60 protein-coding genes, 1 tRNA gene and 1 pseudogene (3 of these 62 cut by a window edge) are annotated in these 56,189 nt (G+C 47.5%); 35 read left to right on the forward strand and 27 right to left on the reverse strand.

Annotated elements, in window-relative coordinates:
* Window positions 1–825, reverse strand: the 5' portion of a protein-coding gene (locus tag ACOGW3_RS16265) for an NAD(P)-dependent oxidoreductase (RefSeq protein ID WP_419903937.1). It extends 99 nt beyond the left edge of the window; the window shows 825 of its 924 coding nt (coding positions 1–825); it begins with the start codon at window positions 823–825; the stop codon falls past the left edge of the window.
* A gap of 194 nt (window positions 826–1,019) precedes the next feature.
* On the opposite strand from ACOGW3_RS16265, the gene ACOGW3_RS16270 reads away from it, so the two are divergent.
* Entirely contained in the window at window positions 1,020–1,928 is a 909-nt protein-coding gene (locus ACOGW3_RS16270) for a LysR substrate-binding domain-containing protein (protein WP_419903938.1), read from the forward strand.
* A 14-nt stretch (window positions 1,929–1,942) separates the two neighbouring features.
* Here ACOGW3_RS16270 and ACOGW3_RS16275 read toward each other — a convergent pair whose 3' ends face one another.
* Complete coding sequence (locus ACOGW3_RS16275; protein ID WP_419903939.1) at window positions 1,943–2,821, reverse strand: DMT family transporter; 879 nt, start codon at window positions 2,819–2,821, stop codon at window positions 1,943–1,945.
* A gap of 56 nt (window positions 2,822–2,877) precedes the next feature.
* Window positions 2,878–3,375: an Lrp/AsnC family transcriptional regulator gene (locus ACOGW3_RS16280; RefSeq protein WP_419903940.1), complete on the reverse strand. Its 498-nt coding sequence runs from the start codon at window positions 3,373–3,375 to the stop codon at window positions 2,878–2,880.
* Between the two features lie 164 nt (window positions 3,376–3,539).
* Between ACOGW3_RS16280 and ACOGW3_RS16285 the strand changes: the two genes are divergently transcribed.
* The gene (locus ACOGW3_RS16285; RefSeq protein ID WP_419903941.1) at window positions 3,540–3,827 is read left to right on the forward strand and encodes a hypothetical protein; all 288 of its coding nucleotides are present in this window, start codon (window positions 3,540–3,542) and stop codon (window positions 3,825–3,827) included.
* A gap of 32 nt (window positions 3,828–3,859) precedes the next feature.
* Here the strand turns inward: ACOGW3_RS16285 and ACOGW3_RS16290 are convergent, their stop codons facing one another.
* Window positions 3,860–5,938: an FAD-dependent oxidoreductase gene (locus ACOGW3_RS16290; RefSeq protein ID WP_419903942.1), complete on the reverse strand. Its 2,079-nt coding sequence runs from the start codon at window positions 5,936–5,938 to the stop codon at window positions 3,860–3,862.
* Between the two features lie 250 nt (window positions 5,939–6,188).
* Here ACOGW3_RS16290 and ACOGW3_RS16295 point away from each other — a divergent pair, with 250 nt between their 5' ends.
* From ACOGW3_RS16295 to speB, 7 genes are all read left to right on the forward strand, one after another.
* A complete protein-coding gene (locus ACOGW3_RS16295) occupies window positions 6,189–7,208 on the forward strand; it encodes an ArsJ-associated glyceraldehyde-3-phosphate dehydrogenase (RefSeq protein ID WP_419903943.1) in 1,020 nt (339 codons plus the stop codon).
* Between the two features lie 32 nt (window positions 7,209–7,240).
* Window positions 7,241–8,470, forward strand: a complete 1,230-nt coding sequence (gene arsJ, locus ACOGW3_RS16300; RefSeq protein ID WP_419903944.1) for an organoarsenical effux MFS transporter ArsJ — start codon at window positions 7,241–7,243, stop codon at window positions 8,468–8,470.
* A 153-nt stretch (window positions 8,471–8,623) separates the two neighbouring features.
* On the forward strand, window positions 8,624–9,712 hold the full coding sequence (locus ACOGW3_RS16305) for a TRAP transporter substrate-binding protein (RefSeq protein ID WP_419903945.1): 1,089 nt from the start codon (window positions 8,624–8,626) through the stop codon (window positions 9,710–9,712).
* A gap of 50 nt (window positions 9,713–9,762) precedes the next feature.
* Entirely contained in the window at window positions 9,763–10,509 is a 747-nt protein-coding gene (locus ACOGW3_RS16310; protein ID WP_419903946.1) for a DUF1007 family protein, read from the forward strand.
* Window positions 10,506–11,471 (forward strand): nickel/cobalt transporter, encoded by a 966-nt coding sequence (locus ACOGW3_RS16315; RefSeq protein ID WP_419903947.1) that lies wholly within the window; start codon window positions 10,506–10,508, stop codon window positions 11,469–11,471. Before ACOGW3_RS16310 ends, ACOGW3_RS16315 begins: the two co-directional genes overlap by 4 nt.
* A gap of 96 nt (window positions 11,472–11,567) precedes the next feature.
* Window positions 11,568–11,888, forward strand: coding sequence for a hypothetical protein (locus ACOGW3_RS16320; protein WP_419903948.1), 321 nt, complete (start codon window positions 11,568–11,570; stop codon window positions 11,886–11,888).
* A 109-nt stretch (window positions 11,889–11,997) separates the two neighbouring features.
* Window positions 11,998–12,816 (forward strand): agmatinase, encoded by an 819-nt coding sequence (speB, locus tag ACOGW3_RS16325; RefSeq protein WP_419903949.1) that lies wholly within the window; start codon window positions 11,998–12,000, stop codon window positions 12,814–12,816.
* Window positions 12,817–12,918: 102 nt separating this feature from the next.
* Here the strand turns inward: speB and ACOGW3_RS16330 are convergent, their stop codons facing one another.
* The 4 genes from ACOGW3_RS16330 to ACOGW3_RS16345 all read right to left on the reverse strand — a co-directional run bounded on the left by ACOGW3_RS16330 (window position 12,919) and on the right by ACOGW3_RS16345 (window position 18,891).
* Complete coding sequence (locus ACOGW3_RS16330) at window positions 12,919–14,997, reverse strand: methyl-accepting chemotaxis protein (protein WP_419903950.1); 2,079 nt, start codon at window positions 14,995–14,997, stop codon at window positions 12,919–12,921.
* Between the two features lie 171 nt (window positions 14,998–15,168).
* Window positions 15,169–16,821: a U32 family peptidase gene (locus ACOGW3_RS16335; RefSeq protein WP_419903951.1), complete on the reverse strand. Its 1,653-nt coding sequence runs from the start codon at window positions 16,819–16,821 to the stop codon at window positions 15,169–15,171.
* Window positions 16,822–16,991: 170 nt separating this feature from the next.
* A complete protein-coding gene (locus ACOGW3_RS16340; RefSeq protein ID WP_419903952.1) occupies window positions 16,992–17,798 on the reverse strand; it encodes a substrate-binding periplasmic protein in 807 nt (268 codons plus the stop codon).
* A 163-nt stretch (window positions 17,799–17,961) separates the two neighbouring features.
* The gene (locus ACOGW3_RS16345) at window positions 17,962–18,891 is read right to left on the reverse strand and encodes an NADP-dependent oxidoreductase (RefSeq protein WP_419903953.1); all 930 of its coding nucleotides are present in this window, start codon (window positions 18,889–18,891) and stop codon (window positions 17,962–17,964) included.
* A gap of 186 nt (window positions 18,892–19,077) precedes the next feature.
* Between ACOGW3_RS16345 and ACOGW3_RS16350 the strand changes: the two genes are divergently transcribed.
* Complete coding sequence (locus tag ACOGW3_RS16350) at window positions 19,078–19,698, forward strand: TetR/AcrR family transcriptional regulator (protein WP_419903954.1); 621 nt, start codon at window positions 19,078–19,080, stop codon at window positions 19,696–19,698.
* Between the two features lie 14 nt (window positions 19,699–19,712).
* On the opposite strand, the gene ACOGW3_RS16355 is transcribed toward ACOGW3_RS16350, so the two are convergent.
* Entirely contained in the window at window positions 19,713–20,027 is a 315-nt protein-coding gene (locus tag ACOGW3_RS16355) for a DUF1289 domain-containing protein (RefSeq protein ID WP_419903955.1), read from the reverse strand.
* Between the two features lie 146 nt (window positions 20,028–20,173).
* Here ACOGW3_RS16355 and ACOGW3_RS16360 point away from each other — a divergent pair, with 146 nt between their 5' ends.
* Window positions 20,174–21,835, forward strand: coding sequence for an adenylate/guanylate cyclase domain-containing protein (locus ACOGW3_RS16360; protein WP_419903956.1), 1,662 nt, complete (start codon window positions 20,174–20,176; stop codon window positions 21,833–21,835).
* A 37-nt stretch (window positions 21,836–21,872) separates the two neighbouring features.
* Here the strand turns inward: ACOGW3_RS16360 and ACOGW3_RS16365 are convergent, their stop codons facing one another.
* Window positions 21,873–22,343 carry a tetratricopeptide repeat protein gene (locus ACOGW3_RS16365; protein ID WP_419903957.1) on the reverse strand — a complete coding sequence of 157 codons (471 nt, stop codon included), beginning with the start codon at window positions 22,341–22,343 and terminating at the stop codon, window positions 21,873–21,875.
* A gap of 96 nt (window positions 22,344–22,439) precedes the next feature.
* On the reverse strand, window positions 22,440–23,033 hold the full coding sequence (locus tag ACOGW3_RS16370) for a regulatory protein RecX (protein WP_419903958.1): 594 nt from the start codon (window positions 23,031–23,033) through the stop codon (window positions 22,440–22,442).
* Window positions 23,034–23,161: 128 nt separating this feature from the next.
* On the opposite strand from ACOGW3_RS16370, the gene ACOGW3_RS16375 reads away from it, so the two are divergent.
* The 11 genes from ACOGW3_RS16375 (at window position 23,162) to ACOGW3_RS16425 (ending at window position 32,640) form a co-directional block, all read left to right on the forward strand.
* On the forward strand, window positions 23,162–23,440 hold the full coding sequence (locus ACOGW3_RS16375; RefSeq protein WP_419903959.1) for a TfoX/Sxy family DNA transformation protein: 279 nt from the start codon (window positions 23,162–23,164) through the stop codon (window positions 23,438–23,440).
* A gap of 109 nt (window positions 23,441–23,549) precedes the next feature.
* Window positions 23,550–24,374 carry an ABC transporter permease gene (locus ACOGW3_RS16380; protein ID WP_419903960.1) on the forward strand — a complete coding sequence of 275 codons (825 nt, stop codon included), beginning with the start codon at window positions 23,550–23,552 and terminating at the stop codon, window positions 24,372–24,374.
* 4 nt (window positions 24,375–24,378) lie between these two features.
* Entirely contained in the window at window positions 24,379–25,203 is an 825-nt protein-coding gene (locus ACOGW3_RS16385; protein ID WP_419903961.1) for an ABC transporter permease, read from the forward strand.
* A gap of 62 nt (window positions 25,204–25,265) precedes the next feature.
* Window positions 25,266–26,237, forward strand: coding sequence for a TraB/GumN family protein (locus tag ACOGW3_RS16390; RefSeq protein WP_419903962.1), 972 nt, complete (start codon window positions 25,266–25,268; stop codon window positions 26,235–26,237).
* A gap of 94 nt (window positions 26,238–26,331) precedes the next feature.
* Window positions 26,332–27,312, forward strand: a complete 981-nt coding sequence (locus ACOGW3_RS16395; protein ID WP_419903963.1) for a TraB/GumN family protein — start codon at window positions 26,332–26,334, stop codon at window positions 27,310–27,312.
* A gap of 36 nt (window positions 27,313–27,348) precedes the next feature.
* On the forward strand, window positions 27,349–28,350 hold the full coding sequence (locus ACOGW3_RS16400; protein ID WP_419903964.1) for a TraB/GumN family protein: 1,002 nt from the start codon (window positions 27,349–27,351) through the stop codon (window positions 28,348–28,350).
* A 97-nt stretch (window positions 28,351–28,447) separates the two neighbouring features.
* Entirely contained in the window at window positions 28,448–29,626 is a 1,179-nt protein-coding gene (locus tag ACOGW3_RS16405; RefSeq protein ID WP_419903965.1) for an aspartate aminotransferase family protein, read from the forward strand.
* Window positions 29,627–29,714: 88 nt separating this feature from the next.
* Window positions 29,715–30,617, forward strand: coding sequence for an ornithine carbamoyltransferase (gene argF / locus ACOGW3_RS16410; RefSeq protein ID WP_419903966.1), 903 nt, complete (start codon window positions 29,715–29,717; stop codon window positions 30,615–30,617).
* A 21-nt stretch (window positions 30,618–30,638) separates the two neighbouring features.
* Window positions 30,639–31,646 (forward strand): Hsp33 family molecular chaperone HslO, encoded by a 1,008-nt coding sequence (locus ACOGW3_RS16415; RefSeq protein WP_419903967.1) that lies wholly within the window; start codon window positions 30,639–30,641, stop codon window positions 31,644–31,646.
* 83 nt (window positions 31,647–31,729) lie between these two features.
* Window positions 31,730–32,323, forward strand: coding sequence for a hypothetical protein (locus ACOGW3_RS16420; RefSeq protein ID WP_419903968.1), 594 nt, complete (start codon window positions 31,730–31,732; stop codon window positions 32,321–32,323).
* Between the two features lie 74 nt (window positions 32,324–32,397).
* Window positions 32,398–32,640, forward strand: coding sequence for a DUF6868 family protein (locus tag ACOGW3_RS16425; protein WP_419903969.1), 243 nt, complete (start codon window positions 32,398–32,400; stop codon window positions 32,638–32,640).
* Window positions 32,641–32,717: 77 nt separating this feature from the next.
* Here ACOGW3_RS16425 and ACOGW3_RS16430 read toward each other — a convergent pair whose 3' ends face one another.
* From ACOGW3_RS16430 to ACOGW3_RS16440, 3 genes are all read right to left on the reverse strand, one after another.
* The gene (locus tag ACOGW3_RS16430; protein ID WP_419903970.1) at window positions 32,718–34,349 is read right to left on the reverse strand and encodes a TRAP transporter large permease; all 1,632 of its coding nucleotides are present in this window, start codon (window positions 34,347–34,349) and stop codon (window positions 32,718–32,720) included.
* Window position 34,350: 1 nt separating this feature from the next.
* Complete coding sequence (locus tag ACOGW3_RS16435) at window positions 34,351–34,893, reverse strand: TRAP transporter small permease subunit (protein WP_419903971.1); 543 nt, start codon at window positions 34,891–34,893, stop codon at window positions 34,351–34,353.
* Between the two features lie 101 nt (window positions 34,894–34,994).
* Window positions 34,995–36,089, reverse strand: a complete 1,095-nt coding sequence (locus ACOGW3_RS16440; protein WP_419903972.1) for a TRAP transporter substrate-binding protein — start codon at window positions 36,087–36,089, stop codon at window positions 34,995–34,997.
* A gap of 439 nt (window positions 36,090–36,528) precedes the next feature.
* On the opposite strand from ACOGW3_RS16440, the gene ACOGW3_RS16445 reads away from it, so the two are divergent.
* The 6 genes from ACOGW3_RS16445 (at window position 36,529) to ACOGW3_RS16470 (ending at window position 41,143) form a co-directional block, all read left to right on the forward strand.
* A complete protein-coding gene (locus ACOGW3_RS16445; protein ID WP_419903973.1) occupies window positions 36,529–37,917 on the forward strand; it encodes a cache domain-containing protein in 1,389 nt (462 codons plus the stop codon).
* Between the two features lie 3 nt (window positions 37,918–37,920).
* On the forward strand, window positions 37,921–38,100 hold the full coding sequence (locus ACOGW3_RS16450; protein WP_419903974.1) for a response regulator transcription factor: 180 nt from the start codon (window positions 37,921–37,923) through the stop codon (window positions 38,098–38,100).
* 164 nt (window positions 38,101–38,264) lie between these two features.
* Entirely contained in the window at window positions 38,265–38,996 is a 732-nt protein-coding gene (locus ACOGW3_RS16455; protein WP_419903975.1) for a hypothetical protein, read from the forward strand.
* Window positions 38,997–39,062: 66 nt separating this feature from the next.
* On the forward strand, window positions 39,063–39,773 hold the full coding sequence (locus ACOGW3_RS16460) for a Mu transposase domain-containing protein (protein WP_419903976.1): 711 nt from the start codon (window positions 39,063–39,065) through the stop codon (window positions 39,771–39,773).
* Window positions 39,770–40,582 carry an IS21-like element helper ATPase IstB gene (istB, locus tag ACOGW3_RS16465; RefSeq protein WP_419901088.1) on the forward strand — a complete coding sequence of 271 codons (813 nt, stop codon included), beginning with the start codon at window positions 39,770–39,772 and terminating at the stop codon, window positions 40,580–40,582. Before ACOGW3_RS16460 ends, istB begins: the two co-directional genes overlap by 4 nt.
* 60 nt (window positions 40,583–40,642) lie before the next feature.
* The gene (locus ACOGW3_RS16470; RefSeq protein WP_419903977.1) at window positions 40,643–41,143 is read left to right on the forward strand and encodes a LuxR C-terminal-related transcriptional regulator; all 501 of its coding nucleotides are present in this window, start codon (window positions 40,643–40,645) and stop codon (window positions 41,141–41,143) included.
* Here the strand turns inward: ACOGW3_RS16470 and ACOGW3_RS16475 are convergent.
* Window positions 41,140–42,534 (reverse strand): TrkH family potassium uptake protein, encoded by a 1,395-nt coding sequence (locus tag ACOGW3_RS16475; protein ID WP_419903978.1) that lies wholly within the window; start codon window positions 42,532–42,534, stop codon window positions 41,140–41,142. The genes ACOGW3_RS16470 and ACOGW3_RS16475 overlap by 4 nt on opposite strands.
* A 123-nt stretch (window positions 42,535–42,657) precedes the next feature.
* Here ACOGW3_RS16475 and ACOGW3_RS16480 point away from each other — a divergent pair, with 123 nt between their 5' ends.
* A complete protein-coding gene (locus ACOGW3_RS16480; RefSeq protein ID WP_419903979.1) occupies window positions 42,658–42,804 on the forward strand; it encodes a hypothetical protein in 147 nt (48 codons plus the stop codon).
* A 4-nt stretch (window positions 42,805–42,808) separates the two neighbouring features.
* On the opposite strand, the gene folE is transcribed toward ACOGW3_RS16480, so the two are convergent.
* The 5 genes from folE to ACOGW3_RS16505 all read right to left on the reverse strand — a co-directional run bounded on the left by folE (window position 42,809) and on the right by ACOGW3_RS16505 (window position 47,779).
* Window positions 42,809–43,417 carry a GTP cyclohydrolase I FolE gene (gene folE / locus ACOGW3_RS16485; protein ID WP_419903980.1) on the reverse strand — a complete coding sequence of 203 codons (609 nt, stop codon included), beginning with the start codon at window positions 43,415–43,417 and terminating at the stop codon, window positions 42,809–42,811.
* A gap of 57 nt (window positions 43,418–43,474) precedes the next feature.
* A complete protein-coding gene (apaG, locus tag ACOGW3_RS16490) occupies window positions 43,475–43,867 on the reverse strand; it encodes a Co2+/Mg2+ efflux protein ApaG (RefSeq protein WP_419903981.1) in 393 nt (130 codons plus the stop codon).
* Window positions 43,868–44,062: 195 nt separating this feature from the next.
* The gene (locus ACOGW3_RS16495; RefSeq protein WP_419903982.1) at window positions 44,063–44,764 is read right to left on the reverse strand and encodes an ATP-binding cassette domain-containing protein; all 702 of its coding nucleotides are present in this window, start codon (window positions 44,762–44,764) and stop codon (window positions 44,063–44,065) included.
* A 6-nt stretch (window positions 44,765–44,770) separates the two neighbouring features.
* On the reverse strand, window positions 44,771–46,399 hold the full coding sequence (locus tag ACOGW3_RS16500) for an ABC transporter permease (protein ID WP_419903983.1): 1,629 nt from the start codon (window positions 46,397–46,399) through the stop codon (window positions 44,771–44,773).
* 159 nt (window positions 46,400–46,558) lie between these two features.
* Window positions 46,559–47,779 (reverse strand): ABC transporter substrate-binding protein, encoded by a 1,221-nt coding sequence (locus tag ACOGW3_RS16505; RefSeq protein WP_419903984.1) that lies wholly within the window; start codon window positions 47,777–47,779, stop codon window positions 46,559–46,561.
* Between the two features lie 214 nt (window positions 47,780–47,993).
* On the opposite strand from ACOGW3_RS16505, the gene ACOGW3_RS16510 reads away from it, so the two are divergent.
* From ACOGW3_RS16510 to ACOGW3_RS16525, 4 genes are all read left to right on the forward strand, one after another.
* Window positions 47,994–48,067, forward strand: a tRNA-Gly gene (locus ACOGW3_RS16510).
* Between the two features lie 86 nt (window positions 48,068–48,153).
* Window positions 48,154–48,588: a hypothetical protein gene (locus ACOGW3_RS16515; RefSeq protein WP_419903985.1), complete on the forward strand. Its 435-nt coding sequence runs from the start codon at window positions 48,154–48,156 to the stop codon at window positions 48,586–48,588.
* Window positions 48,589–48,749: 161 nt separating this feature from the next.
* Window positions 48,750–49,169, forward strand: coding sequence for an NUDIX hydrolase (locus tag ACOGW3_RS16520; RefSeq protein WP_419903986.1), 420 nt, complete (start codon window positions 48,750–48,752; stop codon window positions 49,167–49,169).
* Window positions 49,170–49,226: 57 nt separating this feature from the next.
* The gene (locus ACOGW3_RS16525; RefSeq protein ID WP_419903987.1) at window positions 49,227–50,240 is read left to right on the forward strand and encodes a glycerophosphodiester phosphodiesterase; all 1,014 of its coding nucleotides are present in this window, start codon (window positions 49,227–49,229) and stop codon (window positions 50,238–50,240) included.
* 2 nt (window positions 50,241–50,242) lie between these two features.
* Here the strand turns inward: ACOGW3_RS16525 and ACOGW3_RS16530 are convergent, their stop codons facing one another.
* On the reverse strand, window positions 50,243–50,548 hold the full coding sequence (locus tag ACOGW3_RS16530) for an NIPSNAP family protein (RefSeq protein ID WP_419903988.1): 306 nt from the start codon (window positions 50,546–50,548) through the stop codon (window positions 50,243–50,245).
* A 134-nt stretch (window positions 50,549–50,682) separates the two neighbouring features.
* On the opposite strand from ACOGW3_RS16530, the gene ACOGW3_RS16535 reads away from it, so the two are divergent.
* The gene (locus ACOGW3_RS16535; protein ID WP_419903989.1) at window positions 50,683–51,087 is read left to right on the forward strand and encodes an Imm32 family immunity protein; all 405 of its coding nucleotides are present in this window, start codon (window positions 50,683–50,685) and stop codon (window positions 51,085–51,087) included.
* Between the two features lie 156 nt (window positions 51,088–51,243).
* On the forward strand, window positions 51,244–51,837 hold the full coding sequence (locus tag ACOGW3_RS16540) for a biotin transporter BioY (protein ID WP_419903990.1): 594 nt from the start codon (window positions 51,244–51,246) through the stop codon (window positions 51,835–51,837).
* Window positions 51,838–51,970: 133 nt separating this feature from the next.
* Here ACOGW3_RS16540 and ACOGW3_RS16545 read toward each other — a convergent pair whose 3' ends face one another.
* Window positions 51,971–52,495, reverse strand: coding sequence for a universal stress protein (locus tag ACOGW3_RS16545; RefSeq protein WP_419903991.1), 525 nt, complete (start codon window positions 52,493–52,495; stop codon window positions 51,971–51,973).
* Between the two features lie 180 nt (window positions 52,496–52,675).
* On the reverse strand, window positions 52,676–53,431 hold the full coding sequence (locus ACOGW3_RS16550; RefSeq protein WP_419904073.1) for an SAM-dependent methyltransferase: 756 nt from the start codon (window positions 53,429–53,431) through the stop codon (window positions 52,676–52,678).
* Entirely contained in the window at window positions 53,407–54,639 is a 1,233-nt protein-coding gene (locus ACOGW3_RS16555; RefSeq protein WP_419901077.1) for an ISL3 family transposase, read from the reverse strand. The genes ACOGW3_RS16550 and ACOGW3_RS16555 overlap by 25 nt, the downstream gene beginning before the upstream one ends.
* 119 nt (window positions 54,640–54,758) lie before the next feature.
* A pseudogene (locus ACOGW3_RS16560) lies at window positions 54,759–55,832 on the reverse strand (molybdopterin-dependent oxidoreductase); the annotation flags it as partial.
* An 8-nt stretch (window positions 55,833–55,840) separates the two neighbouring features.
* Window positions 55,841–56,189 carry the 3' portion of a nitrite reductase small subunit NirD gene (gene nirD / locus ACOGW3_RS16565; protein WP_419903992.1) on the reverse strand. 2 nt of this gene lie beyond the right edge of the window, so 349 of the gene's 351 nt are visible here — the last part of the coding sequence; only part of the start codon is in view: it crosses the right edge, with 1 base visible at window position 56,189; it ends in the stop codon at window positions 55,841–55,843.
* On the reverse strand, window positions 56,188–56,189 hold a 2-nt sliver of the coding sequence (gene nirB / locus ACOGW3_RS16570) for a nitrite reductase large subunit NirB (protein WP_419903993.1). It continues 2,461 nt past the right edge of the window; just 2 of its 2,463 coding nucleotides fall inside the window; the start codon falls outside the window, past its right edge; its stop codon straddles the right edge of the window (only 2 of its three bases are visible, at window positions 56,188–56,189). The genes nirD and nirB overlap by 4 nt, the downstream gene beginning before the upstream one ends.

The following is a 56,189-nucleotide window of genomic DNA, read 5'->3' on the forward strand; positions in this document are numbered from 1 at the left end:
CGCGTCTCCGCCCAGTAAATCTTTCGCACGACGGTAGATTTCTTGCGTCGCGCCGCCGAGCTCGAGTGGAACACCGGTTTTATCAGCGATGTCATGCGCGAGACCAAGGTCCTTAAGTACGAGATCGATGGGGAAATTGACGTTATAGCCCCCACTGAGAACCAGCTTTGATTCTGTTTGGTGGACAAAACTATTACCAGAGCTATGGCGAATGCCTTTCCAGATGGCGTTCATGTCGACGCCGTATTTTCTAGCCAACATCATACCCTCACTGGCGGCAACCAGATTGATAAAGGCGAGCATATTGGTGACAACCTTGACCACGGTAGCGTGGCCTGTTGGGCCCATGTAGAGGATCTCGCCCCCCATGATTTGTAGAACCGGTTTTACGTTGTCAAAAATGGTCTCGTCGCCGCCGACAAGGATGGTGATTTTGCCAGAGTGCGCGCGATGCACGCCACCTGTGACGGGGCACTCCAGGGCGTTGATGCCTTTAGTTTTTGCCAGATCAGTCAGTCGCTGCAGATCTTCGAAATCAGTTGTGCTCATCTCAATCCAGGTTGCCCCTGAAGACAGGTTGTCAAAAACACCGTTCTCACCTTCAACGACGGCTCTCGATGCAGCGGGTGAGGGGAGAGCGGTTATGACAACTTCAGCATCCTGACAGATGCCAGAGATATCATCAGACCATTTTGCTCCCGCTGCAATAAGGCGGGTTGCGGTTTCTTTAGAAAGATCTGTAACGGTGACATCACAGCCCGCTTTTACAAGGTTCATAGCCAGAGGTTCACCAAGGCTGCCAAGGCCAGCAAATCCAATTTTCATTTTTTTAATCCCTAAGTGACCTGGCTATCGCAGGTGCTAAATTGATCTGAGTACGTCATAGAACCTTGAGCCTATCCGGAAAATTAAACAATTGATGTTTTTTCGACCTTTGGTTCAAAAAATGTTCCAATTGATCTTAGCCTGTGTGACAAATTGTAATTAGGATTCGTAGGTTTGGAATTTATGGGTGCGGTATGGCGAACCAAATCGATTTGAAGAAATTACCGCCGCTCAAGGCGTTAAAGGGTTTTGAAGCGGCTGCGAGGTTGCTTAGTTTTCGGCAGGCTGCGCTGGAGCTAAATCTGACTCATACCGCCATTAGTCATCAGGTTAAATTATTAGAAGAAGACCTCGGGGTTCTGTTGTTTGAACGCGATGGCCGTGCCGTTAAACTCACAGGCGAAGGGGAGAGCTTTTACCCTGTTGTCAGATCGTCACTTGAGCAGTTGATAAATTGTTCAGAAATGTTACGTCGAACAGATCAAAACCAAAGTCTTCGCATTCAAGCTTTCGTCACGCTTTCTATTCGGTGGTTAGCGAGACGGTTGTCTCGCTTTAAAGCGCAACATCCTGGCTTTGATCTCCAGATTACCTCTAGCATTATCGACGGTGCTTTTAATGAAGCCAACGAAGATCTTGGGATTATTTATGCACCGGAGCCTGTGCCAAACCATCTCCATTGGGTGCCCTTGTTTGACGCGATTCTAGTGCCCGTTTGTAGCCCCGATTTACATAAAGGACCGTCGTCGAAAATTACACCACAGGAACTTCTCGACTTACCACTGCTCAAGGTTTACACCGCCGACGATCACTGGGAGGAGTGGTTTCAGTCTGCGGGTGTATTCGCTGAAGTATCCCGAAACTCCATCGCAGTCGATACCATAGCCATCGCCCTGGAAATGGCTTTGGATGGCGAAGGCGTTGCAATGCTTAATGGGCCCTTTGCCGAGAATGATCTCAAGGCAGGTCGCTTGGTACAGCCTGTTGATCATACAATTCAAGCCCCTGGAGGATGGGGGGTGGTGTGTCATCAGGACAGCCAGAATTCACCTCAGGTGGAGTTGTTTACCAAGTGGCTCCTCGACGACATCGCACAGTTTTAAGCGATGCTTCCCGCCTATTTGTAGGCTTTAGAGATGGTTATAAGCCCCATACCTGCGAGAACGATCAGCCCGGCGATGACCATGTGAAGCGTTAGCGGTTCATCAAATATAGTTACTGTGGCAAAGACAGCCAGTACGGGTACAATCAGCGTCAAAGGCGCAAGAAACGATATTGGTTGGCGGCGCAGCATCCAGGCCCAGGAACCGTGGGCAATGATGCTGGAGGCTATAGCTGCGTAAACAATAGCAATCCAGCTATTGATACTGGCAGTTTGAAGTGTTTCTTGTATCGGAGCTTCGAATAATAAGGCCATGATTAATGAAAAAGGTACGCCGAGTGCGGATGACCAGCAAATGATGGCAAGGGGGGAGATTTGGTCTTTCCCTCGAACCAGCGCCATATAAGTCCCCATGAAAAATGCTGAGGCAACGCCCGCAAGTAGCGCGTCTATAGTGTCAAAAAAGGTGGGCTCATAGAACAGAATGACGATGCCGATAAAGCCAATGATCAGGCCGCTAATGCGTTTGATACCAGGAGCGTCTTTAAAAAATATCCAGGCGAGTAACACCGAAAAGGCAGGGCCAAGTTGGATGATAACTGAAATGGCCCCAACGCTTGCTGTGTTTTGAATTGACCAGAACAGAAAGCCAAGATGGCCGGGGATAAGAGCCGCACTGATCAAAAGAAGTGAGCGAAACTGTCCTTTTGGAAATTTCACAAAGGGAGCGAGTAGCACAACAATGATAGCAAAGCGAATGGCGAGAGCAGTCCAGACAGGAAATTCGTTTACACTGATTTTAATGGCAATGTAGTTCAGTGCCCACAGGGTGAAAATCATCGCCAAAACAGCATAATCTTGCAACGGAACTGGCTGATCAGTGTCTCTTGTCATTGTTTGCTTTCTGTTTGGTGCCAAAATTAAAGAAACCAAGGGAGAGGGGCTGATTATCAGTCCGGTTTTTTATCGGAATGATATAGATGGTCTAGGGGCAGACTGGTGGTATCAACGAAACGTGTTAGAGCGGTAGAGGAGCTAATTTCCTGAACGCCCTCTATCGGAGAGAGATCCTGCCAGAAAAACCGTTCATAGTCTTCAATATCCTTAACGATTATCTTTAGCAAGAAATCTACGTTGCCCATGAGTGTGTGGCATTCGATGACTTGTGGAAATTTTTGTACGGCTTTGACAAAATCGGGTAGCGTACTCTTGGCATGGTGGTGCATTTTAACCTGGGCAAAGACAGTAACGCCGAGCCCAATTTTTTTCTGGTCGAGAATAGCCACACGCTCTTTGATTACCCCGCTATCAATCAATCGCTGAATACGACGCCAACATACGGATTTCGAAGATCCGAGTTTTTCAGCGAGTTCCGTTACCGGGATGGTGACATCTTTTTGTAGTATTTCGAGGATACCAATGTCTAGCTTGTCAAGATTATCGGTCATAATTCCCATTATTTATAATTAAAGGGGGATTTTATACCAATTAATAGCATGTTGATTTTGTCTTGGGGAAGAAATTCCTCAAGAAAGAGGAGATACTTAGTTTTATCAGGTCACAAGGGTGACTGATCGATATTAAGTACTTTGGAATATTCGGGATTATAGCCGTGAAGAGTAACAATTTGACTGCCTTTGAGTTAACAGCGGAAAGCGAGCCCGGTACCTTGCCGCGGATACTTGAATATTTTGCGCTAAACAGCACAACGCCTTCTACCGTTTGGGCGCGTCGAAACGACGATGGTAGCCAAAAAATTTACATCGAGGTAGAGGGGTTGTCAGATCAAAGGGCCTATATCATAGCCTCAAAATTGGCTGGAATATTCACCGTCAACTCAGCAACATATGTTCAAAATCCTGTCGCTGAATTAGACGGTAAATCACTTAAGTGCGCTTAACGAAAAAAAGCCCACTTGTCTCCTGTATAGGCCTAGCTGATCAATCCAGGCCTCTCTCCGTCAAACAGCGCAGCGTCCCAATTCTCTCCTTCAAAACAGCGCGCGGCAAGGTGACCATAGTATACAGCGGATGCCAGTGAGCCGGGAGAGTAAGCATCACCGATGATTTCCAGAGTTTTGATCCCAGCATCGATAAGCTTATCCGGTGAAGATTTTAAGCTCTGGTAGAGATCGTCATTGGCGTTTCGGGCGGTAACTAAAACAAGGGCGTCCGCAGTGATAGATTTGGTTTTCCCCGTATAGGTGCAAGAGAGTTCGATCTCGTTACCTTTTACAGCAGCCACTGCCTGACTTGTGATGATCTCGATACCTAGATTTATAAGTTTTGCCTGAATACGCTCTTGTTCAAGCGTGTATTCTGTCCAGGCAGAGGCTTTGACCGCAGGAGTTACGAGGCTAACACTATTGCCAGCGGCGATGAGCTTTTCGGCGAGAACTCCGCCCATATAATAGTGATCATCGTCAAATATCACCACATGGCCCTTTGGGGCCTCGCCAGACATGAGGTCGTCAGGCGTGAAGGTTGGAAGAGTATCCAGCCCTGGAATTGGTTGGTGATGATGGCGACCCGTGCCGTCTTTTCGCCAATGAGATCCGGTGGCAAGCAAAACATGCGAAAAACCAAACTCAAGGATGGCCGCTTCATCCAACTCACTATCAAGATAGATCTCAACATTACTTTTTTGCTGCAGGAGATTGGTTCGGTAATCCCGAACCCTGGCATAACTGGCGAGACCGGGAAGCTTACTTTCTTTTGTGGATCGGCCTCCGAGCTCAATCCCCGCTTCCGCAAGCGTGACTTGATAGCCGCGGTTTGACAGTTGAAGAGCACATTCAAGGCCGGAAGGTCCGCTACCGACGACCAAAACAGCATCGTCAGATGCTTTGGGTTCTATCTTTTCCGGGTGCCATTTTCGCCGCCATTCTTCGCCCATGGTCGGGTTTTGAGTACAGCGAATGGGGACGCTAAGGTTATCGCCACTGACACACATGTTGCAGCCGATACATTCGCGGACTTCGTCAATTCGACCCTCGGAAATTTTGTTGGGGAGGAAGGGGTCCGCAATAGATGGTCGTGCTGCGCCGATGAGATCGAGGACGCCACGTTTGATTTGAGAAACCATGGCATCAGCCGAGGTAAAACGCCCGACACCGACAACAGGTTTGGTGGTCATGGATTTTACGAATGCTGTGTATTTCTCCTGATAACCTTCGATAGGTTCAAAGCGCGCCGTAGATGAATCTTGCGACCAGCCACTGATGTTCACATCCCAAAGGTCAGGGAGTTCGGCCAACATGCCAACAACGTCCTGTGCTTCTCCATCAGAAGTCATACCCTCTTTGCCGAGAAGTTCATCAACGGCAAATCGAAAGGCAATACCGCATTGATCCCCCACAGCGTCTTTTACTTCCTCAAGGATTTCGCGGGTCAGGCGCACCCTGTTTTCGATGGACCCGCCATACTGGTCACTGCGATGGTTAAAGCGGCTTAGCATAAAGTGCATCAGCGTGGTCATGCAGTGCCCGGCGTAGACATAGACGATATCGTAGCCTGCATCCCGGGCATTGATGGCTGCTGCGCGATACCATTTTCTCAAATTACGGATGTCTGTGAGATCCATCGCGCGGGCATGAACGGGATCATAGGCATCTACGGGCATTGCGGATGGTGCCATTGGGGGAAGGCGGGAAGTTCTGTTTGGAGCATGAAAGCCGTTGTGGACCAACTCGACGCCCGCCAAGGCACCGTGTTTATGAACGGCGTCAGTCATTAGTCTGTGTGCAGGGATATCATTTCGATCCCAAAGACGTCCTTCGATGTAGGGCGAGATTTCAGAAGAGGGATGGATCTCTACTTCTTCCGTGCAGATGGCTCCCCAGCCACCCTCAGCTTTCATTCCGCGCATGGCTGCCAAACTTTTTGGCCGCGCATAGCCTAAACCGTTGCAATGTGGCACCTGATAGAAGCGGTTTTTAGTCGTAACGGGGCCGATTTTCACGGGTTCAAAAAGAATATCGTATCTGGGGTCGCGGTTATGCTGAACGGACATGGAATTTCCTGGTGATCTCTAACAGACGAACTTTTGCTCTCGTTGTAAGATATGGAGCAACTTTTTTGATGATGTCAGATGAATTTAACTGAGACCAACGACATTTTTTTATCGGCCAATAGTATTGCTTATGAGACATTGTCATAAATATTTCATACTAAAATAAAATGTTTCGAGTATTTTCGAAATAATTATTTGTGATGGCAACTGATTTATATGAATTGGTTTGCCTGATGTTCGTATAGAGAGGGTGAACGTTTTGACAATTCGGGTTGGCATTAATGGCTTTGGCCGCATGGGGAAATTGGTCTTGCGCGCTGGTTGGGGTGTGCCTGGGATTGAATTCGTACATGTAAACGAAATTAAAGGGGGTGTTGAATGTGCGGCTCACCTTTTGGAATTTGACACGGTTCATGGTCGTTGGGACAAAGCTGTTACCTGTTTAGAAAATGGTTTCGAAGTGGAAGGTGAGGTCGTTAGCTTTTCCGAAGAGCCTGAACCGGCTAATGTTGGATGGCTTGACCATGGTGTGGATGTGGTTCTCGAATGTTCTGGTAAATTTAAAACCAGCGAGACCCTCACACCTTACCTTTATGCCGGTGTAAAAAAAGTGATGGTGGCCGCGCCGGTTAAATCCGATGGGGTTCTCAACATCGTTTATGGTGTGAACGATGATTTATACGAGCCAGATAAGCATCACATTATCACCGCCGCATCTTGCACCACGAACTGTCTCGCGCCTGTGGTAAAGGTTATTCACGATGCCCTGGGCATCAAGCGTGGGTCTATCACAACAATCCACGATGTGACCAATACCCAAGTGTTGGTTGATGCCCCTCATAAGGATCTGCGTCGGGCTCGATCAGGTATGAACTCTTTGATTCCAACAACCACGGGGTCAGCGACGGCGATTACAATGATTTATCCCGAACTGAAGGGGAAGTTAAACGGCCATGCTGTGAGAGTGCCCCTGCTCAATGCTTCGATTACGGATTGCGTTTTTGAACTTGCACGCGATACCACTGCTGAGGAGGTAAATGCTCTTTTTACAGTGGCTGCAGAAGGTGAGTTGAAGGATATTCTTGGCATTGAAATGCGCCCGCTAGTCTCTACTGATTATGTGAACGATCCCCGCTCAACAATTATCGATGGGCTAAGCACCATGGTCGTGGATAAACGACATCTGAAAATTTACGCCTGGTATGATAATGAATGGGGTTATGTGAACAGGATGGTGGATTTGTTACACAAAATTGCCAAAGACCTCTAAGTAAAAGCGTTAAAGTTTCATGGTATATGATTATGTCTGACCTTCGCAGTTATAGTGCGGTGACAGCTGCCTACTGGGGCTTCACTCTGACGGACGGAGCCTTGCGGATGCTTGTCCTGCTCCACTTTCATCGTCTCGGTTTTACCCCTCTCGATTTGGCGTATTTATTCTTACTCTATGAAGCGATGGGGATACTCACTAATTTTGTTGGTGGCTGGATAGCTGCACGATTTGGTTTGCGGCTCACACTCTTTTTAGGACTTGGGATTCAGGTTTTTGCTCTTTTGTTACTGTCTGGGTTGCAAGATTCCTGGAGCATGAGTTTTTCCATTATTTATGTTATGGGCGCGCAGGCACTTTCCGGTATCGCCAAAGACCTAACCAAGATGAGTTCAAAGTCGGCTGTAAAGATAGTCGTGAAAGAAGAGGAGGGGGAGCAGGGCCTTCTTTTTCGCTGGGTTGCCTTGTTGACTGGATCAAAAAATGCGCTCAAAGGGTTGGGCTTTTTGCTCGGGGGCGTGCTCCTTCAGGCGCTGGGATTTCAGGTTGCCCTTTGGTCTATGGCCATGGCTCTGGGATTGGTGTTTATTGTGACACGCCTTGTTGTTGATAAAGGTATGGGGCGGGTTAAGGCGAAAATCAGAGGCAAAGAACTCTTATCCAAGAGTAAGGAAATCAACGTTCTCTCTTTCTCACGAGTATTCTTGTTTGCGTCTCGTGACGTTTGGTTTGTGGTTGGCCTTCCGGTTTTTCTCTATTCAGCCATGGGATGGAGCTTTGATGAAGTGGGTGCCTTTATGGCAGTTTGGGTGATTGGCTATGGTATTGTTCAGGCCTTTGTTCCCCGCTTTACCAAACGTATCAAGGATGCTCATAGTGGGGCTGTTGCAGCCAGAGTGTGGGGCGGGATTTTGGCTGTCGTTCCAGCTATCCTTGCCTATGGTCTTTGGTTGGACTTCGCTCTGGCCCATGTTTTCCTTCTGGTCGGGCTTTTGATTTTTGGGTTTGTTTTTGCGGTAAATTCTTCGTTGCACTCCTATCTTATTGTTGCTTGTTCTGACCATGATAAAGTCGCGCTAAACGTTGGGTTTTATTATATGGCAAATGCGATTGGTCGGCTGGCCGGAACCTTATTGTCTGGTCTCGTGTTCCAATATTATGGTCTTGTTGCCTGCCTTATCGTTTCGACTGCAATGGTCTTGATCGCAACAGTTTCGATTTTCTTTTTGGCACCGGTAAGCAAATCCTCTCATGCTGCTTGAAGCGGCCTGTCAGAATAAATTTGGTACGTGTTTTATTACAGCTTTCCCTCTTCCGATGTTGCCTCTTATGCGGGAGAAGCTAAAGTGACTTACCAATAAAACACAGGGCCAATCATGTCGCATAATCCAAACAATAATCAAAACTCAAAGAAAATGAACCGACGTCAAGCGCTCAGTGCGCTTACTCTTGGGGCCGGAGCAAGCTTAGCTGCGCCTTCTCTTGCGAGGGCACAAGATAAAATCGTCTGGAAGATGGCCATGAGCTGGCCTCGGAATGCCCCTGGGGTCGGTGTGAACGCCCAAAGGCTCGCGGAAATGATCACCACCATGTCTGGGGGCCGTTTAACGATTGAGCTTTATGCCGGCGGAGAATTGGTTCCTCCATTTGAGGTTTTTGATGCCGTTTCAAGTGGTGTTGCTCAGATGGGGCATGCAACTCCCTATTACTGGCAGGGCAAAGACAAAGCATTCCACTTTTTTACCGGTGTTCCTTTTGGACTGACCGTAGCTGAATATACCGGATGGCTCTACTTCGGTGGCGGGCAGGAATTGTGGCAACGCGCCTACGAGCCTTTTGGGGTGTTGCCTTTTTACGCTGGGTCATCTGGACCGCAAGCCGGGGGATGGTTTCGAAAAGAAATTAATAGCTTGTCTGATCTCCAGGGTATCAAAATGCGTATCGCGGGTCTTGGTGGGGAAGCGATGCGCAAACTTGGGGTTAACGTGGTACTTCTTCCTCCAGGAGAAATATTCTCAGCGATGCAGTCCGGAACAGTGGATGCCGCTGAATGGGTAGGACCCTGGAATGATATTGCCTTTGGTCTCTACAAGGTTGCCAATTATTACTATATGCCTGCTTTCCATGAAATCGGCCCAGCATTGGAAGCGACTGTAAATAAAGAGGCTTTTGAAGCCCTGCCAGGCGACCTACAGGAAATTGTAAAGCGTGCGGTTATGGCTTCTGCAAATGAAAGTTATGCCGACTTTACCTATGGTAATGTGAAATCCTTTGCCCCGCTGCTGGCGAAAGAGGGTGTGCAGCTCAAGACATTCCCTGAAGATGTCATGCAGGCACTTTACACAGCTTCAGAAGAGAGCTTGGTTGAGATCAGTGAGACCAGCCCGTTGGCAAAAGAGATTTACGACAGCTTCACGGATTACCGTAAAGAGTCGAACCACTATGCTAAAGCATCAGAGCTTGCCGCGTTGAAAATGCGGGCTTCCTCAATGGGGAGGGAATAGTTTCTGAGATTAAGATTGAACATTGGTATGTTATAATATAACTCTAACTCATGCTCGATTTAAAAGTCGAGTTAGAGTTATATTTATATGAGGTTGTTGTGAGAGAAATTCCGGGACCGGGTCTTCTTGTGAAACTACTGTCTACAAGCTTGCTATTAATAACCTTAAGCTTGTCCTGGGTTTCCAAGGCTACTGCACATCCACATGTGTGGGTTGATGCCGCCGTTCTTATCCATAAAAATGATTACGGCCAGATCGTTGCTATCGAGCCCGTATGGATATTTGATGATCTTTATACCGCGACCCTCTTGCCTGATTTAGACAAGGATGAAAACGGGGACGTGGAAAAAAATGAGCTCCTGACTTTTGCAAAGGAAGCGGTCCAAAATCTTGCAGAGTGGGATTTTTTCCTGGATGCACGTAATCAAACCGGGGAAGGTTTGAATTTTAAGGATAATATCACAACAGAGAGTCTTCTGATAAATGATCGTTTGTTACTCCGGTTTAAACTGATGTTGGAACAACCAATAGCGGTGGCACATACGATCGAATTACGGATGTATGACCCTTCATACTTTGTTGCAATCGAACTTGTTAAAGAAGGCGTTGTCTCTTTCTTACCTAAAGATGATGCTTTGAAGTCTTCAAATACTTGTCAGTATGAAATGCTTGATCCTCTCGATAATGAAAATAATCAGACTCCTTTGGCGGAGTTGAGCTTTAGCGACGAAGAGGTTGCCGAAAATCCTGAGCTGGGATCAATATTTGCACAGAGCCTAAGGGTGAGTTGCCAATGAAGAGGCCTCTGACAAAACGGTTTTGGGTACTTTTGATAAGCTTTGGAGCTATTTTTTTTGCCACTTTTATTCTCGGCAAAAGCTTCGGTTTTTTCCAATCTGAGGAACTTTCCTTATGGGGTGGATTTCTGGTTGAAGTCCGGGATCTGCAACGTACTTTCTCAGCTCTTCTGGGGGACGGTGTCAGGGCTCTGGGAGATGATATAAGTTATGATTCTATTCTATACCTTATCTGGATTTGTTTTCTTTATGGGGTCTTTCATGCCATTGGTCCTGGCCATGGCAAGGCAGTGATCGCAGCTTACACTTTGACAACAGATACCAGAGTCCTCCCTTCGATAGCCCTCGCTATGGCGTCCTCTTTTATGCAGGGTTTAACTGCAATCATCATCGTTGGTGTGTCTTATTTTGTGATTGAAAGTGGTGTCCGTAGTGCGTCACTTGCAGCCGAAGATGTGATGGAACCTCTTAGTTATGGCGCGGTACTTGTGGTTGGGCTGGTCTTATTTTGGCGTGGTCTTCGCTACCCGGTGCATGCTGAATGTGATCATAGTGAACACGATCACGAAAAAAAATGCTGCTCTCATCCCCATATGCCTTCAGCAGATCAGATCTCAAAAATAAAGCGGTGGCGAGACCTCATTGGTATTGTTCTCGCTGTAGGCCTTAGGCCTTGTACCGGGGCACTCCTGGTTTTGATTTTAGCTTTTGTGCTTGGGCATTGGGCTGGCGGGTTGGCCGCAGTGGTCGCCATGTCCTTTGGCACAGGAATAACCGTTTCCTTCTTGGCTGTTGTGGCGCGGGGGGCGCGTTACCCCCTAATTAAGGCTTTGGATGAAATGGGTATACACGCAGGTGTCGTGGGGAGATTTGTCTCTGTGGCAGGGGGGATTATCATCATCCTCATTGGAGGCATGCTTTTAATTGAAACACTAACAACTCCCTCACATCCCTTCGCTTAGGTGAAATATTAAAATAGTTTCATTCCGGCCAGATTTTGAGAATTTGGGATTATCTTATAAGCTGCTTCCCAGAATGAACCTTTAAAGGGGGAAGAGGTGTCAATTCTGTTGAAGGAAGCTTTGACCGTTGCGGGTATAATCAGCCTGGGAATGCTGGTCTGTATCGGAACACTTATAATCACCGGGCGATTTAATACGTTGCTCTTGAGGGATCGAAAGTTTTGGAACCTTATATGTGGTGATCGGAAAGATGGACCAGCAATTGTACTTGCTGTCGTTTCTGCGGTTTTGATCATAAATGGCTTTATTGCCGAAAGCCCATGGTTGCTCGGTGCAGGTTTGGTTTTTATCGGTTTTTGTTATTTCAAATATCGCGAAACACTCAAAAAAGATCCATTTGAACACAACGAGGATTAAGGGCAACAGGCAACAGAACAGATCTCAAATTCACAACTCTTGACGACTGAAGATATCATCGCGATGCTGCATCATTATATTTTATACGAATGTTGGTGGGTTAGAAGTGATGACAAAAATTCAGGATATTACAAAAGGTGATTTGGCAGTTCTGGGCCTTCCCCTGGATCATAACTCTTCTTATATGACGGGCCCCGCGTTGGCCCCTCATAGGATGCGAGAAGCCTTACACTGTGGCTCTGCCAATCTAACCAGTGAAAATGGGTATGACATCGGGGCGGAGCCGCGATGGAAGGACCTTGGCGACCTAGCTTTCTCAAGTACTGAAGCTTCCATTGGCGAAATCGAAGCCGCCGCATCTGATATTATCGGCCGTGGTGCCAAGCTGTTGAGTATCGGCGGCGACCACTCTGTATCCGGGCCTCTTATTCGTGCACATACAAAAAAATATCCTGGCCTCAATATCCTGCATTTTGATGCGCACTCAGATCTCTATGATGAGATGGAGGGCAATAGAGATAGTCATGCCTGTCCCTTTGCACGCGCGATGGAAACAGGACAAGTAAAGCGGCTGGTGCAGGTTGGCATTCGGACTCTTAATCAACACCAGAAAGAACAAGCCGAACGCTTTGGCGTCGAGATCATCTCGATGAAGGATTGGACCCCGAATACCACTTTTGATTTTGATGGCCCGCTCTATCTATCGATCGATTTGGACGTGCTCGACCCTGCGTTTGCACCCGGGGTGTCACATCATGAGCCCGGCGGTATGTCTGTACGTGATCTGCTCAATGCGCTGCACAAACTTGATGCTGACCTCATCGGTGCCGATATCGTCGAACTTAACCCTCACCGCGACCTTGTCGGAATGACAGCCATGGTTGCCGCAAAGCTAACCAAGGAAGTCAGTGCTAAACTGCTTAGCTAAGAGATAAAAATTGAACTTTCAGATCAGGAAAATAAAAAGAGGGCCTGCATTTATTACAGGCCCTCTTTGTTTGAGAGTTGTATTTAAAAGATTTTTTCGGGTTTAAGCCGTACGTACTTCGCCAACTAATCGATTGGCCTCTTCGTTGAGTGCTTGAACCTTTTTATCCAGATTTGCGATGGTGTCGACGACAGAACGTGCAGCAGTATCTGTCTGCTCTGATACCTGATCAACACTTGTAATGCTCTCGCGAATGGATCCCACACCAGTGGCAACCAGTTGAATTTTTGAGGAAATATCCTGCGTAGCAGCGCCTTGCTCTTCTACGGCACCAGCAATGACGGTGCTGATTTCATCGATCTGACCAATGACACTGCTGATCTGTCCAATTGATTCAACGGCATTATTGGTTTCAGTCTGAATAGCCAGAACCTGCTGTTCGATTTCACCTGTGGCATTGGAGGTTTGTGTTGCCAGTGATTTAACTTCGCTGGCAACCACGGCAAAACCTTTCCCGGCATCCCCTGCACGGGCGGCCTCAATTGTTGCGTTAAGAGCAAGTAAGTTGGTTTGTTCTGCAATGTCAGAGATCAGTTTAACAACTTCGCCAATACGCTGAGCTGCCGTAGCCAATGACTGTACGTTTTCGGTGGAACGACGGGCCTCGCCAACGGCTTCATTGGTAATGCTCGTTGCTTGGCCAACTTGACGTCCAATCTCTCCCACAGATGCCGCCAACTGTTCTGAGGCACTCGCAACAGCCTGAGAGCTTTCATTGGCATTTTCCGTGGATTGGGAAGCTTCGGAGGATCTTGTTTTTGTTTGCTGGGCCATGCCGTTCATATTATCAGCAAAACTTTTCATATCGATAACAGAGGATTCAATGTCAGAGATCAAGCCACTCACGCCTTGTTCAAATCGGCTGGCAATTTGGTCAAGGGTTGCCTTTTTCTCTGATGCAGCATCTTCTTGCATCTGCCGTTGCTCGTCTTCTAGCTGCTGTTTTTCCAGAGCATGAACACGGAAAATTTCAACGGTGTTGGCGATCTCTCCAATTTCATCGCGACGATTTTTGCCTGGAATTTTGAGATCTGTCTGGCCGTCGGCTAGTTTACGCATGCTTGTTGTCACCTGGCTCAGCAAAGACATCGCTTTGGTGCCAATCAAACCATTGATAAGAATGACTGCGACAACAACGAGAAGTGATATGATAATCATTAAATTTCGCGATTCATTGGCAGTGGCCATGATCTCACTCTCGGGTGCGGATACCACCATACCCCAGACCGTATCAGCCATACCAAACCGAATAGGATGAACCGAGACAAAGCGATTGCCGCCAAAGGCCGGATCATCGATGTTGCCATAGTAACCGTTCCCAGATTTCAAGGCAGATAGAACCGGTTCAGCTGCTTTACTTTTTTCAAACGTTGCCAGTTTTTGATCGTCTGGATGGGATACCCACATGCCGGTATCTGTAATCAGGGATACGGTTCCGGTTTCAAAAAGCTTGAGCTCTGAAAGTCTGACTTGAATGTCCTTGAGAGCGAGATCTGTGGTGGCAACACCAACTGCGTTGTCTTGGGCATCGAAAATCGGAACCGTCGCCGTCGTCATCACCACATCTTCACCGTTTACCGGGTAGACGTAAGGCTCAGTAATGACCTCTTGTTTGGTGGTCTTTGGTAAGTCGTACCAAAGCTCAGAACCACTATCGCCACCTAGAGCCAAAGGTTCCCAAGCGACACCACCTTTGCCGTCTTGATAGAAGTAAGGTAGAAGGCGGCCGATTTTGTCGTTGTAACCTTTGCCAGCAACATCTGCGTCATTGCCTCCAATGTTGCTGTCGAGACCAATGGCCCCACCAACAAAACTTGGATAACGGCGGATGGTATTTTCGACGATCTGGGCAAAACTATTGCGATCAGTAGAGCCTGTTCGTAAAGGGCCTTCTATGGAGTGCGCCATGCCACGAGCGGCAACAAGGGCTTCTTCAATATCGATACGCACGTCCAAAGCGTATTGTTTCGCCAGACTGGTGAGATAACGTTCTGCATCTTGTTGCGCGTTTTGAGTTTGGCTGAAGGTTGAGAAGGAGATCAGAACGGCAAAGCCGAGAATGACCATGATGGCTGTCAGGCCGACAAGCCTGAAGCTTAAGCTGTGGAAGGCTAAACGCATGTTTTTCTTACCCGATGTTTGTTTTGTTATGGTTTGCCATCTTGGATTGGTGTTTTGTGGCATTACCATTGTTTAGGATTTTTTTGTCGGGGCAGTGTCGATCAAAAAGGCTAACAAAGGGTTTAATTTAAGCGTAAAAGTTGCGGATACGGGTTGTCGCTATTTCAATTTTTAAGCGGGCTCTTCGCGCATGTCCCTATCGAACATTTCCCCCTGCTTTTTTTGAGCGAGTAATTTACGGGCTTTTTCGTATATGGGGTCGTGCCAAAAAATCATGCAACCATTACAGCCACGGCCACAACAACCACTGGTACCAATTCGGGGTGTTTTGGGGATACGGTCGCCGTTCTCCTCAAAAATGGATTGTTGAAGTTTGTCGCGCTGTCTTTCGTAGAGATCATTACTCCCGGTGCCAAGCTCGATCCTCTGCGCGGTGGCGTCAAGTTTGAGACGATCCCATTCGGCTTTGGTCAGAGACTTTTCTTTACGGATTATGGTTTGAGGGCAAAGTTGGTTTCGTAATTTATCGGCGTCTTCTCTGTCGAACAGGGACCAGGGGATAAGAATGACAGGCTTCTGTCCGGCATTGACCACGTCGCTCTTGCGCCCCGTTCTGGCGTCTTCAAATTCATACAACCGAATGAGGATCGCTTGGAGAGATCCTGGTGGTAGAAGTTCGAGGACATCACCGGCTTCCAAACGGTTTTTCACCGCAACATGAACGCCCCGATCTGTGATCTCTTCGACGTATCCTGCGTATTCATAATCTGCAAAGGTCTTGGTGTGTTCATAGTTGTGGGCGTGATTGGCGAGCCTACCTTCGTGGAATGCGAAAGTGTACCCCCGGCTAGGAACTGTTGAGAGCTCTTCCATATAGACTTCTGGCGACCAGTTCTCAGGATCTCTATACCAGTCATCTATGGCCTGACGGTAAGCCCGGGCAGTGACGGCAACGTAGTAAGCACTTTTATTGCGGCCTTCGACCTTGAGAGAATCAACACCTATGCGAAGATAGTCATCCAATTTGGGCATCAAGCACAGGTCTTTGGAGTTTAATATATAAGATCCGCGGTCATCTTCTTCGATGGGCATTAACTCGCCCTGGCGGCATTCTTCTTCCAAAAAGAACTCAAATAGCTCCATGTTTTCGTCGCTGAGGTTGAGCTCTTTCACGGTGCCATCACGAAATTTCATGTGGACTTTGTAGTGCCATCGGCAGCTGTTGGCGCAGTTGCCCTGGTTGGCCCCGCGTTCGGCCATGAAATTGGACAGCAGGCAACGACCGGAATAGGTCATGCACATGGCACCGTGGACAAAGGCTTCCAATTTTATGTCAGGGCATTTTTCCCGAATCTCAATTAGTTCCTCGTAGGTAACTTCACGGGCAAGGACGCAAAGACTGGCGCCCAGTTTTTGCCAGAAATCGACCGAGAGCCAAGAACAGACATTGGCTTGGGTTGATATGTGTAATTCCAAATCGGGCGCGTGTTGTTGCACATAATTGAAAATGCCGGGATCAGCGATAATGACCCCATCTGGCTGGATCGCACGTATTGTTTCAATGAACAGTGGTAGCTTCTCAATATCTTTGTTGTGGGAAAAAAGATTGAGGGTCAGATAAGCCCTTTTGCCGTGATCGTGTGCGAACTTGACGCCCTCGACCACTTCTTCGAGGGTAAAGGAGGATTTGGTCCGCAAGGACATATCAGGTGTGCCAAGGTAAACCGCATCGGCGCCGTAAAGGATTGCGACCTTGAGTTTCTCCAGGGAACCCGCAGGCATAAGGAGTTCGGAACGGTGTGGGCGCGGGGCTATCTTGACCATAATTCAGACCTGGTTAGTAGGATAAGAGCCCGTTATGGAGAAGATTTACTATAAGGAAATTGATCTAGAGCAATTGCCCAGCATTATTTGATAAAAATCAAGAATACCTGGAACGATTTCGGGGCCGTATTTAGGGAGGAAATGGTTATCTATAGGCAAAGAAATATTGCCTAGTACTCAAAGAAACCTTCGACAATTCTGTTTATTGCACCGGTTTCCCTCATCTTTCGGATAACATTATTTATTTTTTTTATAAAATCTTCCCTGTACGGATAAGCCCCTTCATTGACGGCAGTGAAACCAATATAAGCCCATTTGGCATCTACCACGGCTCCAAAGCGAAGCTGATCAAGCCCGAGATCATAAAGTCCGGCACGGCGTAAACGTAATAGTCCCCACCTAATAGACATCTCAGCATTTACATAGCAATCCGTTCTCCGGCCCAGGAGCATCCGAAGACCCTTGCGGGTATTGGTTGATTCAATAAGGGAGATTTTTTTCTCTTTTACGGCTTGGAAAAATGCGGGCCCAGGAGTGAGAAATCCATCATTTGTACCAATTTTGAGCCCTTTGTAATCGGTGGGCCAATTGTCGCGCGCTTTTTCCAGGACTTTCTTGTGACAAATAGCAACCACTTGTTCCAGAAGTAAAGGTTCCGAGTAGGTGGCGATATAGGGCCGCTTTTCCGGCCAGTAGTAGGGCGGGAATATCGCAAAATCTTTGCCTGTTTCTATCTGCCGAAGTCCCCGTTTCCATGGCAACATTTTAAGGTTGACCTTATAGCCTTCTAATTGGCTGAAAACGTCCCTGAGAATTCGAACATAGATCCCTTTGGGTTGATTGTCCTCAACATAAGAAAAGGGGGCGTAGCCATCATCGCCAATAATAACGACGTCTTGGTCCGCGAGGGATTGCAGTGGTGTGAGGTTCGCTACACTGAAAATGCACACGATAGAAAACAAACGTTTCAGTCTCATGTTATTCTCCCGACATGCTCAGCAAGCACAGGAATTATAGCGAGTAGGATATCAAGTAATTATTAATTCCGCCGGCTGAAAGCAAACTTTTAGATCAGGAGTTGGGAGCACGGAGTGGGGGGCTTGTTGGGGCCTTTAGCACTCCGTGCATAGATCCGGCTTTTTATCCAGGCCATGTCATAATGATACGTCCTTTTTTATTCCTCTGTTCAAGGTGCGCTAAGGCTTCTGAATATTGATCAAAAGTGTAATTTGCTTCGATAACCGGAACGAGATCGTTGGCATTTATCCAGTTGGTTGATTGGGCGAGCTTTATTCCGTGCCCGTGCATTACCATCAAATAGCCAACCTGCTTATTTTCTGAATTTCCACCATTGTGGTCATCTGGCAGGGCAGGGATAAATATACCATCATCTGATAATCTGTCCTGGCAGTCCTCAAGGATTAGTCGGGTCGATAGGTCGAGAATAAGGTCGTATTTTTCCTTTAGGTCTGTGATGTCAAAACTGTTGTATTCATAGCTTTCATTGGCACCCAGTTTTTTTATGAAATCTGAATGCCCCTTGCTAACTACAGCTGCTATATGGTGATTAAGTAATTTTCCTATTTGGGTCGCGTAGATTCCAACGCCGCCAGAGGCACCAATGATCAGGACGTTCATATTTGATTTATTTGGTGCTAAATCTTCATACACCGCGAGAGAGGTCATGATGCCAAGGGGCACCGCTGCAGCTTGTTCAAAGGTGAGAGAGGGTGGTTTAGGGGCGATATAAGTTTCTGGAACGACAATATATTCAGCATGAGTTTTCCAGCCAGTAATAAGGTGGACGTAGCCAAATACTGGATCGCCAATTTTAAATTGGCTTCCGATACTCTCAACGGTCCCAGAGAACTCCAATCCTGTCTGAACGGGTTTATCAAAACCATATTCTTTGAAATAGGCATCATAATTACCAGCGGCACTCTCCAGATCATAAGGATTAACCGAGGCACTGTGTATTTTGATAAGAACCTCACCCTTTGAAGGGGACGGTTTTTCCAAATTGTATTCCATGGTGATTTTTGATTTTTGTTGGACGACTAAGCCTTTCATGACTTCCCTCTTGGTTTGTTTTATAAGAATGAAATTATTTAGGTCGAATGACCTAGGTTACAAGAGGTCAACTTGTCAAAATTGTCGTAAGTTTAACCTGCATAGTATTGAGAGCTCTGTTATTAGTGTTTAAAGAGAGCCCAATGAACGATGAGAACCTACGGATAAACGAGAGCCTAGGGATAAATGAAAGATAGTGTGAAACAAACCAGAGAGCAGCTGAATAAGGCAAAAAAAGAGGCGATATCAAAAGCCGCAATGTCTTTGCTTATCGAAGGTGGGGGCGAGAACTTGTCGATGCGAAAGGTCGCAGAGCTGGCAGGTATAAGCCTTGGGAATCTCCAGTATCACTATAAGACAAAAGAAGATCTATTAACTGCTCTGCTCAATGGATTTCTTGATCAGTATCTCAATGAAAATTGGCTGCAGACGAGTTCCAAACAAGTTCCAAATGATGAGCAGCTAGAGCGGATGTTTTGGGACATCCTCACCCACGACAGTTTTGATGATTGTTCGATTGTGTTTAAAGAGCTATGGGCGCTTGCTCAACGCAATGAAGAAATCGAAAACGCATTAATGAGCTATTACAAAAAAACGCATTCGTTTCTTTGCGATACAATTGGCCAGCTACATGAACCAATGGATGATCATAAGATCAGCAGGGTTGTTGATGTCTTGATTCCATTTTTTGAAGGCTATTGCATAACCAAAAAGGCATTGAGTTCTGACCCTGCTCAATTAGCGCGAGATCTTTCAAGGATAACGAATAGTTATCTTCGCGAAGAAATCAATGATAACTCGAAATAGCTAAACAGGTGCCTTTAAGCGACCATGCCAGTACTTCGTTGATTAATCATTTCCAGTAGGTTGCTCTTTTCGTCCTTGGTCATAATAACCCAGTCGCGGATTTCATCGATGGTTCGATGACAGCCGATGCAGAGCTGGGTAAGGTCATCCATTTGACAAACTGATGTGCAGGGAGAAGGGATTGAGGTGTCGAGCTCTTGTAGAAGCTTCTCTCTCCGAATACGTCTTCGGGCGGCTCTTTCTTCACGCGTCAATGTTGGCTTCACGTTGTAAATACTCGCACAATACTGAGACTGGATATCACATCTAATACCGTCTATCCTACGCACAAATCAATTAACCACTCGTCTCTTTTGCGACAAAAATTTGTAACCAGCACGACAAAATCCGTATTGTTTAAGAGATTTGTGTGAAATATAAAATTGAAAAGGCGGGCCAACGCCTTTTCTTCAGGTAGGGAAAAGGTACGCCCAGTATGGTCAGAAAGATCCGTTTATACGGTGGACTTGTCCTCTTTTTCTATATTCTAACTCATCTCCTCAATCATGCCCTGGGCCTTCATTCCATTGCCATGATGGACGCGGGACGGGAAGTTTTCATTCTCGTGTGGCGCAGCGCGATTGGCACGCCGATTTTATATTTGGCTCTGATTTCTCATATGGTCCTTTCGTTGTGGGGAGTATATCAGCGCCAGCATTTACACATGCGGTTCTGGGAGTTGGCCCAGTTACTATCCGGTTTGGTTATCCCGTTATTCCTGGTCTTGCATATTCTGGGAACGCGCTTCGCCCATGAAGTCTTTGGGGTCGAAGACAATTATTATTACATGCTCTATTCTGTCGTGATCTGGGATATCGACAATGCCTATCGTCAGGTTATTTTGCTTGCTCTTGGCTGGGTGCACGGTTGTGTCGGGCTGCACTATTGGCTCCGGTACAAGCCGGGGTATGAGCGCTTTAAACCAGTGGCTTTGTCCCTTGCTGTGGTTATTCCAACCTTATCTCTAGCTGGATTTTACGTCGCCAGCCTTGAATTGATCCAGTTGGCCTCTGATCCGGTTTGGGTCAAAGCGTTTCTCTCTGGCGGCAAGCTTCCCACGGCTGATGAGGCCCGAGATATCTACAGGCTGGAAACCAATATTCAAATCGGCCTTGCTATTTTAATTGCCCTAGTTCTTATCGGCAGGTGGGTGCGTTATGCCATTCAGCGTTGGCAGGGAACTTTTAAGGTGCTCTACCCTGACGGTAAATCTTTTCGCGCCATTAAAGGCACGAGCTTGCTTGACGTTAGCTTTGTAAACGGTATTCCTCATGCGGCCGTTTGTGGCGGGAAGGGCCGATGTTCCACTTGTCGGGTGCGCGTTGGCAATGGCCTTGATCGCCTGCCAAGTGCCGAATTTGACGAAGAAAAAGTGCTCCAGCGGATCAAGGCATCAGAGAACATGCGTTTGGCCTGTCAAACCTATCCGGTGGCGGATGTCGAGATCACTCCGCTATTGCCAGCACAAAGCGGCCTTAAGGCTGCTCGAAAACAACACAGTTCCATAGCCCAGGGTCAAGAACGCGAGATCGCTATCCTCTTCGCTGATATCCGGGGTTTTACCACCCTGTCAGAAAAGAAACTCCCCTATGATGTGGTCTTTCTGTTAAATCGTTATTTTGAAGCAATGGGCACCGCGGTAGAAGAATCTGGAGGCCGATTGGATAAGTTTATCGGCGATGGTGTCATGGCCCTGTTTGGGATCGACCGGGGGGTGGAAACGGGGTGTCGCAACGCCTTGAAGGCCGCGCGGGCAATGTCAGAGAAATTGGATGAACTTAACCTGCATCTTGCCCACGAACTGCCGGAACCGCTCCGCATAGGTCTTGGGGTTCATACCGGCGCGGTTATCGTGGGAGAACTCGGTTGGGGGCAGGCAACTTCTATCACCGCGATTGGCGATGCTGTTAATACCGCCAGTCGGCTGGAAGGCATGACTAAGGAATTGAAATCTCAATTGGTCGTCTCTGAACCCTTGGCAAAGATAGCCAAGGTCGACCTTAATGCTTTCCCGCGCCAACACATTCAAGTCAGGGGTCGCAGTGATGGCATGGATATCTGGTCACTGGAAAGCGCAAAAGATCTCCCGAAGATTTGATCTCTCGCTTTATCCGTTACAACTTAATTATTTATACTTATTGGGCTTGTTCGTAGGTTTCGATAGCTTTTTTCAGCATGGTGTATTCATCGCAGCCAAAAAAGCAGCTTTTATCCAGCACAGCCAGGCGTTCTTTCGCTTTGTCAGGCTGATTTAGTTGAAGATAAAGCTCGCCGAGATATTCGTTGGCGCGGCGGTGTCGCGGGTTGATTTCGAGTGCCTTGGTGTAATAACCCAGCGCGACTTCCTTGTTGCCCATTTTCCGCTGGCTATAGCCAAGCATATTGTATGTGTCGGCGTCGTTCGGTTCTTTCGCGAGTGCTTTTTGCAAATAGGGTTGCGCCTCATCATACTTTTCACTGCGGATCAGATCCACGGCGACTTTCAAATCAGGGGATTTGGTCACTGCCCAGCCAGCATCATCACTGCCAGCCGCGAAGCTTGGTGCAATTGGGCTTGCGAGAAGAGCTATAAACGATAGGGCGAAGGTTATTGCTCGGATAGTCATCGGCAGAGGTTCTCCGGTTAATTTAAATGTGCGTACTTCTATTCGGCACTTAATTCTCGATCACGATATCTTTGAAATAAGGCAATTTAAGGGAAGTCATCCCATCCCCGCTTCCTTCTCGAGATCTTCAATGTCATCGGCGAGGATTACGCGTTCAGCAATGGCATAGGAAAATCCCTGTCTGCCCAGGGCAGCGAGGTCGCGGTCTCGGCGTTCTTCCCGGGATTCTTCAAGACGATAGGGACCCATTCTCCGGCGTCTGGCATAAGATACCGCAGCTTCTAGGTCCGGGTTTGAGCTTTCGTCCTGGATGAGGCCGACGGCCTTGGCAATGAGGTCTTCAGGGACGCCTTTTATTTTAAGGTCCTGTCGGATAGCACGCAGGGATTTACCCTTGCGATGTAAGCTGCCACTACGGCCTTCGGCATAACGTTCATCATTTAGAAAATTCAGTTCAAGGAACTTTTTGATCAGATCATCGATAATTACAATACCCTCTTGAGGGTCCGTATTGTGTTCTCTCGCCGACAAGTTGACCTTACGCATAAGGTATTGCCGAAGGCCTTGTTCGGTCGTTGCATAACGCTCTAGGTAAAACCGAGCAACATTGCCCAGGTACTTCGCTGTTGCTTTGCGGGGAACTTTTCGTTTCGGCTGATTTTCTTTGTCGTATGAAGGTGTGTCACTCATGTCTATATAAATGCCATGATGATCACGATGGGGCCAAATAGTTTTTGATTTATGTGAGAATTTTTGCCACCAAGAAATACATTAAGCGTAGTTGAGACAAGAGAAACGACAAGAACCAGATGCCAGAGATGCCGGATCCAAGAGTGGAGCTTCTTAAGCTCAAGAATTTGGGACCCAAAACCGTTCCCCAATTGGTGGAGGTTGGCATATTGTGTCATGAAGATCTCGTTGCTATGGGGACTGAAGAAGCCTTCCGGCGGATTTATTTTCGCTTTAGCGATGAAAGCCGGTTGTCGCTCAATTATCTCTATGCGCTCGAAGGAGCTATCGAAAATTGTGACTGGCGCTGGATATCAGCAGAGCGAAAGTCCGAGCTCAAGAGCTTCTTTCTTTCGATAAAATTGTGATCTCTCATCCTTGTCCTTTTCTTTCGAAAATCCAAAACTTGAAAAAATAAGGCAAGAATAAGACGCTTTTATTGATCTAGACCTTGAAGCTTCACACTCGGTTGCGTAAATGTGTCGCATGGCTTTGATCGATCAAAAAATTATGCAGGTTACTCCGCGCGCCATTGGCCGTGTAAATACCCTCGGACTCTGGACCCTTTATAGTCGAGAAGTGAAACGCTTTTTAAATGTGTTCACTCAGACATTAATGGCGCCCGTTATCACGACCTTATTGTTTCTCGCCGTCTTTGCCCTTGCTCTCGGTGGTCTCAACCGAACAGTGGGCGGGGTCGATTACATTACCTTTTTGGCGCCTGGTCTGATGATGATGACCATGACCCAGAATTCTTTTGCCAACACATCCTCGTCGATCCTGATCGCAAAGGTTCAGGGCAACATCGTTGATATCCTGATGCCTCCACTGGCACCTTGGGAAATGGCGTTGGCAATCGCTGCTGGCGGAATAACCCGTGGTCTAATGGTTGGCCTCACCGTGTTTATTGCCATGATGTTTTTCCTGCCAATTACAGTTGCCCATCCGCTTTCAGCAGTATGGTTTGCGATTAACGCCTGCATGATGCTTTCTTTGCTTGGCATGCTCGGTGGCATCTGGGCGCAAAAGTATGATCATATCGCCGCTGTAACCAACTTCATCATTACGCCGCTGTCGTTTTTATCCGGAACTTTCTATTCCATTGATCGTTTGCCGGAAGCATGGATCGCCGTTGCCCATTTCAACCCGTTTTTCTATATGATTGATGGCTTCCGTTATGGCTTTATCGGACATGCAGATGGCAACGTGATGATCGGTCACATACTCCTGCCGATCGTGAACGTGGTGCTTTGGCTCGTTGTCCATCGTTTGATTTCTATTGGCTACAGGTTGAAGGCCTAGTTATATGGCAAAAACAACACCAGAAATCGCCTCGGATTTAACCATAGAGCGCCCGCGGATTATTGCGTTATTACGTCTGTGGACACTTTTCTATCGGCGTGGTGTTGTTCGCTTTATGCGATTTTGGGTGGAAACCTTATTGGGGCCAATGGTCTCGACGATGCTGTTTATGACTGTATTCACGCTGGCGCTCGATGCCGGTGATGAAATGGTTGCAGGTTTGAGTGCCTTACAATTTATTGCACCGGGTTTGGTGGTTTTTGTCCTCTGCCAGATATCCTTTCAAAATGTTTGTTTTATGCTGATCATCGACAAGCAAGAAGGGGTGATTACAGACGTCCTCATGGCGCCACTTTCTCCGCTGGAATTGTTGCTGGGTTATGGATTGGCAGCAGTTGCCAACGGACTTGCCGCGGCTGTTCTTATCATGGCGGCGATGACGATCTTCACCGGCGGGATGTTGTTTAGTTTTTGGATAGCCGTCTTTTTTGCCATTACGGCAGCTTTTCTCTTTGCGATGATTGGTGTCATTGTTGGTCTATGGTCTGACAAGTGGGATCAGTTTTCTCTGGTCGATAACTTTCTTGTTTTACCACTTGGGCTCCTATCGGGAACATTCTTCACTTTGGAAAGTATTCCGGTTAATTGGCAATGGTTATTCGAAGCCAATCCCATGTTCTGGATCATTAGTGGATTTCGCTATGCCATAACAGGGTTTGGTGACAGCGATGCCGCACTTTGGCATGGCGCAGCTTTGCTTGGGATTGCAGCGGCTGTTTTTATCTGTGGCTGGACATTGATGTCCAGAGGATACAAAATAAAGGCCTGATCAAGTACTGACACCATTAAAGGATGGTCCGCCTTAAAGATCATCCATGTAAAGGATAGTCTATGAGATGGTCATTTTCTCCTGTGCTTTGTAATTCCAAAAGCAAAAGTGTTTCCTTAAAATTTTTCTCTATTATCTGCTTGGCTATGGTGCTGAGTCCGTTCTCTTTTATCAATTCATCCATAGCTGAGGAGGATATCCTCAATGGCCATGGTTTGTTTTGGAAACTTGAAAGAGAGGGCCGAGAACCGAGTTATATCCTTGGAACCATGCATGTTGCAGACAAACGTGTGCTCAAGATTAAAGATGAAGTAGAGCCCTACCTGATCAAAGCAAGCGTGCTCTACCTTGAAATTGATTTAACTCAACGGGAGATGCGTGAAGCTTATAATGCACGCCTTCGGGATGATGGCCGTACACTGGATGAAGTTTTGCCAACAGAAATCTACGAAAAGATCAGGGAAATCAGTAAGGCGCATAAGGTAGAAGAACGGCATTTAAAACAGCTGGAATTATGGGCCGTATATCCTATCGTAAAATCTATGCCGAGCGATCCGGGTCAAGAAGATTTGGACAGCTTTGAAATCCCGTTAGATTTTCAGCTCGGCCAGCTCGCGAAAGAGAATTCTGTTGAGGTCAAAGGTCTTGAAACAGTTCGTGAACAATTAGCGGTATTTAGGGAGCGGAAGCGAAAAATTTATTATGACGCCATAGTTCGAGCACTGAAAAATCCTGATGCGGTCGAAAACTCCCTGGAAAAAATGGAGCAGTATATCCAGTGGTATACCGAAAGGGACACCAATGCTTTTTATAATTCTCTTCTCGAGGATTTAAAGGACGAACCTCCTGAAATGTATGACATTTGGGTGAGACGCCTTTTGAATAAAAGAAACCTCAATATGGCCAATGGTATGGCCCGTGGATTGGTGCGGGGTAACTCTTTCACAGCTGTTGGAGCCTTACATCTACCTGGTGAAAAGGGGCTCCTGAAAATCCTTGCGGATAGAGGGTATACAATTACCCGCCTTGATTGACGTTTACCCTTTTTAAGGGAATGTTTTTTAAAATCCTCAGACATCCCTTGAGCGGTTGAGTAAATCCCGTTCTTATAATAGATGAGGATAATTCATGGCAGATCTTGTTCTACGAAAATTACGCTCGGGGATGTTGTTATGTCTTCTCCTGTTCATTTCTGGACCAGTGATCGCGGATGAAGTTCCTTTTGGTAAAGGTCTTTTTTGGAAATTAGAAAAAGGTGACCGTAAACCGAGTTACCTTCTGGGTACGATGCACGTCTCGGATAAACGTGTCCTGAAGATGAAAGACGAGGTGGAACCTTACCTTATTGAATCAAAGGTTTTCTACGGTGAAATTGTCGATACCTATAGAGAGTATCGAGAATACCTTAATGTAAGGTACAGAGATGATGGCAGAACTCTGGATGAAGATCTCTCTGAGGAGCTTTATAAAAAGGCGCTCGAAGTCGCAAAACTTGCTGATGTCAAAGAAGCTCAGTTAAAAGAGTTTGAGCTTTGGTACGTCTATGAATTGATGAACGGTGCGCCTTGGTACCGAGGAAAAGACAAAGAGGAAGAGGACGATTATGAGCCTGTTCTGGATTCTCAACTCGAAGACATGGCCTTTGAAAATTATGTCAAAGTGAAAGCTTTGGAAGAAGTCAGAGAGCGTGCAATTCTAATTAATGATCGACCTGCAAAGATATATCTTGCAGCAATCGAGCGAGCACTTGCCAGTACCGAAGTCATCGAAGATACCAAAGCAAGAAGAGAGGAAGGAATTCAGACCTACCTTGATAGGGATACTGAGAAAATGTATCTGAAACTGGAAGAAGATCTAAAAGACGAACCAACTGAAATTTATGATATTGAGAAGGTTGCGATGTTGGATAAACGCAATCTCAATATGGTGAATGGAATGACACCAGGGTTGATTCGGGGGAAATCTTTTACGGCTGTCGGGGCTTTGCACCTTCCGGGAGAGAAAGGGATTCTCAACATTCTTGTCCAACGGGGCTACACCGTTTCTCGAATGGATTGCCAGCCCGATGAGAAAAGCAGTTTTTGCCCCGGAGAAACTCTGCCAGAATGATCTCACGAATGAAACCGTGAGATCAGGAAGTGCTCTATGAGTAGCAAGTTGTCTAACCGATTTGGGTTAGAGTTTACCCGCAATATCTACATAACTATCTTGCCTCTTTTGGCATTGTTTTTTGTTCTTGTAGTATTTGGACAAAATGCGCGTTCGGCAGAACTTCCTTACGGACAAGGCGTTCTATGGCAAGTAACGAAAGACGGCCTGCAGCCAAGCGTTATTTTCGGAACGATGAACAGTAGTGAGAGACGTGTTGTCGATCTTGGTGAAGGAGCGGTCAAATTTTTGGCGTCATCAGATAGCCTACTGGTGGACGTAATCGACGACGATTCCATCAAACAAAAGCTCTTTGCCGCGATGGTGTATCAGGATAACCGCCGCCTTGATGAGTTGGTCTCACCTGAAACTTTTGAGAAAATTAAAGTCCTTGGTTATGAATACGGTTACCTTGCTCGGCAGATGAAAGTCTTAAAGCCCTGGGCCGCGGGAGTTGTTTTTTCATTTCCTCCCTCAGAGGCGTCAAGGATCTCACTTGGGATCCGTACCCTAAATCAAAACTTGCAAGACATCGCGCAACAAAAGGGTATTGCTGTTATCGCATTGGAAACGGTTGAACAGCAACTTGCTGCCCTCGATGGCGCCAACGAACAGGAACAAATTGCGCTGCTGGACACTTTGCCTTCTGATATCGCGTCAGTAGAGGAAAAGTTCGAGAAGAGATTGGGATTATATCTTCTACAGAATACCGGTGAGATGTATCAGCAGATGTTGAAAGATTACACGTTGATCTCCGGTGATTTTGCCGAACGTTATGTCGCCAGTCTTATTACTCATCGCAATTACGGTATGGTTGCGCGCATGCAACACTCACTGCTTAAGGGCAATAGTTTTGTGGCTATAGATGCGCTTCACCTCCCCGGTGCCGAAGGCGTTTTAAGCCTTTTGGTGTCACAAGGGTACACAATTAAACCCTTGATGTGGTTTTTGACGATTTTTTTGGGGAAAAAGCGCATTTTCCCGGCTTCTTCAGGTTGACAGTAGGTTGAGTTATTGGGTTAATACGCTGCTCCGGGGTGACAGTCATGTCATCCCGGGTTTTGTTTTTTCAGCAGATATATAAGAGAGATACCCAATGAGTGACGCAGTAATGCCCACCTACGCACGTATCGACCTCGCTTTTGAGCGGGGCGAAGGTCCTTATTTATTTACTGCTGAAAACCGACGATATCTCGATTTTGCCGGTGGCATTGCCGTTAACTCTCTTGGTCACAGTCACCCAAAGCTTGTCGCCGCTTTGGAAGAGCAAGGTCGTAAACTTTGGCACATTTCCAACCTTTACCGGATTTCTGGTGGGGAACAGTTGGCAGAACGCCTGGTCGCGAATTCTTTTGCGGACAAGGTGTTCTTCACCAACTCAGGCACCGAAGCCATGGAAGGGGCGATTAAACTCGCTCGTAAATATCACAGCCATCACGGCCAGCCGCAAAAGCATCGCATTATTACCTGTGACAATGCCTTTCATGGCCGGACCATGACGGCGCTTTCGGCCGCGGGGAATGTGAAACACCTCGATGGTTTTGGCCCTCAGACACCAGGTTTTGACCATGTCGCTTTTGGCAATCTGAACGAACTTCGTGCAGCGATCAGCGATGAAACTGCGGCGATACTGGTAGAGCCAATTCAGGGCGAAGGCGGTATCCGTGCGGCGTCCCTCGACTTCTTAAAAGGGCTTCGGGCGGTTTGTGATGAGTTTGGTCTTCTCTTGATTCTTGATGAAGTTCAATGTGGTAATGGCCGTACCGGTAAGCTGTTTGCGCATGAATGGGCCGAGATTGAGCCAGATGTTCTTGCCACGGCAAAAGGCATCGGTGGTGGTTTCCCACTGGGCGCATTTCTGGCCACGGACAAGGCTGCGGCTGGTATGGTGCCAGGAACACATGGTAGTACTTATGGCGGTAATCCCTTGGCCATGGCCATTGGTAATGCTGTTTTAGACGTATTGCTCGAAGATGGCTTCATGGACCAAGTGGTCGAGATTGCAGATTATGCCCGTAATAAGCTTGAAGAGCTTGTCGCCAGATATCCTGCGGTGTTTGAAGAGGTCCGTGGGTCAGGTCTTATGCTTGGTCTTAAGTGCCGGGTGACGAATACCGATGTAATCGCAGCAATGCGTGAAGGCGGTCTGTTGAGTGTTGGTGCCGCTGACAACGTGATCCGACTGTTACCGCCTTTGAACATCGAGCGATCTCATGTCGATGAAGCGATCGCAACGTTGGAAAGCGTGAGTAAAGATATGGCCCAGGCGGCCTAACTTTAAGATTACTTAGCATCGGGCTGCCCCTAAACAGGCATCCCAAACAGGCAGCCCTAAAAGAGGCGCCGTCCTAAGGTATGAAACAATGACAAAACATTTTTTAGATTTGAACAGGTTCAGCACCCAAGAACTTCGGACTATACTGGGCTATGGCTCACAGCTTAAATCAGGCGAAATATCCGGTCGTCCGTTAGAGGGAAAATCCCTCGCGATGATTTTTGAAAAACCGTCGACCAGAACGCGAGTCTCTTTTGAGGTTGGTATATCCCAGCTTGGTGGTAATGCGGTTCTTCTCGATCCCAGTAGTTCCCAAATGGGGCACGGCGAATCAATCGCGGATACCGCGCGTGTACTTTCGCGGTTCGTTGATGCGATTATGATCAGAACCTCTTCTGAAGAGATCCTGCACGAACTCGCAGAATATGCGACGGTCCCTGTCATTAATGGCCTAACAGACGAATCACATCCCTGCCAGCTTATGGCTGACGTTATGACCTACGAAGAGCACCGCGGATCCATAGCTGGTAAAACCGTCACCTGGTGTGGGGATGGCAATAACGTTGCCACGTCATGGATCCACGCTGCGACCCGTTTTGATTTTGAGCTCAAACTGGCAACGCCAGAGGAACTTGCGCCAAATCAGGCTGTGTTGGACTGGGCCAGATCTGAGGGTGGTAATATCTCTGTAACGCGTTCCATTGATGAAGGGGCCCGTGGGAGCGACTGTATCGTTGCTGATACCTGGGTCTCCATGGGTGACAAGGATGCAGCCAATCGACATAATCTTTTGAAGCCATATCAGGTTGATGAACGTGTTATGGGGTTGGCAAAGGAAGATGCACTCTTTATGCATTGCCTGCCTGCGCACCGGGAAGAGGAAGTCGTCTCGGCTGTGATCGACGGACCTCAATCCGTCGTCTTTGACGAAGCGGAAAATAGATTACACGCCCAAAAGGGTATCTTGTATTGGTGTATGAGCAACCTTTAGTCGGGCTCTGGAGAGAAAATAATGAGTAACACCCCCGGGGATAAATTCGAAAGATCTGACGCGTTGGAGCAAACGGACAATATGCCCAAGCTTCATCTTGAGGATGATTTGATTCAGCCTTTCATGTTAGAGGCGAGCGGAATACGTGGGCGTCTTGTTCGCATGGGGCCTTCTATTGATGCGATAATAAAACGGCATGACTACCCGCAGATCGTCAACGAATTACTCGGGGAGCTCTTGGCTCTGACAGGGGTGCTCTCCTCTTTGATGAAATTTGAAGGATGCTTTACGCTCCAGAGTAAAAGTGACGGCCCGATCAATATGTTGGTCAGCGACATGACTTCTGAAGGAGTTCTTCGTGGTTATGCCGGGATTAATGAAGAGCGTCTGACAAGCCTTCTGGAAAATACCAAAGATCACTCGACCCTTAAGCTTACGGACCTTACCGGTAAGGGCTATATCGCTTTTACCGTCGATCAAGGCGCTGACATGGAACGTTATCAGGGCATTGTCGAGCTGGATGGTGATAGCTTGTCAGAATGTATGCAAAAATATTTCAAACAATCTGAGCAGATTAACACCGGTGTGCTGGTTAAAACGACGACAAAAGATGGCCACTGGCATTCGGGTGGTTTAATTCTACAACATATGCCAAGTGACGGTGGTACAAATAATAAAGTGGCTAAGGATGAAGCTGAGCTCAAGGAAGACTGGCAACGTTCCATGATTTTGATGGCCAGTTGTACTGAAGAAGAGCTACTTGACCTTGATCTTCCTGTAACGGATTTACTTTATCGCCTCTTCCATGAAGAGCAGGTGCGTGTCTACGACCAGCGCGAAGTCACCGAAGGCTGTCGTTGCTCGCGAGAAAAACTCGCGGGAGTGATTAAGACGGTATCTCCCGATGAGATTGAGGGCTACAAGGTAAACAATGTCATTGATGCAAAATGTGAGTTCTGCAGCCGTACATATACCTTCGATGATGATGACATAGCTAAATTGTACGCGGAAGATCAGGAAGAGGGCTAGGGGCCTTCTTCACGCCATATTTTTTCTCTACTGACGACAATCTGACGTAAGAGTTTTCTGATATAAAGAGTGGGGTTGGTGTTATGTTGAGTAGAAGAGCATTTGTTTTAAGTGGGCTTGCGGTAGCGGCGACGGCTATGGCCGGCTGTAAAACGGTTCCGACCACTTATGAACATGCCCAGCTTACCTATGCACACCTTTCTGCTTACCAACTCCTGGTCCGAGATATCATCGTTGATCAGGTCTATGTGAGCCCGTCACAAAGCCCGAACATAGAGCACCTCTTTGATGTTTCTCCAGCTCAGGCTTCTATGCAGTGGGCTCGAGATCGGCTTCAGGCAGAAGGCAACCAAAACGTCCTCAATTTTGTCATCAGAGATGCGGCAGTTATTGAAAGCAAACTTGAGAAACAAAAAGGTCTAACCGGGCTTTTTACCTATGATCAGTCCGAGCGTTATAACGGTGTTCTCGAGGTTGAACTTCAGGTTTTAAATGATCAGGGTTTTAAAGAAGCCTCCGTGCTGGCACGGGCAGAGCGAAGTGTTACCGTTGCTGAGAATATCAAGTTAAGAGAACGCGAGAAAGTCTGGTTTAAGCTAACCGAAGATCTCATGATCGAGATTGATCGTCAGTTACAACAGGGTATTGCCAAGCACCTGAATCGCTTTGTCATGTAAGACCGACTGACTGGTCTATAGTATTATCCACATTTTGAGCACATATATAAGTTCACAAGTGATGGAGATTTCTAATGGATATTTATACCCTGACGTCATTTTTCATGTGGTGCACCATTCTCAATGTGGGCCTTCTTTGTTTTTGGGCGCTGATGATCAGAATTGCTCCCGATTTTGTATTCCGGCTGCAAAGTAAATTTGTTCCCATATCCCGGGAGACTTTCGATATTGCGATCTATTCATTTCTGGGGCTGTTCAAAATTTTTGTGATTATTTTTAATCTGGTTCCTTATCTCGCCCTTCTCATTATTGCCTAAGTAAAAAAGCCGTCGGGCGGTTATCCCCGACGGCTTTTCTATGAGAGGCAGGTCACCCTGACTACAGTGTTACCGGGCTATCCAAAGATAACTTTCGGCAGCCATGTTGCGAGTTCAGGGAACAGCGCAAGGATACACAGTGCGATGATCTGAATAAACACAAAGGGAATAACCCCTTTGTAGATCTGCATAGTGGTCACTTCCTTTGGCGCGACCCCGCGTAAGTAGAACAGGGCAAAACCAAAAGGAGGGGTCAGGAACGAGGTCTGCAGGTTCATCGCCATCATCACACCGAGCCACACCGGGCTGATATCACTCATTAAGAGGATCGGCGCTACAATCGGCACCACCACAAAGGTGATCTCGATAAAGTCGAGGAAGAAGCCGAGGACAAACATCACCAGCATCACGGTGATCAATGCGCCCGTATTTCCGCCCGGCATATTGAGCAGGAACTCTTCAACCATTTCATCACCGCCAAGCCCCCGGAAAACCAGAGAGAACACCGAAGCACCGATCAGGATCACAAACACCATGGAGGAGATTTCCATGGTTGACCGCATGATCGGGCGCAGAATATCGGTGCGCCAAACCCGGCCGATAGAAACCAGGATGCCCCAGGTCAGACCGATAGAGGCGATCACAGCTGCGCCAATGGCAATCATATCAACCGTTGGAATTTCGTTTCTGGATACCCTGAGATCAAAGAACGAAATCAGAACCAGCATGAACAATAGGCAGAGCGTGGCGACGATGGTCGGACGACGGCTGCCAAAATCCATAAAATCGAATGGAGACTTGCGATCGGATTTTTCCAACATGCCCAGCTCTTGCGTACGCATGCCCGCAAGTAACAAGGAACCAATGGCGCCAACCGCAGCTGCTTCTGTCGGCGTAGCGATCCCGGTCAGGATTGATCCCAGAACGGAGACGATCAACGCAACGGGTGGCACAAGAGCGTGCAGGATTTTACTGATAAAATCACCGGTACTTGTCTGACCTTCGTCGCGTGGGATCGGCGGGGAGCTTTCCGGTTTGATGATGGCGACCAGGAGCTGATAGCCCATGTACATAAACACCAGCATCAGGCCGGGAATAAGGGCCCCGGCAAAAAGATCACCAACGGAGACCGGGTCCGGAGACCAGTTGCCAATTGCCCGCTGGGCATCGGAATAGGCGTTGGAGATCTGGTCTCCCAGAATAACCAGCACGATAGACGGCGGAATAATCTGTCCGAGGGTTCCAGATGCACAGATCGACCCACAAGCCAGGGATGGGTCGTAACCGCGACGCAGCATGGTTGGGAGCGAAAGCAGGCCCATGGTAACAACAGTTGCACCGACAATACCCGTTGAGGCCGCGAGCAGGGCGCCCACGATGGTCACAGAGATACCAAGGCCGCCCCGGACGGAGCCAAACAACTGGCCCATGGTATCGAGAAGTTCCTCCGCGACTTTTGATTTCTCGAGCATCACACCCATAAAGACAAACAGCGGCACCGCGATCAGGATTTCGTTGGTCATGGCGTTGCCGTAGATACGAGAAGGCAGCGCGCCAAAGAAAGAGAGATCAAACACCCCGAGGTTATAGCCAATCAGGGCAAAGACGATCGCAACACCGGCGAGGGTGAAAGCGACAGGAAAGCCAGCCATCAAAAACAGGCAGGCCGCCCCAAACATGAGGAGGTCAAGAGTTTCAGCTAAATGCATTTTAGATTGCCCCCGGACCGTCGTCGGCGGCCTTGTGTTCGATGCCCTTGATAATGGCAAGTGAATGAATGGCCATGGAAAGCCCTTGAATTCCCATTAGGACACAAAAGACGATGATTGAGCTTTTGAGAATGTAAACCGCGGGAATACCGCTGGTTTCCTTGGAAGATTCCAAGATCTCCCAGGAGCTCGCCACATAGGGTAGAGCGTAAATCATAATGAGAGTTAACACGGGGAACAGTAGGAAAATCACGCCAAAGAAATCAACGATGGCCTGCTTTCTTTCACTGGCCGCACCATAGAAGATATCAACGCGAACGTGACCGCCGTGGAGCAAGGTATAGCCTGCGCCAAGCATAAAGAGGAAACCATGCATATAGATAATTGATTCCTGCATGAAGATGGAACCAATGCCAAAAACATATCGCAACAGAACCACGACGAACTGAACCAGAACCATAAAGAGGGCGAGCCAGGCTACGCTGTGCCCTATTTTATTATTCAGACTATCGATGGCTTTTGCGAGGGAAAGAAACCCTGCCACAGTAGTCTCCCTATCGATTAGTTATTATTGATTATATGTTACGAAAAGAGGCTAGCACAGAGCCAGCCCCTTTCGCATTTAAATCACTACGGAGGTAATGATTAGATTTTAAGCGCTGCACCACGTGCGGCTGTGTAGTCGGACTCTGAAAGCGTGGTCCAACGGGCAACCTTGCGACGGAAATCGGTGTAGCTGTTGTAGATTTCCTTGGAAATGTCGTCAGTCTGACCAACTTCAGCAACAACTTCTTCCGATTTCGCCCCAAGAGCATCCATGATGTCTTGAGAGAAAGAGCGCAGTTCAACGTTGTGCTTGTTGAGCAGAACGTCGAGGGAGTCACCGTTTTTGGCGTTGTACTCGGAAAGCATCATGTTGTTTTCTGCAGCACAAGCGGACTGAACCAGAGCCTGCTCATCCGGAGAGAAGCTTTCCCAAACGTCTTTGTTCATGCCACAAGCAAGGCCTGAACCTGGCTCATGGAAACCTGGCTGGTAGTAGTATTTTGTGACTTTGTAGAAACCAAACGCCAGATCGTTCCAGGGACCAACCCACTCAGTCGCATCGATTGCACCTGATTCGAGTGATGGGAAGATCTCACCGCCCGGCAGGGTAACAGCAGCTGCACCAATACGACGCAGCACTTCACCACCAAGACCTGGCATACGGATTTTCAGACCTTTGAAATCTTCCAGTGTGTTGATTTCTTTGTTGTACCAACCACCCATCTGCACGCCGGTGTTACCCGCCATGAAGGATTTCAGGTTGTACTGAGCAGAGAGTTTGTCCCAAAGCTCCTGGCCGCCGCCGTAGTGAACCCATGCGTCGAGTTCGTTGGCTGTGAAGCCGAAAGGAACAGCTGTGAAGAAGTTGAACGCCTTGTGTTTGCCCTGCCAGTAGTATTCGGCAGCGTGGTACATGTCGGCAGTACCGTTTGATACGGCATCAAATGATTCGAAAGGTGGAACCAGTTCACCCGCAGCGTAAAGCTTAACGTTAAGTTTGCCGCCACTGGCCTCGGTGATGCGATCAGCTACGCGCTGAGCACCAGTACCCAGACCTGGGAAGTTTTTAGGCCAGGTGGTCACCATTTTAAGATCACGTTTGCCTTGTGCAATCGCTGGGGCGCTTAGAGTAGCTGACGCCGCACCCGCGGCAACAGCCGTGGCTGTACCCGTTAGAAACTTTCTACGATTCATAAGAATTGTCTCCCTGTATTGATATCCTGAATTTAGGACTTTTTGAATTTATTGACGAAGAAGTGTTTGTTGTAAAACAACAAGCTAATGGAAAATGGTGATTGCTCTATTGTCGATATTCCCACAAATTTTTCAAACAATATTACAATCTCTCAAAGGTCGCTCCATTTAGGTTATGGACGGTCTATTCCATGCGGCTTATTCCTTAGGGCACACCGTTTCTTTGACGGCTTATCAACCTATGCCCTGAACGTAATGGGCACTGTCTATCAACATTAGCCCAAGAATAATATTCGCAGCAGTTGGTAGTTGGTCATGTTTTATGGGGACGGTCAATACCAACTAATACTGAGAGAAAAGCCTTGGAGAGCATGATATAGTCGCCACAGAAATCATATTGAACGCCTAAATTACAGTAGATGAACGGAATTACAAGCTTATGAATTTAAAGCAAAAAGTATTATTGCTTGCCACCGTTCCTCTGATCATAGCCATATCTGCAATCTCATTTCTCGTTACCTATCAGGCGCAAAGTCTAGCCAAGCAAGAAATTGCTGCCTTTGAGCGCAATATGTTGAACGCGAAGAAACTGGAGCTGCTTAATTACCTCAGCCTTGCGCAAACATCGATTGGCCACATCTATGATCCGGCAAATTCTAAAAGTCAAAGTGCGAAAGAACAGGTCAAAGAGATTCTAAAAACGTTGACTTATGGTACTGATGGCTATTTTTTTGTGTATGACTATGAGGGCACTAACCTTGTTCATCCCAAACAGCCTGAATTGATCGGGAAGAATTGGTGGGAACTGAAAGACACGACCGGTAATCTTGTTATTCAAAATTTGATTTCCAGGGCTCAGGAAGGTGGTGGATTTCACCGTTATTTATGGGGGAAGCCTTCTACCGGTGAGATCGCGGATAAAATCAGTTATGCGGTTTCACTGGATAAATGGAACTGGATGCTGGGCACTGGCCTCTATATCGATGATGTTATCTCTCAGGTAGAAGCCTATGAACACGAAGTTGAAGACCGCATATCGCAGACTTCAATACTTATCCTCATTATAACTTTCACTTCGTTGGGTGTTGTTTTTGTCACGGGGATTGCCATCAATCTGCATGAGAGACGCTTGGCGGATGTAAAGCTCAAAGAGTTGACGCAAAGAATAATCGAAACGCAAGAAGAAGAGCGCGGACGGGTCGCGCGTGAACTGCATGATGGCATTAGCCAAATACTTGTATCTATCAAGTATGCCCATGAAATGGCGTTAAGTAAGGCTCAGAAGTCGGAGAGTGACACTGAAGATGTTGCCAAGGCGATTGGGAAAGGGGCAAGTGCCCTCAATATTGCAATTAACGAAGTCAGGCGTATCTCTCGTGATTTACGCCCCAGTATTTTGGATGATTTAGGCCTGTCACCAGCATTGGAAAGTTTGGCGCATGAGTTCTCCGAGAGGACAGATATTAAGGTAAAAATCCGTACGGTTACCTTTAAAAACTTGCTGCCAAAGGATGCCAAGACAACTCTCTATCGGGTTGCCCAGGAGGCTTTAACAAATATTGAACGGCACTCTGGTGCAGATCGTGTTAATCTGGAACTCTCTGCAGCAAAAGGGATTGTTACGTTATCTATTAGTGATAACGGAGCCGGTTTTGATCTTCACCACTTCAATGTCAAAAAAGACCCGCTTGCCGGAATAGGGCTTAGAAATATGCAAGAACGTTTAGAGCATCATGGTGGGGAGTTAAGGGTGACTTCGTCACCAAAAGGAACATCCATAATGGCGATACTTCCCAAAGGCATTCTACGTTCAGGTGGTGAAATTTAGGACATGAAACGCGGAGATTCAATAATTCGAATTTTGTTGGCGGATGATCATCCCTTGGTTCGGGATGGGCTTCGTTCGTGCTTGGAAATGTATGAAAATATCGAAGTTATCGGGGAGGCAAAGACAGGGAGTGAAGCGCTGGATAAGGCAGCTGAATTAAAACCTGATGTTCAGCGACAATAACCTTGGCCGGTTGCGACAACCACCTTGGCCGGTGGATCTGATCATTAAAAAGGGCGTGCCCGTTTGATAATCAGATCCACCGGCCAAGGCTTAATTTGGTGTTAGTTACAAGCTGCTGTGAGTTGATAAATTAGGAACCTCTAGATGTAATTGGAGGAACCTGTTTGCCGTATAAATTTATCACAGATGAACAACTGAGACTTTACATGACAGATAGAAAAACTCATGGTCAACGAACCGCCGCTGCCCGCGCAGGGTTTAGCGAACGCACGGCCCGCCGATTTGACGTTGATGCGACTTTACCGTCACAACGCAATATAAAGCGAGGGCGAACAGTTTCTGATCCGCTTGAAGATATCTGGGATAAGGACATCCTTCCCATTTTGGATAAAGACAACTCGGTCAAACCCATTACTTTGTTGCGCCACATACAGAGCCTCTATCCGCTCCGTTTTCCCGATGACCGTGTCAAGCGCACGTTAGAGCGCCGAGTTCGGGGATGGCGGGCTCTGAATGGCCCTGAAAAGGATATCATTTTCAGGCAAACACCTGAGCCGGGTTACATGGGCCAATCAGATTTCACGGATGCAGCCGACTTAAGTATTACCATTGCAGGAGATCCTTTGGTGCATCGGCTCTATCATTTTGTTCTGGTATATAGCCGATGGGAACATGTTGGGGTCGTACTTGGCGGTGAGAGTTTTACAGCCCTTGCGGAGAACTTACAAAATGCGCTTTGGTCCTTGGGGGGCGCTCCTGAAAACCACCGGACCGACAGCCTGTCTGCGGCCTTTCGGAATTTGAGCGTTGAGGAAAAGGAGGACATTACCAAACGTTATTCTGCTTTTGTTGAGCACTACGGTATGGAGGCCAGTCGAAATAACAGAGGGGAATAACACGAGAACGGTGCCATTGAATCTCACCACGGTCACCTTAAGACTGCGATAAAGCAGGCCCTGATTTTGCGTGGCAGTAATGACTTTGACACTTTGGATGAGTATCGGCGATTTTTGGACGAGCTGATTGCTAGACGGAACAAACATCGTGACCAAGATATCCAAACAGAGTTGAAATCTCTCAAGGCGTTACCTCCTCGGCGAACAACAGATTACACTGAAGTCGTGTCGAGAGTTACCAAAACAAGTGGTTTTTTAGTTAAGCAGGTTTTTTATAGCGCCCCTTCTCGCCTAATTGGTCAACGCTTGCGTGTCCATATTTACGATAACCGGATAGAAGCCTATCTAGGCAGCACTCATGTCGTCAGCCATTCTCTTGAGCGGGGGCACGGCAAAGGCCCCCGCATTCATGTTATCAATTATCATCACGTCATTCATGCTCTCAAACGTAAACCTCAGGCACTCGCCAATTCTATTTATCGTGACAGTATTTTTCCAAGAACCGAGTACTCCCTGGCCTGGACATTGTTTCAGAAAAAGTTGTCCCGCAGAGATGCGTGTCGTCAGATGGTTGGGATACTTTTCCTTGCGCACGAAGAGGCTTGTGAGGCCGAAGTCGCGCACCTGATTTCGAGAGAAATCAATGCAGGAAGGCTACCTTGCGCAAAAAAACTTAAGCTGAATATCACAAAAAAGAACACGGATTTACCTCCTGATATTCCCGTGGTTCAACCTTCATTATCAGTCTTTGATACTCTGTTGGAGGATCGGGCATGACAAACATTGAAGTGGATCAGCACAAGCTGCCTCTTATGCTAACTGACTTACGATTACCCAGCTTTCACAAACACTGGCAAGATATCGCAATCCAATCCGACAAGGAGGGCTGGTCAGCAGCCAGGTTCCTTGCCGTTTTGGCCGAATATGAATTGGCCGAAAGGGACACGCGACGCATTCAACGCCATCTCAACGCATCAAACCTGCTGGGCGGAAAAACTCTGGCCACTTTTAACTTCAAGCGGCTGCCTAACGTGAAAAAGGCGCAGGTCGAAGCCTTGTCTGCCGGTGACTGGATTGACGCAAGAGCAAATCTGATTGCCATTGGAAATTCAGGGGGAGGAAAAACTCATCTCCTATGCGCCGTAGGTTATGCTCTTATAGAGGCTGGATACCGTGTGCTCTATACGCAAACCAGTGATCTGGTGCAAAAACTCCAGGCTGCCAGACGTGAACTTATGCTCGAAAACGCCCTCGCAAAACTCGATAAATTTGATCTCATCATTCTCGATGATATTACCTATGCACAAAGGGATATATCTGAAACATCCGTGCTCTTTGAATTGATCGCCAGACGATATGAGTACCGAAGTATTGCAATTGCTGCCAATCAACCTTTTAGCGGATGGGACAATATTTTTCAAGATAAGGCCATGACCGTTGCAGCAATCGATCGTCTTGTTCACCACTCAACCATTCTTGAGATGAATATCGACAGCTACAGACAATGGGAAGCCGCCCAAAATCTCAAAAAAATGTTGCGGAAAACCACAAACAAAAAGGTGAAAAATATGCCTGAAGCATCGTAAATAAACGTCAGATCACAGCCGCATCAAAAGCGGCCAAGGTGGTTGACGCAACCGGACAAAGTGGTTGACGCTCTACAACCTGATGTCGTCCTTATGGATATCAATATGCCAGAGCTTAATGGCCTTGATGCAACTGAAATTTTTGCCGAAAAATACCCTGAAATTAAACTCTTAATTCTAAGCATGCACAATAACCGGGAGTATATCTCCAGTGCCCTCCGTTATGGTGCGCGGGGGTATGTTTTGAAAGATGTTCCCTCTCAAGAAGTTGTTGCTGCAATTGAGGCCGTGCATATGGGCGGGACCTATTTTAGTTCCGGTGTTTCAAAAATCCTGATGGCCTATCAGGAGAATGATGTCGAGGGCCCTCTAACCACGCGAGAGCAAACCATCCTATTGTTACTCGCAGAGGGAAAGAGCAATAAGCATGTCGCTGCTGAGCTCGATATCTCTGTTCGCACGGTGGAAACTCATCGCAAGAATATTAAGAGAAAACTGGATATCAGCTCAACAGCAGGTCTTACCCGCTATGCAATTGAAAACGGGTTGTTATCCGATTAACCCCGCCAAAATCGGGGTAGAACCATAACCAGAATAGTAAAGAGCTCTAAGCGCCCAAGCAGCATTCCTGCAGACATGAGCCATTTGGCGCCATCTGGTAGAGACTGGAAATTCCCGGACGGACCGATGGTATCACCAAGCCCGGGGCCAACATTGGCAAGGGCGGTCGCGGCTCCTGATACAGCGGTAATAAAATCTAGCCCAAAGAAGCCCAATCCGACTGCAAGCATGACAAAGCTCACGGCAAAGAGGAAGAAAAAGCTCATGACTGAGTTTGAGACGTTCTCAGGGATCGGATTGCCGTTATACCTGGGGAAGAAGATACCGTTTGGTTGGATAAGCCGGTTGAGCTGAGCTTCGGTCGTGGAATAAAGCACCTGCAGACGGAATATCTTGATCCCGCAAGTGGTTGAACCAGCACAACCACCTACAAACATCAAAATAAATAACAAGGCCAGAGCAAAACCACCCCATAAGCCGTAATCGGCTGTGGTAAATCCACTACCTGTCATCAAAGAGATAACATTAAAGGCGGAAAGGCGAAGAGCTGTGGAGAAGGAGTATTCCCCGCCTGATATCAGCCAATAAGTCACTAAAAGAATGGAAAGGCCGAGAATGATCAGAAAGGTTTTTACCTGGCTGTCGCGTATCAATGATTTCCAATCACCACGTATAACCCGTAAGTAAAGGATGAAGGGGATTGACCCCAACACCATGAAGCCGCTGATGGCCCAATGAATTCGCGGGTCTTGGAAGTGTCCGATAGAGGCATCATAAGTCGAAAACCCACCGGTTGCGATAGATGTCATGGCATGAACAACCGCATCAAAACCAGACATTCCCAATAACGAGAGGATGATGGCAGCACCGATGGTTATGAAGACATAAAAAATAGATATCGCGGCCGCAATCTGTGCTGCCTTGGGCAGGACCTTATCTGCTTCGAAGGCTTCAACCCGGAACATCTGCATTCCGCCGACTTGCAATATCGGCAGGATGGCAACAGCCATCACAATGATCCCAATGCCGCCCAGCCATTGCAAAATACCGCGCCAAAGCAGAATTCCGGGGGGAGTGTTATCCAGCCCGACGATGATGGTTGATCCGGTGGTCGTGATGCCAGACATCGATTCAAAGAAAGCGTCGGTTATACTGAGTTCAAGTTCTGAAAAGGCGAGGGGGATAGCCCCAGCGATGGCAATTGTCAACCAGGCCAAATTGGTGATGACGAAGGCTTCACGCAGACTAAAGCTCGTCCAGCTGGCATTGGTCGCCAAAACCATGGCGATACCAATTGAAAGGCTTAAAGCAGAAGAGGTCGCGAAGACCCGCCAGTCTGGATGTCCCGCAGCAGCATCAACGATTGCGGGAATGATCATAGCAATAGCCATGATTGATAACAAAATTCCAGTGACGAAGACGACGGGACGAAACTTGATCATCTTCAGACCTTTTCAGTGTTGGGACGAAACCATGGTGTCGTGAGGCCGATAGAAAACCATCGGTTTGCCGGAATGGCAAAGGATGAAAACTTACTCAAACCGAAGATAACGGCCTTAGCAAGAATGAAAGAGTTGCAGAGATTATCAGAAAAAAGAAAATTTTGGTATGCAAAAGCCCCCTATCCGGATTGCGGATTACAGGGGGCTTTGCCGAATTAGTACCTTAAGACGCGGAAGAAGAAGGGTTTCCAATAAGGGAAAGGAACTCGCGTCGGGTAGAAGGGTTGGTTCTGAACAGGCCGAGCATACGACTGGTAACCATGGTTACACCAGATTTATGAACGCCACGTGTGGTCATGCACTGATGCGCTGCTTCAATAACAACAGCCACACCTTTTGGCTGGAGCACATCGTTAATCGCATTGGCGACTTGTGCAGTCATTTTTTCTTGGATTTGCAAACGCTTGGCATAGGCTTCGATCACACGAGCCAATTTACTGATCCCAACAACCCGGTTGTTTGGCAGATAGGCGACGTGAGCCTTACCAATGATCGGTGCCATGTGGTGTTCGCAATGGGATTCAAAACGAATATCGCGAAGAAGAACGATCTCATCGTAGCCTTCGACTTCTTCGAAAGTACGTTCTAGAAGTTCTTTTGGCTGGACGTCGTATCCGGCAAAAAATTCTGAATAGCTGCGAACCACACGGTCGGGGGTGCCTAGCAGGCCTTCACGTGTGGGATCATCGCCTGCCCAGCGGAGCAGAGTTTCGACGGCTGCGAGTGCTTCTTCGCGGCTTGGGCGGATGATTTTGTTATCGTTGTCGCTCACGGACTCTATCCTCAAAACTTCCCAGGGTTTTGTTTTATCCCATGGGGAAGGGTTGTTCTAGTTGGGACGGGCCACTTCATAAGGGCTATCCAGTGAAAAAGCAGGAACGAGAACATCGTATAATTCTCCGTTCTTACCTTCCATTTCGTAACTTCCGCACATGATCCCGGAAGGGGTCGATAGCGGCGTACCACTTGTATACTCAAAACTTTCGCCAGGTTTTAATAGAGGTTGTTCGCCGACAACGCCAGCCCCACGGACTTCTTGTATGCGGCCAAGAGAATCTGTGATGCGCCAATAGCGGTTTTTCAGTGTGGCGTCTTGGTCTCCACTGTTCTCTATCTGAACCTGATAAGCCCAAACATAATGGTCATCAGTAGGCGACGACTGATCTTCAAGAAAAGTCGGGGTTACTGTAACCGTAATAGACCTGGTGGTCTGACTATACATGGACACGGGCTCCTAAGCTGTCCTTAATCGAGACAGCTTTTATCCTGTTTCTACCCTCAGGGCAAAATCAAGATGACAAATTGATGAAAAAAAAGTCAAACATCCTATTAGTGGACGACAGATACTATAAATATACCGCCAGTAAAGGCTTTCTGTGAAGATTCTTTAAAATTAGATCCCATTCACAAGCCCATTCTACATATCAGACATTTTCAAAACCTTACCGCCCGTTGATTGTGCGTCATCTGGGTCATGGGTAACCAATAGGGTTGGCAGCTGATGAGCCCTTGCATGACGAAAGACAAAAGCCCTGAAACGTTCTCTAAGTTCGACATCCAGCTTTGAGAAGGGTTCATCAAGTAAAAGGGCAGAAGGTTGAGATAACAAGGTGCGTAAAACGGCAATTCTTGCACGCTGGCCGCCTGAAAGAGTGGCAGGGTCACGATCAATAAAACCTGATAATCCCGCATCCTCTAGGGCTTGATTTACCATTTGGGTGCGAGCTTTTTTGCCCTTCACCGAGGCGGGGATGCCAAAACCGAGGTTCTCTCCAACAGACATGTGGGGGAAAAGAAGGTCTTCTTGAAACAGCATCCCGATATGGCGATCCTCGGGGGGGAGCGAGGTTAAAGCAAAATCCCCAAGACAAATGATGCCTGAAACGGAAAATTCTGTAGATAAGGTCCCACTAATGGCTGCCAACAGACTTGATTTTCCACAACCACTTGGCCCCATAATTGTGGTGATCTCGCCGGGTTCTACCTTTAAGTTGAGCCCGGAAAAAAAAGATTTTCCACGCAATTGAAGCGAAAAGTCCTGGAGATGCAAAGGAACCGGTTGCTTGGGAGCATCCGCTCTTTGATAGGTATTGATGTCAGTGTTGGTCTTTTTAAGCATTGTTCTTTAGGACCCTTTTAAGGATCTTCTGTTGCGAAATATAATACCAGGCAAAGCGATAGCGGCGCTAAACGCTAGCAAGGGAAGGAGAGCTTGTAAAAGAGCGTAAACTCCTATCACCCGTCTGTTGCCACTTGCGGACAGGTTAACGGCTTCGGTCGTAAGAGTAGAGAAGCGTCCGCCTCCTGCAAAGAGGGTCGGCAGGTATTGGGCGACGGATACCGCAAAGCCAATTGCGAGGGCAAAGAGGAGGGGGCGGAGTAACATCGGTAATCGAATTTGCCAAAACGCTTTGGCGGGGCTTGCTCCCAGGGAAAGTGCAACCGAGACATAGCGATCATCCTGGCAGCGATAGGGGTCTGAGAGCGAAAGGAATACATAGGGCAGGACGAACAAAAGGTGGCTCCAGATCATGGAAAGCCAACTGCCATCGATACCAAGTCTGATGGTTACAATCTGAACCCCGAAAAGAAAAGAAACCTGGGGGATCATCAAAGGGAAATAAAGAAGCCATAGCGCACCGGTTCCCGCAGACTTGCCCCTTCGTTTTTCATTTTCAAGACAAGCCACAACCAGGATTACAGCAATTAGAGAACTGGCGAGGCCCACGGTCAGTGTTGTCCCGCTGGTCGAAAAAAGATTGTAAAAGTTGCTGCTCCAGCTTTGTGTTGACCATACCGAAGGTAAGGCATCTGGATAGCGCCATCTACGGGTGAACGACCATACCAAAATAACAAGAAAGCTGCCGCAAAAAGCGGAGATAATCAGTCTGATAATCCATTTTGACGTCGCCGCCACGAAACCTTCACAGAGATCACGACGACCATTTACCAACCAGGATTTAGAGGCACGGGAGAGAATAATCTCCCCCGTCCGCCAAAGAATTATTGAACCCAATACGAGAAGGAGCTGGAGAACGGCTCCGGCTGCGGCAAGGGTGCGATAACTGAGGTCGGGATCGTAGAACCACCTCAGAACCAGAATGGACAGGGTGGGTGGAGTCGTTGGTCCAAGAATAAGCGCGACATCAACCACTGAAAGCGAAAAGGCGAGTACAGCAAAGATCGGCAAGCGGATTTGGCGATAAATTACGGGTAATACCGCTTTTATCCAGGCGGCAACTGGTTTGTACCCCAGGGTCCGGGCCAGGCAAAGGCGTTGTTTGGCTTCGCTCTGATCCAAGGCCGCGATCATCATTAGCAACAGGTAAGGCGTTTCCTTGATCACCAACCCGAGAATAAGGGAAAGCCCGTTGGGGTCGTGGATAATGGCCACATCTGGTGGGGTTTCCCAGTCCGTGGCCCAGGGGGAAAGGAGCCGAGCGATCCATCCGCTGGGGGCAATGAGAAATGCGAGGCCAATGGCCAGCGCCGAATGGGGGATGGCCAGAATGGGGGCCAGCAGGGTGCGGAAGCGGTTGAAGCTTGCGGAGCCTTGCCATGCGGAAACAAAGGCAATGGCGATAACCAGGGAAATCAGAGTAGCGGCAACACCACTGGTGAGGGTATTGATCAGGGCTTGCGGTAAAGCGGGTTGCCTGAGCAATTCGACCCAAGGGGTAAGGCTGAGCCCCTCGCTGCCGATAACCGGAAGGTAACCAAAGGCGGGTAATAAGGTACTGATCAACCCAGCCAAAACGGGACCCAAAAAAGCCATGAGGGTGAGCAGGGGCATTGATCGCAGGCTAAAAACCTTGCCGATCCAGACGGGACTTTTATCTATTACCCGTTGCGTTGTTAGCTCATGATCCCTCATACCTTGATTTTATCGCAACTCTACTTTGTCATGGCAGAATTATTGGCCATAGCGCTGCAACCATTCTTTTTCGATTTTCTCCATCCAGGAAGGGTGCGGCTCTAAAAGTGTGGGGCCAAGATCTTGTGGAGACAGCGTGGCCACCCCAAGCTCGATATCGGCAAAGACCTTCTGGTCGGATGCTGCAAGCTTGTTAATCGCAAGCACAGTATCGTCGCCCCAGAATTCAGGGTCTTGTTTGCGGGCCTGTGCCTTGGGGCTCATTAGAAAGTCAGCCGCAACCATGGCTGCTTCTTTACTGGATGAGTTGTAGGGAATAGCAACAAAGTGCGTGTTACCGATGGTGCCTTTTTCAAATACGAACGTACGCACGCTTGGGGAGAGCTCTCCGGATTTAATGAGCGATGAAGCGGACCCCGGATTAAAGGAAAGCTGAATGTTCACTTCGCCATCGTCCAACAATTGCTGTTGTGCCGCACTGCTGACGGGGAACTGCCGTCCTCCACGCCAGAGGTTGGGGTGAAGTTTGTCTAGGTAGGCCCAAAGTGGGGCGGTTGCCTCCTTAAAGGTAGAGCTTTTCCGAACTTTTGAACGCAGAATAGTTGGATCTGCTGCCAACTCAAGCAAGGCCTGTTTTAAAAAGGTGGAACCAAGGAAGTCGGGGGGCGAAGGATAGGTGTAACTGCCAGGGTATTTCTCGCTCCATTCCAGAAAATCGGCAATAGACTTTGGTGTGGATTTAATCCGAGCAGAATCATAAATGAAATTGAACTTTGCCATGCCCCAGGGCGCTTCCATTCCATCAACGGGGATGGTGAAGTCCATCGTGGTGGTGGCTTTGTTTTCGGTGTCGACCAGGAGGTAATTGGGCAGTTGATTAGTAAAGGGGCCAAACAACAGCCCGTTCTTTTTCATAGAGGCAAAGTTTTCGCCGTTAATCCAAACCAGATCAACGCTGCCACCACTGTCTTTACCAGCGGTTTTTTCGGCCAATACCCGGCTGACGACATCGGCGGTATCGGTGACCTTCACGTGTTTGAGGGTGATGCCATGCGCATTCCACAACTCTGTACCAACCCAGGCAATGTAATTATTAATCCGCTCACTGCCGCCCCACGCGTTCCAATAGAGGGTCTGTCCTTCGGCTTTGCCTTTGATATCTATCCAGTCATCGGAGGATTGGGCCCAACTCGTTTGCGTTATCAAACTGCAGAACAGTCCCGCCGCCAAAGCCATCAAGCCAATACGTTTTCTCGCCACAATCTTGTCCCCACTAAGTGATATCGCCAGTAGATATATAATACGAGGCAAGCCTATAGACCTCCGTCCTTCCTGTCAGCCCTAAGTCTTTCTCATCACGAGGGTTTTATCTCCCTAGAAAAATAGAAGCTGTCAGCTTGAGAGGAGAAAACCTTGCGGTATTTTAGCGCCAAGGGTAGTTATTGTAGCAGTAATCTCGTCGAGCACATCTTTTGCGGGTGTAGTTCAATGGTAGAACGGCAGCTTCCCAAGCTGCATACGGGAGTTCGATTCTCCTCACCCGCTCCAATTGCTCTCATTTTTTGATTAATTTATTATCAAAAGTCGTTGCCCGACTTAGTTCATGCTCTACCATAAGTAAAAGGATATAGTCGGTGAAACAGGTTGTTGATGAAAAGCAGTTTGCAAAATTCATTGATCGATTTAATGGGTTTTATGACTCGTCATTAGTCAACATTTCAATGCGGTATAACTATAATGATGGTCCCGAGTTCTTGTTAGAGGTCTCAATTGCAACCAGGGACACCCAGAGTGTGGATGAGTATGAAAGTATAGCTGAGCTAGAATGGGTAATTGTCGTTATTTATCTCAGCCGCGTTACTGAGATTGCAGTACGAGAATCTGATAAGACAAGTTTAATCTGTGTTTCTAACGGTATCCATCTCTCGACAGTAAATGGTCAAATTGGATTTGAATTTGGTGACTATTATTATGAAGAGCCTGCGACCCTAGACGAGTTAAGGCAATCTGACGCTTATGCTGTAGGAGAAAAATTATCTTTTGAAGTCCTTCCTTATTCATCTGATTAATTCTCCTGCATCTTTGAGGCATTAAATACTAACTTCTCTTTTGTTCAGATAAGATTATGCCCCTTGTTAGTCACGATATGTTTCATATCTATTGTTTGTTAATTGAATTTTCCGCCTTACCCACTTCTTCGTTCATTTCTCAATACCTTTGAAAGCCTCCTATGACTGATTTCAGCACACCTAAAGACCCTGATACCATTAGAATAGCTGCCGCGGTGATCAGTAATGATCAGGGCAAGGTGTTGCTTGTTCGCAAGCGCGGCACCTCCTTTTTCATGCAAGCCGGGGGCAAAATTGAACAAGGTGAAGATCCTTTGATTGCTTTGGGGCGAGAACTTCAGGAAGAGTTGAGTTTCAAGATCGTTGAAGAAGACTGTCACTATCTGGGCCGGTTTTCTGCCAAGGCGGCGAATGAAGATAATGCAATGGTCGAGGCTGAAATCTATCACATCGAGAGCAATCTCAAGGTGACCGCCCAGGCTGAAATTGAGCAGCTTATCTGGATTGATCCCCGAAACATGGGCTCTCTAAAGGTTGCACCTCTGACGGAAAAACTCTTGAAGGAAGATTTCGCGAGTTAAATAGATCTCCTGAGTCCTCGGTCGTTTTGAAAAGAACTAAACTTTAAGAAGATTGCCATGCAGATTATAAAAACAACCCTTCTAAGCCTGAGTTTATCTCTCCTTGTGACACCTCTTATGACAACTGCGAGCTCTGCCGAAAATGTCTCCCGAGAAGAAATTGCTCAGGCGGCCTCTGGTAAGGAGTTTCACCAGGGCTTTGATCTGCAAGGGCACCGCGGTGCGCGTGGACTGGCGCCGGAAAACACTCTGGCGGGTTTTGCGTTGGCGCTGGAACTTGGGGTGACGACGTTGGAGCTGGACACGGGTGTCACCAGGGACGGCGTGGTGGTGATCCATCACGACCCATATCTTAACCCTGCTATTGCCCGCGATGCCAAGGGTACGTGGGTCGCGGACAAATCCCTGCTTATAAAGGAGATGGACTATGCAGAGCTTTCTCATTTCAACGTTGGGAAGCTCAAGCCGGGTTCGAAATATGCAGAACGTTTTCCAAATCAAAGACCAGAAGCTTTTCAAGCGATCCCGCAGCTCGCCGATCTCTTCGAAATGGTCAAGAAAACCGGACAGAACGACGTCCGCTTTAATATTGAAACCAAGATTAACCCTACCAAGGCTTCGGCCACGGTCACTCCCGAAGGATTTGTAACGGCACTGCTCACTGTGATCGAAAAAAACGGGATGTCTGATCGCGTTTCTATTCAATCCTTTGACTGGCGTACCCTTCAGTTGGTGCAAAAACAGGCCCCAGGCATTCCCACGGTTTACCTGAGCGCCCAGCAAAAATGGTTGAATAATATTGCCTTGGGGCAAGAGGGAACGTCGGGTTGGACCGCAGGCTTTGATGTGGATGATCATCAGGGCAGTATCCCGAAACTGATCAAAGCTGCTGGCGGTACGGTCTGGTCACCGTTTTACCGCGAACTCACTCCAGTACTTCTGGCTGAAGCCCATAAAGAAGGCCTGGAAGTCATCCCCTGGACAGTGAATGATCCCCAAGATTTTGCCAGATTAATTGGTATGGGGGTCGATGGGATAATTACCGATTATCCTCATCTACGTCTTAAATAATTCTACCTAAGTACAGGACGTAAAAACTGGCGGTCATAGCGGCGGATACATTTGGTCTTTTTAGCGTATTCAAAAGCCTCCAGGCATTCGTCATCTTTCATGCTGTCGGCGCGGTATTGTTCGTATTCGGCGAGGGAGGGGAAAGAGAACAGGGCAACAGCGAGGTCATTGGCGCTTTCCTGTGGCAGGAAGTAACCGTGATGGGTACCGCCAAAGCGCTCGACAAGGGGGATCCAGAGTTTGGCATAGGTTTCAAACTCCGCGAGCTTATCCGGATCAATCTCATAATTTATATAACAGGTGATCATCGTTATTCCCGTCAGTTCTCTGTCATTGATTAAGAAAGAGCGATCATAGGGATCAGTGGCTAAGAACCGTAATGAATTCTTATGATAGTGATGATTGGGTTTTGTGATAAAGACCAGATAAGGGGGACTTGTGAATGTCTAAGATCCATGTCGTTTGTGATGGAGATTGGGAAAGGCCTGAAGTTCAAATTTCGGGATCTTCTATGGCTTTGTCTCAACTTGGTATATTACTGAGTGGGATTAACAGTCATAGACGCTTTTCAACGAATAATTCGATAGATGAGATTTATGCTATTAATATTCCAACCATTATTCTCACTTTCCTCGATATAGGAAATGATCGTCTTACCGTTGGCATTGATCAAAATAGCTTAAGGTTTTCAGGTACAAAAAAGGCTTTTGATATTTTGGGAGATTCTTTAGTTAATTTTTTTGATGATCAGACTGTGGTTGGTGAGCATTTCCACTTGGATTATTACGAAGGAAACGAAGTTTTGAATGACACAACGTGTCATTTGATTTTTATGTGTAATAGATAACCTACCATGCTCCAAACCCTCCCTGCATAAATACACCTTCCCACTCCTGAGTCTGCTTGTTAGAGTCCTGATGTAATTATCGATTCTTTCTTTGTTATCTCCCTTGTTATTTTCCTGGAATATACAAAGCTAATTTATTAATTAGGAGGCACATAGATGCTCTCATTACAGACTGCTTACCCAACTCTGGGCCAGCAGATTATTGGTACAAATTCTAATCTTTTGACCAAGATGTTGATGGTGGTTGTTGGTTCGCTGGCTCTTTGGGCTTCAGCGAAGATCCAGATCCCGTTTCACCCCGTTCCCATGACTATGCAGACCACGGTGGTTTTTGCCATCGGCATGGCCTTTGGCTGGCGTCTCGGTGGCCTGACCATTCTGCTCTACCTTTTTGAAGGCGCCATGGGTCTGCCAGTCTTTTCGGGTACACCTGAAAAAGGCATCGGCCTTGCTTACATCATGGGACCAACAGGTGGGTATCTCCTTGGTTTCTTTGTTTCTGCTGTTGTTGTTGGTTGGCTGGCTGAAAAAGGCTGGGATCGCAATTATTTCTCTACAGCAGTGGCAATGGTGATCGGCAATATTGTGATTTACTCATTTGGTCTGGCTTGGCTTGGTTCCATCGTTGGTTGGGACAAGCCTGTACTTGCTTGGGGCATGACGCCATTCCTTCTCGGCGATGTCATTAAGCTGGTTTTAGCCTCTTTGATGTTGCCGCTTATTTGGAAATTTATCGGTAAGCCTGAATAGAAGGCTGATAAAAATATCAAATAAGGTCGCACGTTTTGCTGCCGCCAAAGTGATTTCAAGAACGGTGTTTATCCCTGGGTTATTCGTTAGGGGGGCACCGTTCTTTGTCGTTCAGATCAGCTTTCTTTCGGTTTTAGCGTACAATTAAACAGGAACATTTCGACTGTTGTCCGACCTTTTGGGAAACGCTGCCGAGTAACAGGCCTTTGATTGCCCCAAGACCTCTGCTGCCAATAACGATAAGGCCAGCTCTGATCTGTTCGGCTGTTTTTAAAATTTCCTCTACTGCGTCACCTTCTACGATATCGCTGGTGACATTTTGTACACCAGCTTCATTGGCATGAGTTACAGCCTGATCGACAATGCGTTCGGCCAAAGCGGTTAGAGCCTCGTATTCATTACGGTATTCAATAGTACTATCTTTTGCGAATAATATATTGCAGGGCATATCTACGGATTTGTTTGGCATCGCTGGTTCTACCTGAACTAAATGCTCGACTTCGGCCATGTGACGTAATTCTGCAGATATATCTCTATTTGATAAAACGTGAAGAATTTTGAGATCCGCGCTATACTTGTTGGCGAGATCAGCAGCCATATCTAGAGCTTGGTGGCCCTTTGGGGATCCATCAATCGCGACGAGTATCGTGTTTACCATTTTATCATTCTCCCAAATACTGATGAAAACATCCGACCAACCGATGTTATCTTGCCGGGAGGGGCATTCGTAACTCACAGGTAAAAGGATCTGCCCTCAGACATCTTTTTTATAGGTTAGCCTTTCAAATTAACCGTTAAACTCCACCTTTATTCTACTCTAAAATGCCGAAGAAGTACATCAGTGGCCTGGACGGACCTGGCCTGGGCGTGGGGCTGACTGGTAAAGGCGGGTAGCAGTGAGGCGGACTATGTTCTTTCCGGATTTGGCCAGAGATTTCATTGTGGGTTCAGTTTGTTCTAAGCCGCAGATATTCCCGGATTTACTGGAGCCCACAGCAATATGCTTTGCTTCCCGTCGGGCAAACTCCAGGATGGTTGGTGAGATTTCCTGATCGTAAAGAATGACATCAGCCGATTGTAAAATCCGAATGGTCTTGAGGGTTAAGAGTTCAGCATCCAGTGGATCGATTTCGAGAGAAGTAATTTTTCCAAGTTTATATATATTTTTCTGCGAGGTGATTTTCTGAATTGAATTCAGCAGTTGCATCGCTGAACGTCTATCGGGTGCTGAGGTAAAGGCTCTGTGGCTAAACCCTTGCCAAAAACGACGGCGTTGGGCTCCTGTAAGTAGGTTTTGATTTACAGCCATTCGTATAGAGGTAGCCAACTTTGCCCAACGGCTCAGGCTCTGGGGGAGCAAGGCTTCTATGCGTCGTCGGATCGCTTGTCCAAGGATCGGGGCTGCTCCACTTGTGGAAATACTCACCACGACAGGCGAGCGGTTGACGATAGAGCCGAACTGAAAATCACAGAGCGCGGGCTTGTCGATGACATTGACTGGAATGCCCGCAAATTTAGCGGCAGCGTAAAAGTCTTCTAGATGGCACTTCTCCGCTTTGTTGAGTAGATTTAGGATTTCAAATAGAGCATAGATTGATTATCTGGAATGGATGATTGTCTAATTTTGAGTTTGAAGTATTCGGTATCCTTGATGCCTCTGGCTCGCTTACGGATCATTCCTATACTGACATTACCAGCCTCTATCCTGGCGCTTGTGAGCTTGTGTTTGGCGTAGTTGCAGATGCCCACACAATGTTTCCGTAGGGATTTCGCGAACTTTTTTAGATAGAGCATCTGTGACTGATCTGCTATCAGGCACCAACGTTCCAGTTGCTCCGCCATCGCCTCAAATGAAGCGGCACTCCACAGCAGCTGAAGCTGTTCTTTCAAGACGTAAAGTGCATTCAGGTTGCTATTGCTCTCCAGCAACCTTTGCAGCTTGTCACTTTGTTTTTCACTCAACTTATCCGCATTTTTGAGCAACAGATAATGTGTCCCTTTCATCAACTCTTTACCACTTGGATCGGCCTTTCTGAACTCAAGTCGACGCTGATTATGGATAGCTTTGCTGTAGTTTTTCATGACGTGGAAACGGTCAAATACTATGTCGGCCAACGGCAAGGACTCTCTGACAGCCTTTTGGTAGGCAGGCCCCATATCCATCGCTACGGCCTTTATTTTGCAGGCTGTATCTGGTTGCAGTTGTTTCAAAAACCTTGAAAAAACCTCGGCAGTTCGGCCTGCTTCAACCCAGATCAGATGACCGCCAACCATATCGTAGACCACCGTCATGTAGTCATGACCTTTCGCCCGGGCAACTTCATCTACACCAATATATTCCAAGCCAGTTAGCTCTGCAGGATCAAGCGTAGGGAGAGTTTCAATAAGGTATGCCCTGTCGATATTCTTGACCGTTTCCCATCGTATATCCAAATGTCTGGAAACCGCTTGAATAGACATATGCCGACATAATCCACTGATCAGTCGGCAAAATCGGTGAGTGAAACGGCACCCTTTATCAACAAAATCACACCCCTCAATGCGGCGTTCGCCCTTGTTAATATAAACCTGCGCCAGCTCAATCTCGACCACACAAGGATACCCAAAAAGGGGGATGTCGTTTACTTGTCGGCGGACATGCTGGTTGATGCTTCCCTTCTGGCCTGTAGCAGGGTCTATAGCCCTCCTACGCGCGTCTCGGCTGCAGTGAATGACAATCTTAACACCGCCGTCATCCAGTTTAATTTCATTTACACGTTGCCCTTTGAGGCCTAAAATATGCTGCGAGATGTTGATTGTCATATACCTGCTCTATGTAAAGTTATCAGAAACCATACATATCAACAGGTTACTTGGAGGTCGGCATCTTTTTCTACTCAACAAAGCGGAGAAGAGCCCACGATGTCTCTGTGATCGGGATTTTCAATATCCATATGAGCGGCAAGCATATTTGCCAGCCCGCCTACTTCGCGCCCACCCATGGCATTGGGTTGCCCGGTAACAGAGAAGGGGCCCATGCCCTTTTTGCCAATCCGTCCGGTGGCGAGATGACAGTTGATAATGGCATTTACCTTGTCGGTGCCGGAATTGGACTGGTTGACGCCCTGACTGAAGACTGTGACGGTCTTTTCCGTTTTCAAAAACAGATCGTAAAAGCTATTGATCTCTTCTGGTGAGAGACCCGTTTGAGCACTTAAAGTTTTGAAATCAGACGAACTCGCTGCTGCCCTTATGGTCTCTTCAAAGCCTGTGGTGTGCGCGTTGATGAAATCAAAATCAAAGGCATCGTGATGGGCGAGGTGGTGCAGTAATCCGGTAAAGAGCGCGACATCGCCGTCAGGCTTTATCGCCAAGTGAAGATCCGCGATATCGGCGCTCATGGTCTGTCGTGGGTCGATCAGAACAACCTTCATGTCAGGGCGGTCGGTCTTTGCTGCCGTGATACGCTGGTACAACACCGGGTGACACCAAGCTAGGTTGGAGCCAACCAGAATCAGCAGGTCCGCTTTCTCAAGATCTTCGTAAGCCCCTGGAACGGTGTCTGTGCCAAAAGCGCGTCTGTGACCCGCCACTGACGAAGCCATGCAAAGGCGAGAGTTGGTATCGATGTTGGCCGAACCGATAAAGCCTTTCATCAGCTTATTGGCGACGTAATAATCCTCTGTCAGGATTTGACCGGAAACATAAAAAGCAACTTAATCCGGGCCATGCTCAGCAATGGTCTCATTAAACTTGTGGGCCACAAGATCCAGAGCCTGATCCCAGTTGGCTTCCCGGCCATTGATCTCTGGTTTTAAGAGGCGTCCTTCAAGATTGACGGTCTCACCAAGGGCTGAACCTTTAGAACAGAGCCTGCCAAAGTTCGAGGGGTGATCTGGATCCCCCTTGATGCTGACTTCGCCATTGGCGTCACGAGATGCGATGACCCCACATCCAACCCCGCAATAGGGACAGGTGGTCTTGATTTCAGTACCAATTTCTGGAGCTTCGAACATACCCTAACTCATCCGCTTTTTGTTGAAAGGCTGATCAGTATTTCTTCACCAATGAGCTTGATGGGAAATGCAAGTGTCTGCCCCACGTCAGCGCCCTGTGTGATCCCGCTTTCAAGAGAAATTACCCAGTTATGCAGAGGACAGGTCACACAGCCATCGTGAACAATACCTTGGCTAAGCGGGCCATTTTTGTGTGGGCATTTATCTTCCAGCGCGAAGATTTTATCGTCAGCCGTGCGGAAAATCGCGATTGTCATGTCACCATTTTTTATACACCGAGATCCCCGCGGAGGGATGTCGTTGACAGAGCCGATAGAGATCCAATTTTCGACGATTTGTTCTTTTAGAACCGCACTC

The sequence above is a fragment of the Kiloniella sp. genome, assembly GCF_965205715.1.
Lineage (GTDB): Bacteria > Pseudomonadota > Alphaproteobacteria > Kiloniellales > Kiloniellaceae > Kiloniella.

What these genes read in the sequence shown, in the direction of transcription:
- ACOGW3_RS16270 (WP_419903938.1), top strand. Translation starts at nt 1,020, where the DNA reads ATGGCGAACCAAATCGATTTGAAGAAATTACCGCCGCTCAAGGCGTTA.
- ACOGW3_RS16275 (WP_419903939.1), bottom strand. Translation starts at nt 2,821, where the DNA reads ATGACAAGAGACACTGATCAGCCAGTTCCGTTGCAAGATTATGCTGTT.
- ACOGW3_RS16280 (WP_419903940.1), bottom strand. Translation starts at nt 3,375, where the DNA reads ATGACCGATAATCTTGACAAGCTAGACATTGGTATCCTCGAAATACTA.
- ACOGW3_RS16290 (WP_419903942.1), bottom strand. Translation starts at nt 5,938, where the DNA reads ATGTCCGTTCAGCATAACCGCGACCCCAGATACGATATTCTTTTTGAA.
- arsJ (WP_419903944.1), top strand. Translation starts at nt 7,241, where the DNA reads ATGTCTGACCTTCGCAGTTATAGTGCGGTGACAGCTGCCTACTGGGGC.
- ACOGW3_RS16305 (WP_419903945.1), top strand. Translation starts at nt 8,624, where the DNA reads ATGAACCGACGTCAAGCGCTCAGTGCGCTTACTCTTGGGGCCGGAGCA.
- ACOGW3_RS16310 (WP_419903946.1), top strand. Translation starts at nt 9,763, where the DNA reads ATGCTCGATTTAAAAGTCGAGTTAGAGTTATATTTATATGAGGTTGTT.
- ACOGW3_RS16315 (WP_419903947.1), top strand. Translation starts at nt 10,506, where the DNA reads ATGAAGAGGCCTCTGACAAAACGGTTTTGGGTACTTTTGATAAGCTTT.
- speB (WP_419903949.1), top strand. Translation starts at nt 11,998, where the DNA reads ATGACAAAAATTCAGGATATTACAAAAGGTGATTTGGCAGTTCTGGGC.
- ACOGW3_RS16330 (WP_419903950.1), bottom strand. Translation starts at nt 14,997, where the DNA reads ATGCGTTTAGCCTTCCACAGCTTAAGCTTCAGGCTTGTCGGCCTGACA.
- ACOGW3_RS16335 (WP_419903951.1), bottom strand. Translation starts at nt 16,821, where the DNA reads ATGGTCAAGATAGCCCCGCGCCCACACCGTTCCGAACTCCTTATGCCT.
- ACOGW3_RS16340 (WP_419903952.1), bottom strand. Translation starts at nt 17,798, where the DNA reads ATGAGACTGAAACGTTTGTTTTCTATCGTGTGCATTTTCAGTGTAGCG.
- ACOGW3_RS16345 (WP_419903953.1), bottom strand. Translation starts at nt 18,891, where the DNA reads ATGAAAGGCTTAGTCGTCCAACAAAAATCAAAAATCACCATGGAATAC.
- ACOGW3_RS16350 (WP_419903954.1), top strand. Translation starts at nt 19,078, where the DNA reads ATGAAAGATAGTGTGAAACAAACCAGAGAGCAGCTGAATAAGGCAAAA.
- ACOGW3_RS16360 (WP_419903956.1), top strand. Translation starts at nt 20,174, where the DNA reads ATGGTCAGAAAGATCCGTTTATACGGTGGACTTGTCCTCTTTTTCTAT.
- ACOGW3_RS16365 (WP_419903957.1), bottom strand. Translation starts at nt 22,343, where the DNA reads ATGACTATCCGAGCAATAACCTTCGCCCTATCGTTTATAGCTCTTCTC.
- ACOGW3_RS16370 (WP_419903958.1), bottom strand. Translation starts at nt 23,033, where the DNA reads ATGAGTGACACACCTTCATACGACAAAGAAAATCAGCCGAAACGAAAA.
- ACOGW3_RS16375 (WP_419903959.1), top strand. Translation starts at nt 23,162, where the DNA reads ATGCCGGATCCAAGAGTGGAGCTTCTTAAGCTCAAGAATTTGGGACCC.
- ACOGW3_RS16380 (WP_419903960.1), top strand. Translation starts at nt 23,550, where the DNA reads ATGTGTCGCATGGCTTTGATCGATCAAAAAATTATGCAGGTTACTCCG.
- ACOGW3_RS16385 (WP_419903961.1), top strand. Translation starts at nt 24,379, where the DNA reads ATGGCAAAAACAACACCAGAAATCGCCTCGGATTTAACCATAGAGCGC.
- ACOGW3_RS16390 (WP_419903962.1), top strand. Translation starts at nt 25,266, where the DNA reads ATGAGATGGTCATTTTCTCCTGTGCTTTGTAATTCCAAAAGCAAAAGT.
- ACOGW3_RS16395 (WP_419903963.1), top strand. Translation starts at nt 26,332, where the DNA reads ATGGCAGATCTTGTTCTACGAAAATTACGCTCGGGGATGTTGTTATGT.
- ACOGW3_RS16400 (WP_419903964.1), top strand. Translation starts at nt 27,349, where the DNA reads ATGAGTAGCAAGTTGTCTAACCGATTTGGGTTAGAGTTTACCCGCAAT.
- ACOGW3_RS16405 (WP_419903965.1), top strand. Translation starts at nt 28,448, where the DNA reads ATGAGTGACGCAGTAATGCCCACCTACGCACGTATCGACCTCGCTTTT.
- argF (WP_419903966.1), top strand. Translation starts at nt 29,715, where the DNA reads ATGACAAAACATTTTTTAGATTTGAACAGGTTCAGCACCCAAGAACTT.
- ACOGW3_RS16415 (WP_419903967.1), top strand. Translation starts at nt 30,639, where the DNA reads ATGAGTAACACCCCCGGGGATAAATTCGAAAGATCTGACGCGTTGGAG.
- ACOGW3_RS16420 (WP_419903968.1), top strand. Translation starts at nt 31,730, where the DNA reads ATGTTGAGTAGAAGAGCATTTGTTTTAAGTGGGCTTGCGGTAGCGGCG.
- ACOGW3_RS16425 (WP_419903969.1), top strand. Translation starts at nt 32,398, where the DNA reads ATGGATATTTATACCCTGACGTCATTTTTCATGTGGTGCACCATTCTC.
- ACOGW3_RS16430 (WP_419903970.1), bottom strand. Translation starts at nt 34,349, where the DNA reads ATGCATTTAGCTGAAACTCTTGACCTCCTCATGTTTGGGGCGGCCTGC.
- ACOGW3_RS16440 (WP_419903972.1), bottom strand. Translation starts at nt 36,089, where the DNA reads ATGAATCGTAGAAAGTTTCTAACGGGTACAGCCACGGCTGTTGCCGCG.
- ACOGW3_RS16445 (WP_419903973.1), top strand. Translation starts at nt 36,529, where the DNA reads ATGAATTTAAAGCAAAAAGTATTATTGCTTGCCACCGTTCCTCTGATC.
- ACOGW3_RS16450 (WP_419903974.1), top strand. Translation starts at nt 37,921, where the DNA reads ATGAAACGCGGAGATTCAATAATTCGAATTTTGTTGGCGGATGATCAT.
- istB (WP_419901088.1), top strand. Translation starts at nt 39,770, where the DNA reads ATGACAAACATTGAAGTGGATCAGCACAAGCTGCCTCTTATGCTAACT.
- ACOGW3_RS16475 (WP_419903978.1), bottom strand. Translation starts at nt 42,534, where the DNA reads ATGGCTATTGCTATGATCATTCCCGCAATCGTTGATGCTGCTGCGGGA.
- ACOGW3_RS16480 (WP_419903979.1), top strand. Translation starts at nt 42,658, where the DNA reads ATGGCAAAGGATGAAAACTTACTCAAACCGAAGATAACGGCCTTAGCA.
- apaG (WP_419903981.1), bottom strand. Translation starts at nt 43,867, where the DNA reads ATGTATAGTCAGACCACCAGGTCTATTACGGTTACAGTAACCCCGACT.
- ACOGW3_RS16495 (WP_419903982.1), bottom strand. Translation starts at nt 44,764, where the DNA reads ATGCTTAAAAAGACCAACACTGACATCAATACCTATCAAAGAGCGGAT.
- ACOGW3_RS16520 (WP_419903986.1), top strand. Translation starts at nt 48,750, where the DNA reads ATGACTGATTTCAGCACACCTAAAGACCCTGATACCATTAGAATAGCT.
- ACOGW3_RS16525 (WP_419903987.1), top strand. Translation starts at nt 49,227, where the DNA reads ATGCAGATTATAAAAACAACCCTTCTAAGCCTGAGTTTATCTCTCCTT.
- ACOGW3_RS16530 (WP_419903988.1), bottom strand. Translation starts at nt 50,548, where the DNA reads ATGATCACCTGTTATATAAATTATGAGATTGATCCGGATAAGCTCGCG.
- ACOGW3_RS16535 (WP_419903989.1), top strand. Translation starts at nt 50,683, where the DNA reads ATGTCTAAGATCCATGTCGTTTGTGATGGAGATTGGGAAAGGCCTGAA.
- ACOGW3_RS16540 (WP_419903990.1), top strand. Translation starts at nt 51,244, where the DNA reads ATGCTCTCATTACAGACTGCTTACCCAACTCTGGGCCAGCAGATTATT.
- ACOGW3_RS16545 (WP_419903991.1), bottom strand. Translation starts at nt 52,495, where the DNA reads ATGGTAAACACGATACTCGTCGCGATTGATGGATCCCCAAAGGGCCAC.
- ACOGW3_RS16555 (WP_419901077.1), bottom strand. Translation starts at nt 54,639, where the DNA reads ATGACAATCAACATCTCGCAGCATATTTTAGGCCTCAAAGGGCAACGT.